General features: G+C 72.9%; 46 protein-coding genes (2 of these 46 running past the window's edge). 23 read left to right on the forward strand and 23 right to left on the reverse strand.

What is annotated here, in order from left to right:
• Window positions 1-1,570 carry the 5' portion of an ABC transporter ATP-binding protein gene (locus tag ACFWW8_RS04705; RefSeq protein WP_386523585.1) on the reverse strand. The gene continues 323 nt to the left of window position 1, outside the view, so only the first 1,570 of its 1,893 coding nucleotides appear in the window; its start codon is at window positions 1,568-1,570; its stop codon lies beyond the left edge, outside the window.
• Window positions 1,571-1,656: 86 nt separating this feature from the next.
• Between ACFWW8_RS04705 and ACFWW8_RS04710 the strand changes: the two genes are divergently transcribed.
• The 4 genes from ACFWW8_RS04710 (at window position 1,657) to ACFWW8_RS04725 (ending at window position 8,822) form a co-directional block, all read left to right on the forward strand.
• Complete coding sequence (locus ACFWW8_RS04710; protein ID WP_386523588.1) at window positions 1,657-2,121, forward strand: MarR family winged helix-turn-helix transcriptional regulator; 465 nt, start codon at window positions 1,657-1,659, stop codon at window positions 2,119-2,121.
• Between the two features lie 36 nt (window positions 2,122-2,157).
• Window positions 2,158-5,094, forward strand: coding sequence for an FAD-binding and (Fe-S)-binding domain-containing protein (locus ACFWW8_RS04715; protein WP_386523591.1), 2,937 nt, complete (start codon window positions 2,158-2,160; stop codon window positions 5,092-5,094).
• 111 nt (window positions 5,095-5,205) lie between these two features.
• Window positions 5,206-7,044: an ABC transporter transmembrane domain-containing protein gene (locus tag ACFWW8_RS04720; RefSeq protein ID WP_386523594.1), complete on the forward strand. Its 1,839-nt coding sequence runs from the start codon at window positions 5,206-5,208 to the stop codon at window positions 7,042-7,044.
• Entirely contained in the window at window positions 7,041-8,822 is a 1,782-nt protein-coding gene (locus tag ACFWW8_RS04725; protein ID WP_386523597.1) for an ABC transporter ATP-binding protein, read from the forward strand. The genes ACFWW8_RS04720 and ACFWW8_RS04725 overlap by 4 nt, the downstream gene beginning before the upstream one ends.
• Window positions 8,823-8,929: 107 nt before the next feature.
• Here ACFWW8_RS04725 and ACFWW8_RS04730 read toward each other — a convergent pair whose 3' ends face one another.
• Window positions 8,930-9,721, reverse strand: coding sequence for a metal-dependent hydrolase (locus ACFWW8_RS04730; protein ID WP_386523598.1), 792 nt, complete (start codon window positions 9,719-9,721; stop codon window positions 8,930-8,932).
• A 145-nt stretch (window positions 9,722-9,866) separates the two neighbouring features.
• On the opposite strand from ACFWW8_RS04730, the gene ACFWW8_RS04735 reads away from it, so the two are divergent.
• From ACFWW8_RS04735 to ACFWW8_RS04745, 3 genes are all read left to right on the forward strand, one after another.
• A complete protein-coding gene (locus ACFWW8_RS04735; protein WP_386523601.1) occupies window positions 9,867-12,389 on the forward strand; it encodes a DEAD/DEAH box helicase in 2,523 nt (840 codons plus the stop codon).
• Between the two features lie 106 nt (window positions 12,390-12,495).
• Window positions 12,496-13,422 carry an acyl-CoA thioesterase gene (locus ACFWW8_RS04740; RefSeq protein ID WP_386523603.1) on the forward strand — a complete coding sequence of 309 codons (927 nt, stop codon included), beginning with the start codon at window positions 12,496-12,498 and terminating at the stop codon, window positions 13,420-13,422.
• Window positions 13,423-13,430: 8 nt separating this feature from the next.
• A complete protein-coding gene (locus ACFWW8_RS04745; RefSeq protein ID WP_386523605.1) occupies window positions 13,431-13,832 on the forward strand; it encodes a YchJ family protein in 402 nt (133 codons plus the stop codon).
• Here ACFWW8_RS04745 and ACFWW8_RS04750 read toward each other — a convergent pair.
• Both ACFWW8_RS04750 and ACFWW8_RS04755 read right to left on the reverse strand, forming a co-directional pair.
• Window positions 13,796-14,674, reverse strand: coding sequence for a DUF6397 family protein (locus tag ACFWW8_RS04750; RefSeq protein WP_386523607.1), 879 nt, complete (start codon window positions 14,672-14,674; stop codon window positions 13,796-13,798). The two genes, ACFWW8_RS04745 and ACFWW8_RS04750, sit on opposite strands and share 37 nt — an antisense overlap.
• Window positions 14,675-14,841: 167 nt before the next feature.
• On the reverse strand, window positions 14,842-15,240 hold the full coding sequence (locus tag ACFWW8_RS04755) for a roadblock/LC7 domain-containing protein (RefSeq protein ID WP_386523610.1): 399 nt from the start codon (window positions 15,238-15,240) through the stop codon (window positions 14,842-14,844).
• Window positions 15,241-15,345: 105 nt separating this feature from the next.
• Here ACFWW8_RS04755 and ACFWW8_RS04760 point away from each other — a divergent pair, with 105 nt between their 5' ends.
• Window positions 15,346-15,783: a PPOX class F420-dependent oxidoreductase gene (locus ACFWW8_RS04760; RefSeq protein WP_386523612.1), complete on the forward strand. Its 438-nt coding sequence runs from the start codon at window positions 15,346-15,348 to the stop codon at window positions 15,781-15,783.
• A 105-nt stretch (window positions 15,784-15,888) separates the two neighbouring features.
• Here the strand turns inward: ACFWW8_RS04760 and ACFWW8_RS04765 are convergent, their stop codons facing one another.
• From ACFWW8_RS04765 to ACFWW8_RS04785, 5 genes are all read right to left on the reverse strand, one after another.
• Window positions 15,889-16,611: an ATP/GTP-binding protein gene (locus ACFWW8_RS04765; RefSeq protein WP_386523613.1), complete on the reverse strand. Its 723-nt coding sequence runs from the start codon at window positions 16,609-16,611 to the stop codon at window positions 15,889-15,891.
• Window positions 16,611-16,937: a DUF742 domain-containing protein gene (locus ACFWW8_RS04770; protein WP_386523732.1), complete on the reverse strand. Its 327-nt coding sequence runs from the start codon at window positions 16,935-16,937 to the stop codon at window positions 16,611-16,613. Before ACFWW8_RS04770 ends, ACFWW8_RS04765 begins: the two co-directional genes overlap by 1 nt.
• Before the next feature lie 68 nt (window positions 16,938-17,005).
• Window positions 17,006-17,449, reverse strand: a complete 444-nt coding sequence (locus ACFWW8_RS04775) for a roadblock/LC7 domain-containing protein (protein WP_386523615.1) — start codon at window positions 17,447-17,449, stop codon at window positions 17,006-17,008.
• Entirely contained in the window at window positions 17,446-20,043 is a 2,598-nt protein-coding gene (locus tag ACFWW8_RS04780; RefSeq protein WP_386523618.1) for a nitrate- and nitrite sensing domain-containing protein, read from the reverse strand. Before ACFWW8_RS04780 ends, ACFWW8_RS04775 begins: the two co-directional genes overlap by 4 nt.
• 159 nt (window positions 20,044-20,202) lie before the next feature.
• Window positions 20,203-20,979 (reverse strand): MHYT domain-containing protein, encoded by a 777-nt coding sequence (locus ACFWW8_RS04785; RefSeq protein ID WP_386523621.1) that lies wholly within the window; start codon window positions 20,977-20,979, stop codon window positions 20,203-20,205.
• A gap of 168 nt (window positions 20,980-21,147) precedes the next feature.
• On the opposite strand from ACFWW8_RS04785, the gene ACFWW8_RS04790 reads away from it, so the two are divergent.
• Window positions 21,148-21,747, forward strand: coding sequence for a class I SAM-dependent methyltransferase (locus ACFWW8_RS04790; protein WP_386523624.1), 600 nt, complete (start codon window positions 21,148-21,150; stop codon window positions 21,745-21,747).
• A 122-nt stretch (window positions 21,748-21,869) separates the two neighbouring features.
• Here ACFWW8_RS04790 and ACFWW8_RS04795 read toward each other — a convergent pair whose 3' ends face one another.
• Complete coding sequence (locus tag ACFWW8_RS04795) at window positions 21,870-22,784, reverse strand: oxygenase MpaB family protein (protein WP_386523627.1); 915 nt, start codon at window positions 22,782-22,784, stop codon at window positions 21,870-21,872.
• Window positions 22,785-22,919: 135 nt separating this feature from the next.
• Here ACFWW8_RS04795 and ACFWW8_RS04800 point away from each other — a divergent pair, with 135 nt between their 5' ends.
• A complete protein-coding gene (locus ACFWW8_RS04800; RefSeq protein ID WP_386523630.1) occupies window positions 22,920-23,699 on the forward strand; it encodes a hypothetical protein in 780 nt (259 codons plus the stop codon).
• A 152-nt stretch (window positions 23,700-23,851) separates the two neighbouring features.
• Here the strand turns inward: ACFWW8_RS04800 and ACFWW8_RS04805 are convergent, their stop codons facing one another.
• The gene (locus tag ACFWW8_RS04805; RefSeq protein ID WP_386523633.1) at window positions 23,852-24,034 is read right to left on the reverse strand and encodes a hypothetical protein; all 183 of its coding nucleotides are present in this window, start codon (window positions 24,032-24,034) and stop codon (window positions 23,852-23,854) included.
• A 181-nt stretch (window positions 24,035-24,215) separates the two neighbouring features.
• Between ACFWW8_RS04805 and ACFWW8_RS04810 the strand changes: the two genes are divergently transcribed.
• The 4 genes from ACFWW8_RS04810 (at window position 24,216) to ACFWW8_RS04825 (ending at window position 31,685) form a co-directional block, all read left to right on the forward strand.
• Window positions 24,216-27,296 (forward strand): DEAD/DEAH box helicase, encoded by a 3,081-nt coding sequence (locus ACFWW8_RS04810; protein WP_386523635.1) that lies wholly within the window; start codon window positions 24,216-24,218, stop codon window positions 27,294-27,296.
• A complete protein-coding gene (locus tag ACFWW8_RS04815; RefSeq protein ID WP_386523637.1) occupies window positions 27,293-28,579 on the forward strand; it encodes an SWF or SNF family helicase in 1,287 nt (428 codons plus the stop codon). Before ACFWW8_RS04810 ends, ACFWW8_RS04815 begins: the two co-directional genes overlap by 4 nt.
• A 175-nt stretch (window positions 28,580-28,754) precedes the next feature.
• Window positions 28,755-30,110: a GAF domain-containing protein gene (locus tag ACFWW8_RS04820; RefSeq protein WP_386523640.1), complete on the forward strand. Its 1,356-nt coding sequence runs from the start codon at window positions 28,755-28,757 to the stop codon at window positions 30,108-30,110.
• A gap of 51 nt (window positions 30,111-30,161) precedes the next feature.
• Window positions 30,162-31,685, forward strand: a complete 1,524-nt coding sequence (locus ACFWW8_RS04825; protein ID WP_386523642.1) for an aldehyde dehydrogenase family protein — start codon at window positions 30,162-30,164, stop codon at window positions 31,683-31,685.
• A gap of 432 nt (window positions 31,686-32,117) precedes the next feature.
• Here ACFWW8_RS04825 and ACFWW8_RS04830 read toward each other — a convergent pair whose 3' ends face one another.
• Window positions 32,118-32,936, reverse strand: coding sequence for an NAD(P)H-binding protein (locus ACFWW8_RS04830; protein WP_386523645.1), 819 nt, complete (start codon window positions 32,934-32,936; stop codon window positions 32,118-32,120).
• Window positions 32,937-33,023: 87 nt separating this feature from the next.
• Here ACFWW8_RS04830 and ACFWW8_RS04835 point away from each other — a divergent pair, with 87 nt between their 5' ends.
• The gene (locus ACFWW8_RS04835; RefSeq protein WP_386523647.1) at window positions 33,024-33,455 is read left to right on the forward strand and encodes a winged helix-turn-helix transcriptional regulator; all 432 of its coding nucleotides are present in this window, start codon (window positions 33,024-33,026) and stop codon (window positions 33,453-33,455) included.
• Window positions 33,456-33,613: 158 nt separating this feature from the next.
• On the opposite strand, the gene ACFWW8_RS04840 is transcribed toward ACFWW8_RS04835, so the two are convergent.
• Both ACFWW8_RS04840 and ACFWW8_RS04845 read right to left on the reverse strand, forming a co-directional pair.
• Window positions 33,614-33,898, reverse strand: coding sequence for a hypothetical protein (locus ACFWW8_RS04840; RefSeq protein WP_383912324.1), 285 nt, complete (start codon window positions 33,896-33,898; stop codon window positions 33,614-33,616).
• A gap of 153 nt (window positions 33,899-34,051) precedes the next feature.
• Window positions 34,052-34,681 carry a hypothetical protein gene (locus tag ACFWW8_RS04845; protein WP_386523649.1) on the reverse strand — a complete coding sequence of 210 codons (630 nt, stop codon included), beginning with the start codon at window positions 34,679-34,681 and terminating at the stop codon, window positions 34,052-34,054.
• A 308-nt stretch (window positions 34,682-34,989) separates the two neighbouring features.
• On the opposite strand from ACFWW8_RS04845, the gene ACFWW8_RS04850 reads away from it, so the two are divergent.
• Entirely contained in the window at window positions 34,990-35,538 is a 549-nt protein-coding gene (locus tag ACFWW8_RS04850; RefSeq protein ID WP_386523651.1) for a phosphatase PAP2 family protein, read from the forward strand.
• Window positions 35,539-35,928: 390 nt separating this feature from the next.
• On the opposite strand, the gene ACFWW8_RS04855 is transcribed toward ACFWW8_RS04850, so the two are convergent.
• From ACFWW8_RS04855 to ACFWW8_RS04880, 6 genes are all read right to left on the reverse strand, one after another.
• Complete coding sequence (locus tag ACFWW8_RS04855; protein ID WP_386523654.1) at window positions 35,929-36,936, reverse strand: sugar phosphate isomerase/epimerase family protein; 1,008 nt, start codon at window positions 36,934-36,936, stop codon at window positions 35,929-35,931.
• A gap of 16 nt (window positions 36,937-36,952) precedes the next feature.
• Window positions 36,953-38,191, reverse strand: a complete 1,239-nt coding sequence (locus ACFWW8_RS04860) for a Gfo/Idh/MocA family protein (RefSeq protein WP_386523656.1) — start codon at window positions 38,189-38,191, stop codon at window positions 36,953-36,955.
• A gap of 138 nt (window positions 38,192-38,329) precedes the next feature.
• The gene (locus ACFWW8_RS04865; protein WP_386523658.1) at window positions 38,330-39,376 is read right to left on the reverse strand and encodes a substrate-binding domain-containing protein; all 1,047 of its coding nucleotides are present in this window, start codon (window positions 39,374-39,376) and stop codon (window positions 38,330-38,332) included.
• Between the two features lie 176 nt (window positions 39,377-39,552).
• Window positions 39,553-40,584, reverse strand: coding sequence for an ABC transporter permease (locus ACFWW8_RS04870; RefSeq protein ID WP_386523661.1), 1,032 nt, complete (start codon window positions 40,582-40,584; stop codon window positions 39,553-39,555).
• Window positions 40,581-42,104, reverse strand: a complete 1,524-nt coding sequence (locus tag ACFWW8_RS04875; protein ID WP_386523664.1) for a sugar ABC transporter ATP-binding protein — start codon at window positions 42,102-42,104, stop codon at window positions 40,581-40,583. Before ACFWW8_RS04875 ends, ACFWW8_RS04870 begins: the two co-directional genes overlap by 4 nt.
• Before the next feature lie 232 nt (window positions 42,105-42,336).
• Window positions 42,337-43,518: an ROK family protein gene (locus ACFWW8_RS04880; RefSeq protein WP_386523735.1), complete on the reverse strand. Its 1,182-nt coding sequence runs from the start codon at window positions 43,516-43,518 to the stop codon at window positions 42,337-42,339.
• 427 nt (window positions 43,519-43,945) lie between these two features.
• Between ACFWW8_RS04880 and ACFWW8_RS04885 the strand changes: the two genes are divergently transcribed.
• On the forward strand, window positions 43,946-46,792 hold the full coding sequence (locus tag ACFWW8_RS04885; protein WP_386523666.1) for a PQQ-dependent sugar dehydrogenase: 2,847 nt from the start codon (window positions 43,946-43,948) through the stop codon (window positions 46,790-46,792).
• Between the two features lie 17 nt (window positions 46,793-46,809).
• Window positions 46,810-48,561: a ThuA domain-containing protein gene (locus tag ACFWW8_RS04890; protein ID WP_386523669.1), complete on the forward strand. Its 1,752-nt coding sequence runs from the start codon at window positions 46,810-46,812 to the stop codon at window positions 48,559-48,561.
• A 96-nt stretch (window positions 48,562-48,657) separates the two neighbouring features.
• Here ACFWW8_RS04890 and xylA read toward each other — a convergent pair whose 3' ends face one another.
• Window positions 48,658-49,830, reverse strand: a complete 1,173-nt coding sequence (gene xylA / locus ACFWW8_RS04895; protein ID WP_386523672.1) for a xylose isomerase — start codon at window positions 49,828-49,830, stop codon at window positions 48,658-48,660.
• Window positions 49,831-49,918: 88 nt separating this feature from the next.
• On the opposite strand from xylA, the gene xylB reads away from it, so the two are divergent.
• The 5 genes from xylB to ACFWW8_RS04920 all read left to right on the forward strand — a co-directional run bounded on the left by xylB (window position 49,919) and on the right by ACFWW8_RS04920 (window position 54,596).
• Entirely contained in the window at window positions 49,919-51,505 is a 1,587-nt protein-coding gene (gene xylB / locus ACFWW8_RS04900; RefSeq protein ID WP_386523674.1) for a xylulokinase, read from the forward strand.
• A complete protein-coding gene (locus ACFWW8_RS04905) occupies window positions 51,498-52,682 on the forward strand; it encodes an ROK family protein (protein ID WP_386523677.1) in 1,185 nt (394 codons plus the stop codon). The genes xylB and ACFWW8_RS04905 overlap by 8 nt, the downstream gene beginning before the upstream one ends.
• Window positions 52,683-52,871: 189 nt before the next feature.
• Window positions 52,872-53,279 (forward strand): FKBP-type peptidyl-prolyl cis-trans isomerase, encoded by a 408-nt coding sequence (locus tag ACFWW8_RS04910; protein ID WP_386523679.1) that lies wholly within the window; start codon window positions 52,872-52,874, stop codon window positions 53,277-53,279.
• An 86-nt stretch (window positions 53,280-53,365) separates the two neighbouring features.
• Window positions 53,366-54,073 (forward strand): helix-turn-helix transcriptional regulator, encoded by a 708-nt coding sequence (locus tag ACFWW8_RS04915; protein WP_386523682.1) that lies wholly within the window; start codon window positions 53,366-53,368, stop codon window positions 54,071-54,073.
• 91 nt (window positions 54,074-54,164) lie between these two features.
• Entirely contained in the window at window positions 54,165-54,596 is a 432-nt protein-coding gene (locus ACFWW8_RS04920; RefSeq protein WP_386523684.1) for a nuclear transport factor 2 family protein, read from the forward strand.
• A 373-nt stretch (window positions 54,597-54,969) separates the two neighbouring features.
• On the opposite strand, the gene ACFWW8_RS04925 is transcribed toward ACFWW8_RS04920, so the two are convergent.
• On the reverse strand, window positions 54,970-56,187 hold the full coding sequence (locus tag ACFWW8_RS04925) for an FAD-dependent monooxygenase (protein ID WP_386523687.1): 1,218 nt from the start codon (window positions 56,185-56,187) through the stop codon (window positions 54,970-54,972).
• Between the two features lie 408 nt (window positions 56,188-56,595).
• On the reverse strand, window positions 56,596-57,125 hold the final stretch of the coding sequence (locus tag ACFWW8_RS04930) for a M28 family peptidase (RefSeq protein ID WP_386523690.1). The gene runs 1,024 nt beyond the window's last position; only the last 530 of its 1,554 coding nucleotides appear in the window; its start codon lies beyond the right edge, outside the window; its stop codon occupies window positions 56,596-56,598.

The following is a 57,125-nucleotide window of genomic DNA, read 5'->3' on the forward strand; positions in this document are numbered from 1 at the left end:
TGAGCACCGGCGGGTCCCGCAGGATGGTGCGGGCGATGGCGAGCCGCTGCTTCTCGCCCCCGGAGAACCGGTAGCCGCGCTCGCCGACCAGGGTGTCGTACCCGTCCGGCAGGGACGCGATGTGGTCGTGGATCTGGGCCGCCCGGGCCGCGTCTGCGATCTCCTCGTCGGTCGCGTCCGGCTTGGCGAAGCGCAGGTTGTCGGCGACCGAGGCGTGGAAGAGGTAGGTCTCCTGGGAGACCACGCCTATGGAGCGGGCCAGCGAGTCGAAGTCGAGGTCGCGGACGTCGACCCCGTCCAGGGCCACCCGTCCGCCGGTCACGTCGTAGAGCCGCGGCACGAGGTAGCTCAGGGTGCTCTTGCCCGAGCCCGTCGCGCCGACGACGGCGAGGGACGTGCCCGCCGGGACGGTGATGTCGATGCCCTTCAGGGCAGGCCCGCCCTCCGCGTCGTACGCGAAGTCCACGTCCTCCAGCCGGACCTCGCCCGCCGCCCGCCCCAGGCGCACCGCACCCTCGCGTTCCGTGATGTCCACCGGCAGGTCGAGGTACTCGAAGATGCGGGCGAACAGGGCGAGCGAGGTCTGGATCTGCACGCCGGTCGACAGCAGGCTCACGGCGGGCCGGAACAGGCCCTGCTGGAGGGTGACGAAGGCGACGAGGGTGCCGACGGAGAGCGAGGGCGCGCCCGTCTGCAGCGCGATGCCGGCCGCCCAGTAGATCAGCGCGGGCATGGCGGCCATGACGATGCCGATGGTGGACATCCGCCAGCGCCCGGCCATGCTGGAGCGCACCTCGAGGCTGACGAGCTTCTCGGACTCGTCGGAGAAGGACGAGGTCAGCGAGTCGGACCGCCCCATGGTGCGGCCGAGCAGGATGCCGCTGACCGACAGCGACTCGGTCACGGTCGCGGCCATCGCGGCCATCTGCTTCTGGCGCTGCATGGTGATCTTCTTGCGCTCGCGGCCGACCCGGCGGCTGATCCACACGAAGGCGGGGAGCAGCAGCAGCGAGACGAGCGTCAGCCGCCAGTCGAGCGCCAGCATGGCGACCACCGAGGCGATGACGGCTGTCAGGTTGGAGACGAGCGAGGTCGCGGTCGAGGTGACCGTGGCCTGCATTCCACCGATGTCATTGGCGATGCGGGACTGCACCTCACCGGTGCGGGTGCGGGTGAAGAAGGCCAGCGGCATCCGCTGGAGCTGGGCGTAGACGGCGGTGCGCAGGTCGTGCATGACGCGCTGGCCGACGGTGGTCGACATGTAGGTCTGGAGTACGCCGAAGACGCTGGTGACCACGGCGGTGAGGATCATGCCGAGCGCGAGGAGGCTGAGCAGCCCGGTGCGGCCCTGCGGGATCGCGACGTCGAGGATCTCCCTCAGCAGGAAGGGCGAGGCGACCCCGACCAGCGAGGAGGCGCCGACCAGGAAGCCGACGACGGCGAGCCGGCCCCGGTACGGCCGGAAGAGGGAGACGATGCGGCGCAGCTCGCGGGGCTGCTCCGCCGGGGCGGGGCGGCTGGGGTCGAGGGATTCGCTCGATGGGGTCCACTTCGGTTCTTCGGGGCGCATGGGCCTCCTTCTGACGAGACTCGAATGAGCATAGCTCATTGTTACCTATACTCACAATGAATCCGGTCCTGATACTGTCTCCCAGTATGAGGACACCTGCCGAGACCGACACCACAGACGGCGTTCTCGCCGAGCAGCTGCTGCGCCTGACCCGTCGGCTCCACCGCATCCAGAAGCGCCACTTGGAGCCGCTGGGCATCACCCCGGCCCAGGGCCGCCTGCTGCGCCTGGTCTCGCACTACGAGGGCGCCCAGCCGCCCCGGATGGCGGACCTCGCCGCCCGTCTGGAGGTCGTTCCCCGCGCCGTCACCACGCTCGTGGACGGCCTGGAGGCCGCGGACTGCGTGCGCCGCGCGCCGGACCCCGCGAACCGGCGGGTCATAAGGATCGAGCTCACCGACACCGGCCGCGCCACGCTGCGCCGTCTGCGCAACGCGCGAACCGACGCCGCGGAGGAGATCCTGGCTCCATTGACCGCCGATCAGCGCGAGATGCTCGGCGGGCTGCTGAACGCCCTGGCGGACGTCCCGCCGGAGGGCGCCTGCCGATAGGCCACGCGCGGGCCGCAACGAGGCGAGGGGTCGGACATGCCGGTGCTGGAACCGAAGCCGGGAGCGCTGCGCCCGTGCGGGATCGGCGGCCCCGCCCCCGACCGGCTGCCCGAGCACCGGGCCGGCGGCACCCCGGAGCCGCTGCGCACCGAGCTGACCGGGCTGCTCGGCGCGGAGAAGGTCCTGTGGAAGGTGTCCGACCTGGTCCGCTACGCCTCGGACGCCTCCCCCTACCGGTTCGTGCCCCAGGTCGTGGTGATCGCCGAGGACGTCGACGACGTCTCCGCGGTCCTCTCGTACGCCCGCGGCAGGCAGCGCGAGGTCGTCTTCCGCGCCGCCGGGACCTCGCTCAACGGCCAGGCGCAGGGCGAGGACATCCTCGTGGACGTGCGCCGCCACTGGGCCGGCGTCGAGGTGCTGGAGGAGGGCCGGCGCGCCCGCATCCGGCCCGGGACCACCGTCGTGCGGGCCAACGCCGCGCTGGCCCGGCACGGGCGGATCCTCGGGCCCGACCCGGCCAGCGCCATCGCCTGCACCCTGGGCGGGGTCGTCGCCAACAACGCCTCCGGCATGACGGCGGGGACCACGAGGAACGCGTACCGCACCCTCTCCTCCCTCACCCTGGTCCTGCCGACCGGAACCGTCGTCGACACGGCCGACCCGCTCGCCGACGAGGAGCTGGGCCGCGCGGAACCGGCCCTGTGCCGCGGCCTCATGGAGATCAAGCGGGAGATCGAGGCCGATCCGGGGCTCGTCGCCCGCATCCGCACGAAGTACGAGATCAAGAACACCACCGGCTACCGACTGGACGCCTACCTGGACGGCGCCACCCCCGTCGAGATCCTGCGCGGTCTCGCGGTCGGATCGGAGGGCACCCTCGGCTTCATCTCCGAGGTCGTGTTCGACACGCTCCCGCTGGACCGCGAGCTCTGCACCGGCCTGCTGTTCTTCCCCTCCCTGCCGGCCGCGGCCGCCGCCGTACCGCTCTTCAACGCGGCGGGGGCCCTCGCCGTCGAGCTGATGGACGGCAACACCCTGCGCGCCTCGGTCAGCGTCGCCGGCGTCCCCGCGGACTGGGGGGACCTGCCGCGGGAGACCACGGCGCTGCTGGTGGAGTTCCGGGCGCCGGACGAGGCGGGACGCGCCGCCTGCGAGCGCCGCGCGGCCGAGGTCCTCGCGGGGCTGGACCTGGTCGCCCCGGCCGCCTCCGTGACCAACGCCTTCACCCGGGACGCGCAGACCGTCAACGGCTACTGGACGGCCCGCAAGGCCTTCGTCACCGCCGTCGGCGGAGCCCGCGCCCCGGGCACCACCCTGATCACCGAGGACTTCGCCGTACCGCCCGCGCGACTGGCCGAGGCCTGCGAGGCCCTCCTCGAACTCCAGGCCCGGCACGGCTTCGACGCGGCCGTCGCCGGCCACGCGGCCCACGGCAACCTGCACTTCCTGCTCGCCTTCGACGCCGCCGACCCGGCCGACGTCGAGCGGTACGCCGCGTTCATGGACGCCTTCTGCCGGCTCACCGTGGAGCGCTTCGACGGTTCCCTGAAGGCCGAGCACTCCACCGGACGCAACATGGCACCCTTCGTCGAACGGGAATGGGGCCCCGGGCCCACCGAGCTGATGTGGCGCACCAAGCGGCTCGTGGACCCGGACGGGGTGCTGGCCCCGCGCATCCTCCTCGACCGCGACCCGCGGGCCCACCTGCGCGGGCTGAAGACGATCCCGCGGGTGGAGGCGCCGGCGGACCCGTGCATCGAGTGCGGCTTCTGCGAACCGACCTGCCCCAGCGGGGACCTGACGACCACACCGCGCCAGCGGATCGTGCTGCGGCGCGAGATGACCCGCCAGCAGCCCGGCTCCCCCGTGCTGGACGGCCTGCTCGACGCCTACGGCTACGACGCGGTCGACACCTGCGCCGGCGACTCCACCTGCAAGCTCGCCTGCCCGGTCGGCATCGACACCGGCGCGCTGATGAAGGACTTCCGCCACCGACGGCACGGCGCCCGCGAGGAACGGACGGCCGCACTCGCCGCGCGGCGGTTCGCGACCGTGGAGACGGCCGCCCGGCTGGCCGTGGCCGCTGCCGCGAAGATCACCGACCGGGTCGGGGACGGGCTGCTCGAAGCCGTCACGGGAGCCGCGCGCAGGACCGTACGCCCGGACCTCGTACCGCAGTGGCTGCCGCAGGTCCCCGGGGCCGCCGCCCGGCGGCTGCCCGTCACCCCACGGGTGGGCGCCGCGGCCGTCTACTACCCGGCCTGCGTCAACCGGATCTTCGGCGGCCCGGAGGCCCGCCCCGGCCCCTCGCTGCCGGAGGCCGTGGTGGCCGTGTCGCAGCGGGCCGGGAAACCCGTGTGGATCCCGCGCGACGTGCACGGCACCTGCTGCGCGACGATCTGGCACTCCAAGGGGTACGACGCGGGGAACCGGGTGATGGCCAACCGGATCGTCGAGGCGGCCTGGGGCTGGACGGCCGGCGGGCGGCTGCCGCTGGTGGTCGACGCCTCCTCCTGCACCCTGGGCATCGCGCACGAGGTGGTCCCGTACCTGACGGACGACAACCGGGCGCTGCACGCGGAGCTGAGCGTCGTCGACTCGGTCGTCTGGGCGGCGGACGAACTGCTGCCGCACCTGGAGATCCGGCGCACCGCCGGGTCTGCCGTGCTCCACCCCACCTGCTCGATGCGGCACTTGGGCGACGAGGCGCAGCTGTTCGCGGTCGCCGCGGCGTGCGCCGACGAGGTGGTCGTACCGAACGACGCCGGATGCTGCGCCTTCGCGGGCGACCGCGGCATGCTGCATCCGGAGCTGGCGGCCGCGGCGACGGCCCGGGAGGCCGCCGAGGTCACCGCGCGGTCCTTCGACGCGCACCTCTCGGCGAACCGCATGTGCGAGGTGGGCATGGACCGGGCCACGGGGCGGACCTACTACTCGGCCCTGCTCGAACTGGAGCACGCCACCCGCCCCTGAACGGGAGAGACGTACCGCGACGCCCACCCGCGGATGGAAAATCGATTGCCCGGAACGGGTCCGGAAGGCGAACCTTGCACGGTTTGAACCACTCGACCGTCATGGGGCGTCATGCAGATCAGCGATCTTCCGTATCCGGACCCCGGGGTACCCGACGCCCGTTCCGGCCCCCGCTTCCTCGTGTGGCTCGGACGCGGCCAACTCGGCGGCCAGGCCAAGAGCCTGTGCTGGGGTCTGGTGCACTTCTCCGGCATCGCCGGACTCCCCTACGCGGTGGGTCTCGGCGTCGGGGCGGTCGTCGACCGCGACGCGCACCGCCTTCTCCTCGTCGGCGTCCTGCTCCTTCTGCTCGGTGCGGCCATCACCGTCGGCGACGCCATGCTCCACCGCACCGCCGTCACCAACTGGATCACCGCCGCCGCCCGCGTGCAGCAACTGCTCGCGCGCAAGACGGCCGAACTGGGCTCGGCGCTGAGCCGGCGGGTCGCCGCCGGTGAGGTGATCGCGGTGTCCACCGGTGACGTCGAGAAGATCGGCTGGTTCGTCGAAGCCGTGTCCCGGTTCCTCGCCGCCGCCTTCGCCGTCGTCCTCGTGTGCGCCGGGCTGCTCTTCTACGCCCCCGCCCTCGGCGTGGTCGTGGCGATCGGCGTCCCGGTGGTCGCCCTGGCCGCACTGCCGCTGCTGCCGCGCGCCACCCGGCGCGCCGACTTCCAGCGGGAGAAGGCGGGCAGGGCGACCGAGCTGGCCTCGGACACGGTCGCGGGGCTGCGGGTGCTGCGCGGAATCGGCGGCGAGGAGCTGTTCCTCGGCCGCTACCGCGAGGCGTCGCAGGAGGTCCGCAAGGCCGCCGTGCGCAGTGCCCGGATGTGGGCGCTGATCTCCGCGATCCAGGTGCTCCTGCCGGGCGCGCTGCTGATCACGGTCGTCTGGTACGGGGCCACGCTGGTCGTGGACGGGCGCATCGCGGTGGGCGAACTCGTGGCCGCGTTCAGCGCGGTGGCCACGCTGCTCTACCCGCTGCGGCACTTCGAGGAGATCGCGATGGCGTACTCCTTCTCCCGTCCCTCCGCCGAGCGGGCCGCCCGGGTGCTGTCGCTGACGCGCGCGGACGCCGGGGAGCCGGGGTCCGCGGAGCAGGAGGCACGGCCGGTCCCGGACGCGCCCGCGCCGGGAGCCGACCTGTACGACCCGCAGACCGGGCTGCAGGCACCGACGGGCCGGTTCACCGCCGTGGTGTGCGGGGACCCGGACCTCGCGGGGCGGCTCGCCGAGCGGCTGGGCGGGCATCCGATGGACGGGGCCGGCGGCGCCTCGGTGCTGTTGGGCGGGGTCGCGCTGGACGAGCTCGCGCTGGACACCGCGCGCACGCTCGTCCTCGTACAGGACAAGGACCCGGTGCTGCTGTCGGGCACGCTGCGCGAGCTGTTCGACGTACCGGCTTCGGGAGCGGTCGAACCGGCGGCCGCGCTGGAGGCCGCCCGGTGCGCGGACGTGCTGGACGCGCTGGTCCAGGCGGCCCCGGACGGGGTCGACGACCCGATGGACGCGCGGATCACCGAGCGCGGCCGGTCACTGTCCGGCGGGCAGCGTCAGCGTCTCGCGCTGGCCCGGTCGCTGGTGACCGACCCGGAGGTGCTGGTGCTGGACGAGCCGACCTCGGCGGTCGACTCGCACACGGAGGCGTGGATCGCGGACGGCATCGCGGCCCTGCGCGCCGGCCGAACCACAGTGGTGCTTGCGTCCTCGCCCCTGCTGCTGGACCGCGCCGACCGGGTCGTCCTGATCCACGGGGGCGTGGTGGCGGCGACCGGTACGCACCGCGAGCTGCTGCACGGCGAACCCCTCTACCGGGCGGTCGTCACCCGGGAGACAGAACAGGAACAGCGGCTCGCACGGCTTGAACTGACCGAGCTCGAAGAAGCACTCACAGAGATCGAGGAGTCCGCATGATCGGCGTGGCGCCGCCGGACTACGATCCGGCGGCCCCCGAATCGGCCGCGACCCTGCCCGTGGGCACGTCGGCGACCGTACGGGACTATGTGCGCGGGCTGTTCCGACGGCACCGGCGGGCCTTCGTGCTGCTGGTGACGGTCAACGCGGTCGCGGTGATCGCCTCCATGGCCGGCCCGTACCTGCTGGGCCGGGTCGTGGACGACCTGACGGCTGGGGTGCGCGAGCTCCACTTGGGGCAGGTGGCGCTGCTGTTCGCGGCGGCGCTCGCCGTGCAGACCTTCTTCGTCCGGCTGGTCCGGCTGCGGGGGGCGGTGCTCGGCGAGGAGATGCTGGCCGACCTGCGCGAGGACTTCCTGGTGCGGTCGGTGGGGCTGCCTCCGGGCGTCCTGGAGCGGGCCGGTACCGGTGACCTGCTGTCGCGGATCACCACCGACATCGACCGGCTGGCCAACGCCATGCGCGAGGCGGTGCCGCAGCTGGCCATCGGCGTGGTGTGGGCGGGTCTGCTCTTCGGGGCGCTCGCGGTGACGGCGCCTCCGCTGGCGCTGGCCGCGCTGGTGGCGCTGCCGGTCCTGGTGATCGGCTGTCGCTGGTACTTCCGGCGGGCGCCGTCGGCGTACCGGTCGGAGTCGGCCGGGTACGCGGCGGTCGCGGCCGCGCTCTCCGAGACGGTCGACGCGGGCCGCACGGTCGAGGCGCACCGCCTGGGGCCGGACCGGATCTCGCTGTCGGAGCGGCGCGTCAAGGAGTGGACGGCCTGGGAGCGGTACACGCTGTTCCTGCGGACGGTCCTCTTCCCCGTCGTCAACGTCACCTACATGACGATCCTCGGATCGGTGCTGCTGGTCGGCGGCTACTGCGTGCTGCGGGGCTGGATCTCGGTGGGGCAGATGACCACGGGGGCGCTGCTGGCGCAGATGATGGTCGACCCGATCGGGCTGATCCTGCGCTGGTACGACGAGCTGCAGATCGCGCAGGTGTCCCTGGCGCGCCTGGTGGGCGTGCGGGAGATCGAGCCGGAGGCGGGCGACGAGGCCGTCGCCCCGCAGGGCCGCGCGGTCCGCGCGGACGAGGTGCACTTCGGCTACCGGGAGGGCGTGGACGTCCTGCACCGGGTCTCGATGGCGGTGCCGCCGGGGACCCGGATGGCGCTGGTCGGTCCGTCGGGTGCGGGCAAGTCCACCCTGGGCCGGCTGCTGGCGGGCATCTACGCGCCCCGCACCGGCGAGGTCACCCTCGGGGGTGCGCAGTTGTCGCGGATGCCGGCGGAGCGGGTGCGCGAGCACGTGGCGCTGGTCAACCAGGAGCACCACGTGTTCGTGGGCTCGCTGCGGGACAATCTGCGCCTGGCGCGTACGGCCGCCGGGGACGCGGAGCTGTGGTCGGCGCTGGAGGCGGTCGACGCCGAGGGCTGGGCGCGGGCCCTGGAGGCCGGACTGGACACCGAGGTCGGCTCCGGCGGCACGGCGCTGACCCCGGCGCAGGCGCAGCAGGTCGCGCTGGCCCGGCTGGTGCTGGCCGATCCGCACACGCTGGTCCTGGACGAGGCCACGTCGCTGCTGGACCCGCGCGCGGCACGGCACCTGGAGCGCTCGCTCGCCCGGGTGCTGGACGGCCGTACGGTCATCGCGATCGCCCACCGGCTGCACACGGCGCACGACGCGGACGTGATCGCGGTGGTCGAGGACGGCCGGATCAGCGAACTCGGCTCGCACGACGAGCTGGTGGCGGCCGACGGGGCGTACGCGTCGCTGTGGCGTTCCTGGCACGGCTGACCGGGCCGCCGGGCCGCCGCCGGGCGCGGCGACCCTGCACGAGGCCCCCGGCCCCGCATCGGCGGTGGCCGGGGGCCTCGTACGTGCGGCGGGGCCCCCGCCGGGGATCAGATGAAGCCGAGGGCGGAGGCTCCGCCGAAGCCGCCGAGCAGCACGAACACCGGCATGAGGACCTTGAGCTCCACCCAGCTGCCCGCACGGAAGCGCATCAGCCTGGGCGGACCGATCGGGTACCAGCGCTTGCCGGCGATCGGGAGCGGCCACAGGACGGGGCAGCCGGACACGGTCAGGGCGTCGCCGATGTCGTGGACCAGGGCTCCGAGCATGATCGGCAGGCCGAGCCACAGGTACTCCTGACCCGGGGCGTCGAACAGCCAGCCCGCGCCGTTGCCCGGCTGGTCGAGCACGCCGGCCAGGATCCACGCGCTGGTGGCGCCCAGCAGCCAGACCAGGATGTCGCTGGACATCCGGGCGGCGCGCCAGAGCAGTCCCTCGACGGCCAGCACGAGGTGGACGAAGAGGAGCGCGAGCACGCCCCACCGGTCGGTGGTGACGGCCAGGGCGGAGGCGCCGGCGCCGATCAGGACCGCCCAGAGCCAGGTGTGCGTCAGGGTCCGGTGGCCCCCGGTGCGGCGGGCGTCCCTCGGGGAGCGGGTCGCCTTGTAGACACCGTAGGAGATCTTGTCGACCACCTCGCACAGGCCGCGGGAGAGCGGACCGAAGGCGCGCGAGATCGTCGCCGACTTGTGGTCGAGGTCGGGCGCCAGAGCCGCTCCGGCGCAGATCAGCGCGCCGACGACGAGGACCGGCCACGGCATCGGGTGTCCGGCGGCCGCCGTCGCCGCCCCCACCCCCAGCCAGGCTGCCGCGCCGGACAGTGAGTGCGCCGGACCCATCATGGTCGTTCCCCGCCCCGGTGGTGTGCTGGTCGGGCCCGGTCGACGGAGTCGATCGGGCCGCATCGACGGCACAGCGTACCGTTGACGATCTTCGTTCCGGCCGCCGGTTCCCGCATCCGGGGCGAAGACAGGCAAGATGGGGGGTGTGACCCTCATTGATCAGCTCCCGCCGACTGCCGACCCCGACGCGCTCTTCGAGGCCTTCTCCTCGTGGGCGGAGGGCCAGGGCATCGCCCTGTACCCGGCACAGGAGGAGGCGCTGATCGAGGTCGTCTCCGGCGCGAACGTGATCCTGTCCACCCCGACCGGCTCCGGCAAGAGCCTGGTGGCCGCGGGCGCACACTTCACGGCGCTGGCCCAGGACAAGGTGACGTTCTACACGGCCCCCATCAAGGCGCTCGTGTCGGAGAAGTTCTTCGACCTGTGCAAGCTCTTCGGCACCGAGAACGTCGGCATGCTGACCGGCGACGCCTCCGTGAACGCGGACGCGCCGGTGATCTGCTGTACCGCCGAGGTCCTCGCCTCCATCGCCCTGCGCGACGGCAGGCACGCCGACATCGGCCAGGTCGTCATGGACGAGTTCCACTTCTACGCCGAGCCGGACCGCGGCTGGGCGTGGCAGATCCCGCTGCTGGAGCTGCCGCAGGCGCAGTTCATCCTGATGTCGGCGACCCTCGGCGACATGAAGCGGTTCGAGGAGGACCTGACCCGGCGCACCGGGCGCCCCACCTCGATGGTCCGCTCCGCCACGCGGCCGGTCCCGCTCTCGTACGAGTACGTCACCACGCCGATCACCGACACCATCACCGAGCTGCTGGAGACCCGGCAGGCGCCGGTCTACATCGTGCACTTCACCCAGGCCCAGGCGGTCGAGCGGGCGCAGTCGCTCATGAGCATCAACATGTGCACCCGCGAGGAGAAGGACAAGATCGCCGAGCTCATCGGCAACTTCCGCTTCACCACCAAGTTCGGCCAGAACCTCTCCCGCTACGTCCGGCACGGCATCGGCGTGCACCACGCCGGCATGCTGCCCAAGTACCGGCGCCTGGTGGAGAAGCTCGCCCAGGCCGGTCTGCTGAAGGTCATCTGCGGTACCGACACCCTCGGCGTCGGCGTCAACGTGCCCATCCGCACCGTGCTGTTCACCGCGCTCACCAAGTACGACGGCAACCGGGTCCGCACGCTGCGCGCCCGCGAGTTCCACCAGATCGCCGGCCGGGCCGGCCGCGCCGGGTTCGACACGGCGGGCTACGTGGTCGCCCAGGCGCCCGAGCACGTCATCGAGAACGAGAAGGCGCTCGCGAAGGCGGGCGACGACCCGAAGAAGCGCCGCAAGGTGGTGCGCAAGAAGGCCCCCGAGGGCTTCGTCGCCTGGTCGGACACCACCTTCGAGAAGCTCATCGCCGCCGACCCGGAGGCGCTGACCTCGCGCTTCAAGGTCACCAACATCATGCTGCTGTCGGTCATCGCCCGGCCCGGCGACGCCTTCAAGGCGATGCGCCACCTCCTCGAGGACAACCACGAACCGCGCAAGGCCCAGCTGCGGCACATCCGCCGGGCCATCGCGATCTACCGCTCGCTGCTGGACGGCGGGGTCGTCGAGAAGCTGGACACCCCCGACGCGGAGGGCCGCACCATCCGGCTCACCGTCGACCTCCAGCAGGACTTCGCGCTGAACCAGCCGCTGTCGACCTTCGCACTGGCCTCGTTCGACCTGCTGGACCCGGAGTCGCCCTCCTACGCGCTCGACATGGTGTCCGTCGTCGAGTCCACGCTCGACGACCCGCGCCAGATCCTCGCCGCGCAGCAGAACAAGGAACGCGGCACGGCGATCGGCCAGATGAAGGCCGACGGGATCGAGTACGAGGAGCGGATGGAACGGCTCCAGGACATCACCTATCCCAAGCCGCTCGAAGAGCTCCTCTTCCACGCCTACGACGTGTACGCGAAGAGCCACCCGTGGGTGCGGGACCACCCCGTCTCCCCGAAGTCGATCATCCGCGACATGTACGAGCGCGCGATGACCTTCACCGAGTTCACCTCGTACTACGAGCTGGCCCGCACCGAGGGCATCGTGCTGCGCTACCTGGCCAGTGCCTTCAAGGCGCTGGACCACACCATTCCCGACGACCTGAAGTCCGAGGACCTCCAGGACCTGATCGCCTGGCTCGGCGAGCTGGTCCGCCAGGTCGACTCCAGCCTGCTGGACGAGTGGGAGCAGCTGGCGAACCCGGAGGTGGAGACGGCGGAGCAGGCCCAGGAGAAGGCGGACCAGGTCAAGCCGGTCACCGCCAACGCGCGCGCCTTCCGCGTCCTGGTCCGCAACGCCATGTTCCGCCGGGTGGAGCTGGCCGCCCTGGACCACGTCAACGTCCTGGGCGAGCTGGACGCCGAGTCCGGCTGGGACGCCGACGCCTGGGGCGAGGCGATGGACGGTTACTGGGACGAGTACGACGACCTGGGCACCGGCCCGGACGCGCGCGGACCCAAGCTCCTGCAGATCGAGGAGGACCCGGCGCACGGCCTGTGGCGCGTCCGCCAGACCTTCGCGGACCCCAACGGGGACCACGGCTGGGGCATCAGCGCCGAGGTCGACCTCGCCGCCTCCGACGAGGAGGGCCGCGCGGTCCTCCGCGTCACCTCGGTGGGCGAGCTCGGCCAGCTCTGACCGGCTCCCGCCGCCCGCCACCCCCCGCAGCCCCGCCGGAACCGCCCCAGTCACCGGAAACGACCGAGCAGCCGAACCCGCCGGACCAGACAGTGGAGATCCCCTGATGACGAACCCCGCCGAGAGACTCGTCGACCTGCTCGACCTGGAGCAGATCGAGGTCAACATCTTCCGCGGCGCCAGCCCGCAGGAGTCCCTCCAGCGGGTCTTCGGCGGCCAGGTCGCCGGACAGGCGCTGGTCGCCGCGGGGCGCACCACCGAGAGCGACCGTCCCGTCCACTCGCTGCACGCGTACTTCCTGCGCCCCGGCATTCCCGGGGTGCCGATCGTGTACCAGGTGGAACGGGTGCGCGACGGGCGGTCCTTCACCACTCGCCGGGTCACCGCGGTCCAGCAGGGCAAGACGATCTTCAATCTCACCGCCTCCTTCCACCATCCGGAGGAGGGCGGCATCGAACACCAGCTGCCGCCCCGCCTCGACTTCCCCCACCCGGACACCCTCCCGAAGGTCGCGGACGAGATCCGCGAGCACCTGGGGGCCCTCCCCGAGGCGCTGGAGCGGATGGCCCGCCGCCAGCCCTTCGACATCCGTTACGTGGACCGGCTCCGCTGGACTCCGGAGGATCTCAAGGACGCCGATCCGCGCAGCGCGGTGTGGATGCGCGCCGTCGGCCCGCTGGGCGACGACCCGCTCGTGCACACCTGCGCCCTCACCTACGCCAGTGATATGACCCTCCTGGACGCCGTGCGCATCCCGGTGGAGCCCCTCTGGGGGATGCGCGGTTTCGACATGGCGAGCCTCGACCACGCCATGTGGTTCCACCGGCCGTTCCGGGCGGACGAGTGGTTCCTGTACGACCAGGAATCGCCCATCGCCCACGGCGGCCGCGGTCTGGCCCGAGGCCGCATCTACGACGTGGAGGGCAGGCTGCTGGTCTCCGTCGTCCAGGAGGGCCTCTTCCGTCCGTACGCGCCGAAGCCGACCGCGTCGGCTCCTGTGTCCACCGTCTCCGAAGCCCCTCCCGAGAACTGAGCACGCTCATGCCCACCCCGGCCCACCCCTGCCCCTGCGGGCTGCCCGACGCCTACCCGGAGTGCTGCGGCCGCTTCCACTCCGGTGACCGGCGGGCCCCCACCGCCGAGCGGCTGATGCGCTCCCGGTTCAGCGCCTTCGCCGTCGGCGACACCGCCTACCTGCTGCGCTCCTGGCATCCCTCGACCCGGCCGGGCCGGCTCGACCTGGACCCCGAACAGCGCTGGGACCGGCTGGAGATCCTGGCCACCGAGCGCGGCGGGATGTTCGAGACGGAGGGCTCGGTGGAGTTCCGGGCGCACTACCGCGAGGGCCGGCACACCGGTTCCCTGCACGAGCACAGCGCCTTCGCCCGGGAGGACGGGGCCTGGGTCTACGTCGGCCCCCTCTCCCCCGTCGACTTCGACTGACCGCGGGCGCCGGCCAGGGCGAAGTCCAGGCTGGTGCGGTACCAGTGGACCTCGTCCGGCGGCTCCGCCCGCAGCAGCCGCTCCGCCACGGCGGCGGCCGCGGGAGCCTGCGGGTGGCCGTACGGCGGGGGCGGGGCGAGCGCGGCCAGCACGATGCGCTCCGCAGGATCGGGAACGGCGTCGCGCACGTCGTCCTCCGGCAGTACGGAGGCCAGCACGGCCGCCCGTTCCCACGGATCCGCGGTCCGTCTCAGCAGCAGCCCCACGTGCCGGCCGCGCCACGTGCGCGGCCGCAGGTCCGCCCCGGCCGCCATCAGCTCCCGGTCGGCCGGGGGCGCGCTCCCGCGCAGCATCCCCGGTTCCCGGGCGGCGAACTGCCGCAGCTCTCCGGCCAGGTAGAGCCAGACCACCGCCCGGTAGCGGTTGATCCGGTAGCCGACGGGGACGACGTGCCCGCACCGCGCGAGCCGGGTGAACCGGCTCGGTCCGACGCCCAGCACCGCCGCCGCGGCCTCCGCACCGGCCACGGTCTCCAGCCGTTCGCGCAGTACGGCCGGTGTCCCCTCGGCGGCCCGGGCCCGGTCCAGTTCGGCCCGGGCGTACCGTGCGGCTCCCCCGGCGGCGGGCGGGCCCGCCCGTACGATCCCGAGCTGGACGGCCCGGGCGAACTCGCTGCGGCTCAGGCCCAGTTCCCCGGCGGCCTGCACTCCGCCCACCGACGGCCCGGCACGTCCCTCCGCCTGCGCGGCCGCGGTCACGGCCCCGTCCCCGGAGACGGCCGCGGCCACGTCCACGTCCTCAGCCGCCCCTCCTGCCACACCGACGGCCACATCGACGGGCACATCGACGGCCACATCCTCTTCGCGTACGGCCCCAGTCCCCATGCGCATCATCACGGTCCTCCCCCACGAGCGGTGATTACTCTCTGTGAAGACCGTAACTCAGTGCCACGACACCGCACGACGCCTGTGGAAAACCTCCGGGCACATCCGCCCCGAGGACCGCCGGTTCAGCCGCCGGTCAGTCGCCGCTCCGCGACCCCCAGGTGTTCCCCCACCCGGTTGACCAGCAGTGTCATTTCGTAGGCGACCTGGCCGATGTCGGCCTCGGAGGCGCTCAGCACGCACAGGCAGCTGCCCGCGCCCGCCGACATCACGAACAGGACCCCCTCGTCGTACTCCACCATCGTCTGCCGGACCTCCCCGGCACGGAAGTGCCGGCCCGAGCCCTTGGCCAGGCTCTGCAGGCCGGCCGCGACGGCTGCCAGGTGCTCCGCGTCCTCGCGTGCCAGTCCCGCGCTCGCGCCCGTCACCAGGCCGTCGTTGGACAGCACCACCGCGTGTCGCACCTGCTGGACCCTGCGCGTCAGGTCGTCCAGCAGCCAGTCGAGCTGCTTGTCCAGTGCCATTTCGAGCCCCTCCCGTGGGCGCCGCCGCCGTGGTCGCGCCCCACCCCGCGTAGTCGTGCCGCCAGCCTTCCCCACCAGCGCCTTTCCGACAAGGAGGATGTCCCCATGGCGAAGAAGATGACGCAAGAGGAATGGCGGGCTTTCGCCTCGCATTCCACCCGTACCGGCAAACTCTCCACCGTCCGCGAGGACGGCAGTCCGCACATTGCCCCCGTCTGGTTCGTGCTCGACGGCGACTCCTTCGTGTTCAACACGGGAAAGGACACCGTCAAGGGGCGGAACCTGGCCCGCGACGGCCGCGTCGCGCTGTGTGTCGACGACGACCGGCCTCCGTTCGCGTACGTCGTGCTCCAGGGCCGTGCCGAGATCAGCGAGCACGCCGACGACCCGGAGGCGATGCTCGCCTGGGCGACCAGGATCGGCGCCCGCTACATGGGCGAGGAGCGCGGCGAAGCCTTCGGCCGTCGCAACGCCGTCCCGGGCGAGCTCCTCGTCCGGGTCCCGATCGACAAGGTGATCGCCACAGCGGGAGTGGCGGACTGAGGAGCGCCCCGTCGGAGCACCGCGGCGCTCCGGCGCCCTTCGGCCGGGCGGCGGCGGACGGCGACGGGCGGGCGACGGTCGGCGACCCGTGGGCGGCGGGCCGGCTCACACCGGGTCGGCCTGCGGCTCCACCGAGTCGAGCAGCCGGGCCGTGTGGACCCGTCCCGCGTACTCGACCAGCCTGATCAGCACTTCCTTCCCCGAGTCCTTGTCCCGCGCGTCGCACAGCAGGACCGGCGTGCCCTGGTTCAGGTCCAGCGCCCGCGATACGTCGTGCGCTCCGTACCGGCGCGCGTCCGAGAAGCAGTTGACGGCGACGACGAACGGGATGCGCCGGTGCTCGAAGTAGTCGACCGCCGGGAAGCAGTCCTCCAGCCGTCGTGTGTCGGCGAGCACCACGGCGCCGAGCGCACCCTGCGACAGCTCGTCCCACAGGAACCAGAAGCGGTCCTGCCCCGGCGTCCCGAACAGGTACAGCGACAGCCCGGACCGGATGGTGATCCGCCCGAAGTCCATGGCCACGGTCGTGGTCGTCTTCTGGTCCACCCCGTCCGTGTCGTCGATCAGTTCGCCCGCCTCGCTCAGCGCCTCCTCGGTCCGCAGCGGGCGGATCTCGCTCACGGCGCCCACCAGCGTGGTCTTCCCCACCCCGAAACCGCCGGCCACCAGGATCTTCAGCGCCAGAGCGGCCAGTTCCCCGTCGTCGTCGGGACCGGTGTCCGCGGCGGCGTCCCAGGGGTCGGTGTCCGGGGCCCGGTGCGCGGAACCGTCGTCCCCGGGACCGGTGTTCCGGACCCGATCCCCGGACCCGTCGTCGTGTCGTCCCATCACAGCGCTCGCAATCCGTCGATGACTTCACGCAGAATCCGCTCGTCCGGCAGCTGGGCCGGCGGCACCGGTCTGCTGACCTTGACGTGCCCGCCCTCCAGCAGGTCGCCGAGGAGGACCCGCACCACGCCCACCGGCAGGTCGGCGTCGGCGGCCAGCTCCGCCACCGACTGGGTCTCGGACCGGCAGAGCCGGAGCAGGGACCGGTGTTCGGGACCGAGGAGCGCCTCGGTGTCCGCGTCGGTTCCCTCCGGGTCCACGACGACCAGCGCGATCAGGTCGAAGCGCACCCCGTGGGGTCCCGGCTTCGTACGTCCACCGGTCATGGCGTAGGGCCGGACCAGCGGGCCCGCGTCCGCGTCGTACCACTGGCCGTTCACGTCCCGGGCCGCCCTCAGCCGGCGGCCGGCGGGCGAGCCGCGAGCCGGGCCGGGGTGTAGAGGTGCTCGCCGACCTGCTTGACCAGCCGGGCCATCTCGTAGGCGATGAGGCCGATGTCCGCGGTCGCGGCGCTGAGGACGGCCAGGCACGAGCCGTCCCCGGCAGCCGCCACGAACAGAAATCCCTCGTCCATCTCCACCATCGTCTGTCGCACGCCCCCGGCGTGGAAGTGCCGGCCCGCGCCCTTGGCCAGGCTGTGGAAGCCGGAGGCCACGGCGGCCAGGTGCTCCGCGTCCTCCCGGCTCAGCGCACTGGAGGCGCCGACCGCCAGCCCGTCGTTGGACAGGACCACAGCGTGCCGGACTTCACGGACCCGCATCACCAGGTCGTCCAGGAGCCAGTCCAGTTCGCCGGACCTGCGGGCTCCGCCGAGGTCGCTTCTCTTGTGTTCGATCATCGTTCTTCTCCTTCACTGACGGCGTGGGAGGCGTTCTCACGGGACCCCCGGACCCATCCGTCCCGGTAGGCCGCCATCCGGTCCCGGACCTGTTCCGGGCTGCGGCCCGGCGGGTCCTCGGGGCCGCCGGCGCCTGCCGGGACCTTGGGCTCGGGAGCCTCGCGCAGCTGCGGTACCAGACTGGCCTGGCGCACGCGGCGCGGCAGTTCCGTCACCGAGGCGTCCGGAACGTCCCGGACGCCCTGCGGTCCGCCCCCCGTGTCGGCCGGCGTACGGCTGGCCGCACCACCGGGGGTGCGTGGCCGGAGCGGCGCCACCGGGGCGGGGCGCGGCCGCGGCGCGGGCGGCGGCCCCGGCGCGGCGGGGGTCCGGCCCGGGAGCGGGGCCGCGTACGGCTCCTCCCGGACGGCCGGGGGCCGCGCCTCCTCCGGTACGGCGGTGGCCCGCGGCCCCTCCCGTACGGCCGGGGCGGACGGCGGCTGCTCCGCGGCGGAGCGGGCGGCAGGCGGCTCCTGGGTTTCCGGTGCGGGGGCGCCGGGCGTGAGGGCGCCCTGGAGCAGGGAGTTCGGCAGGAGCACCACGGCAGTGGTCCCTCCGTAGGGTGAGGTGCGCAGGTGGACCCGGATCCCGTGGCGGGCCGAGAGGCGGCTGACCACGAAGAGGCCGAGCCGGTCGCTGTCGAAGAGGTCGAGCGCCTCGGACTGCTCGATGCGGCGGTTGGCGTCGTCCAGGGCGCCGCGGCCCATGCCCAGACCGCGGTCCTCGACCTCCAGGACGTAGCCGGCGCCGACGGGCTCGCCGCTGACCCGCACCTTGGTGTGCGGCGGGGAGAACTGGGTGGCGTTCTCGATGAGCTCGGCGAGCAGGTGGGTGAGGTCGGCTACGGCGCCGCCGACGACGGCAGCCTCGGCGAGCTGGCGCACCTCGACCCGCGGGTAGTCCTCGATCTCGGAGACCGCGGCCCGGACGACGTTGGTGAGGGGGATCGGCATGCGCCAGGCGCGTCCCGGTGCGGCTCCCGACAGGATGATCAGGCTTTCGGCGTGGCGGCGCATCCGGGTGGTGAGGTGGTCGAGCCGGAAGAGGTCGCCGAGTTCGCCGGGGTCGTCGGCGCGGCGTTCCATGGAGTCGAGCAGGGTGAGCTGTTTGTGGACGAGGACCTGGCTGCGGCGGGCCAGGTTGACGAACACGCCGGAGACCCCGCTGGCGAGTTCGGCCCGCTCGACGGCGGCGCGGAGCGCGGCCCGGTGGACGGTGGCCAGGGCCTCCCCGACCTGGGTGATCTCGTCGTCGGCGGGGGCGCCGGGCGGGGTCTCCGCGGCGACGTCGATCTCCTCGCCGGCGCGCAGCCGGTCCATCGCCTCCGGGAGTTTGCGGCGGGCGATCTCCAGGGCGGTGTTGCGCAGCGAGACCAGTTCCACCACCAGCGCCCGCCCGATGCGGACCGAGATGACGAGGGAGGCGGCGACGGCGGCGAGGCCGAGCAGTACGGCGGCGCCGGCCGCGCTGAGCGCTCCCCCGGCGAACGGGTCCGCGCGGTCGGCGGCGGCGGTGCGCGCCGCTTCGCCGATCTCCCGCATCGAGGCGCCGACGGAGGCGTGGGCGGCCTCCCATCCGGCGGGCGGCCCTTGGGCCTCGCGGGCGGTGCCGACGGCCAGCGCCCGGTCCTCGGCGCCGGTGAGGTCGGCGTAGACGGCGCTCTCGGCGACGGCCTGCCAGGAGGCCCGCCGGCCGGCGGGGAGGTCGCGGGCGGCGGAGTCGGTGAGGATGCGGCGGGCCTCGACGGCGCTGGTCAGCTGCCGAAGCGTTTCGGCGGTGCGCTGGCCCGGCAGGGCGAACAGGGCGTCCTCCCGGGACAGCAGTTCCGCGGCACGGTCGAATTCGAGGAGGACCCGTGCGTCGGGACCGAGTTCGGCGTCCTCGCCCCCGGTGAGGGCCCCGCCCACGGCCAGGGCGGCGTCGACGGCCCGGGTGTACGCCTGGTGGGCGGCCTCGGGCTTGGTGCGCCGGCCGGCGATGTCCTCGCGGCCGGGCGCCAGGGCCTCGGCGGCGACGACGAACGCGCCGAGGCGCGCCACGATGTCGGCGCGGTGGCCGCCGGAGTCGGCGACGGTGTGCCGGTCGCCGAGCCGCAGCCGCCGGACGGCGCCGTCGGTGCGGCGGGCCTGCTGGTCGAGGGCGGCCCGCTGGTCGGCGGCGGGGTCGGCGAGCAGGCGTACGGCGATGCGCCGCTCGGCCTGGAGCTCGATGACGGCGGCCGCGACGGGCGTGCGTATCTCGGCGTCGATGCGCTGGACCCGGCTGAGGCGGGCGATGTCCTGGGCGGTGCTGACGGTCGCGAAGCCCCAGAGTGCGAGGAGGGAGACGACCGGGACCATCAGCAGCGAGACGATCTTCGCCCGGACGGTACGGGGCCGCAGGCGCAGCCGGGGCCGGTACCCCTGCGCGCCGGCCGGACCGGGGCGGCCGTACGGGGAGGGCCCGGGCGGGGCCGGCTCCTCGGCGGGGGGCCCGGCGTGCGCCCGGCGTCCGCGGGCCGGGGGCGCGGGCAGCCGCTGCGCCGCTGCTTCCGGTTTTCTGCGGGGTGTGCGCATGGGCTCCTCGTTCCGGGGCGGTGCCTGCGGGTGCGGCGGTGCGGGCTGCGGTGTCGGGGCGGTGCGGTGCGGTGCGGTGTCGGGGCGGTGCGGGCTGCGGTGTCGGGGCGGTGCGGTGGCTGCGGACGGTGCCGTCGGCGCGGTGGCCGCGCCGCCCGCTCAGTGCGCGACGGCCCGCTCCCCCGGGTTCTGGGCGGAGGCGGAGGCGGCGCGTTCGTCGGCCGTGGGAGAGAGCGCGACGAAGGCGGCTGTGATGAACAGGTAGGAACCGAGCCCGACCGCGAGCGGGAAGATGAACTGGGTGGCGGTGGCCCCGGACAGGGCCGCCTCCGAGGGGATGACCTTGACGGCGACGGCCAGCATCCCGGTGTAGTGCATGCTGCTGACGGCGGCCCCCATGACGAGCGAGGCGCCGGCCACGGCCAGCGGCGACCTGATGTTGAGCGCGGCCCACAGCGCGGCGGTGGAGGCGATCACGGCGATGGCGACGGACAGCCCGACGGCGAGCGGGTCGTAGGAGACCTCGCCGTGCAGGCGCAGGGCCGCCATGCCCAGGTAGTGCATGCTGGCGACGCCCAAGCCGGTGGTGAGGCCGCCCAGGACGAGGGCCCGGCGGGGGCTCCTGCCGTACCCGACGGCGAAGATCCCGGCGCCGACGACCGCCATAGCGACGAGGAGGCTGAGGATGGTCAGCGGCACGTTGTAGTGGATTTCGGTGCCGATGACCTCGAAGCCCAGCATCGCGACGAAGTGCATCGTCCAGATGCCGGTGCCGATGGCGGAGGCGGCGGCGAGGAGCCAGTTGCGGCGGGAGGTGCCCGTCGCGGCGAGCGCGCGGACGGTGCAGCGCAGGCCGAGGGCGGCGCCGATCGATGCCATCACGTATGACAGCGCGGGTGTCAGCCAGCCGTAGGCGGCGTGGTCCAGGTGTCCCATGGCCACCGGACGCTAGTCCGGGTGAGGGCGCGAACAGGGAGCGCATTTCGAAAGCCGCTGGAACTGCTGGAATATGACAGAGATACGTTTGTCTTCGATCACGCGGCGTACCACCTTGCGCACGGTCCGCGCGCGCCCGCGCCGACCGCCGTGGGGGATCATGGGCGCATGAGCGAAGACCACACACACGTACAGGAGTTCTTCGGCGCGCGCGCCGCGGACTGGGACCGAAAGTTCCCCGGCGACGGGCCCGCCTTCGTGACGGCCGTGGCCGAATTCGGACTGCGGCCGGGCGACCGGGTGCTCGACGCGGGCTGCGGCACCGGACGGGCGCTGCCCGCCCTGCGCGCGGCCGTGGGCCCCTCCGGTACGGTGCTCGGCGCCGACCTGACCCCGCAGATGCTGGCCGCCGCCCGGCGGGCCGGACGGGCGGCCGACGGCGCGCTGCTGCTCGCGGACGTCGCCCGGCTGCCGCTGCGCGTGGGATGCCTGGACGCGGTGTTCGCGGCCGGTCTCATCGCCCACCTGCCCGACCCGGGGGCGAACCTGCGCGAGCTGGCCCGGGTGGTCCGCCCCGGCGGCGGGCTCGCACTGTTCCACCCGATCGGGCGGGCCGCCCTGGCCGCGCGCCACGGCCGCGACCTCACCCCGCAGGACATGCGGGCCGAGCCCAACCTCCGCCCGTTGCTCGCTGGTTCGGGCTGGGACATGACCTCGTACGCCGACGAGGACGACCGCTACCTGGTGCTGGCCGTACGTCGCGCGTGAGCGGGCCGGTGCGCCGGCCCGCTCAGCCGCGGGGTGGACGCCTGGCGGGGCCGCGCGCAGCGGGGTCGGCGCACGGTCTCGTACGTCGACCCCGCGCCCGGGACGCGCGGACGCACCCGGGATCACGCCGGAGGCTGGGCCTCGGCTCCGGAGGGCCGGCGGGGATGCGGTATGGGGCAGCCGCCCGTGCCGGGCACGGGAAACGTGCCGAGCTCGCCCACGTCGTAGCCATCGGGGTAGCTCTTGATCTCCGGGTTCTGGCGGGCGTGGTGCGGGGCCCGACGCGGCGGCAGTAGCCGTACGGCGCGACCGCGCAGCCGCAGGGCGCCGCGAACCAGCCGCCGGACGCCCGCGTTCGGCCGCCCGTAGCGGAAGGCGTCCAGCAGGGCATCGTCCAGGAGGGCGAGGCCGGCGCCGCGCACGGCGGGGGCCAGCGGCGCCGGGTACCAGGAGGCCATCAGGCCGAGGGTGGAGTCGGCGACCTTGCGTCCGCCCTCGTGCCAGCCGAAGTGGGCCCTCTCGTAGGCGTCCATCGTGGCCTCGAACTCCTCGAAGGAGTCCGGGATGTCCGTGATGCCCAGGTGTCGGCCGAGGTGACCGTAGTAGTTGGCCGAAGCCCTGCGCTCGTGGTGGGTCAGCGGGCGCCATCCGTACGCGTCCAGCCAGCGCGCCGGAACCACCACGAACGTGCACAGGACGTAGCGCATGTCGTCGCCGGAGATGTCGTAGCTGCGGTGCATCTGGTTGACGCGTCGGATCGCGGTGCGCGCGGTGTCGCTCTCGAAGCCGTGCTCCACGACCGCGTCGAGGAGCAGCGCGGTGTCGTCGTAGCGCCGCTGGGCCCGGTCGGTGAACTCCGCGGTCTCGGCCAGGAGACGGCCGATGGAGGGGACCGCGTAGGTGCGGAAGAGGGCGAGTTCCAGGGCCCGGGCGAAGTCCCAGGGGAATTCGTAGGTGGTGGTGAGCCGGTAGATGGCGAGGAAGTCCTGGTCGGGATCGAGCCGGAGGATCTCCCTCAGCCGGTCGTATCGCTGCACCGGATGTCCCTTTCTGTGGCGGGCTCCCAACTCTACGTGCAGGTAGCTGCCTTGGAAATCGTCACCCGAAGGCTCTCGACGGGCGGGTTACCCGCTGGTTAGGGTGCGCCGACGAGAGAGCTACCGGGAGGCCAGGTGTCCGACGACGAGGGTGGCGGCTCGCTGTACGTGCTGACCGCCGTACTGATGACCCCCGCACAGTTCCCGAGCGTCCTGGGCGACGACTTCCCCGAGGCGTGCGCGCTGCTGGGCGTGGCGCCGGCGCGGGCCGGATACGGGCTGGTGCTCGGCCAGGACGAGGAGGGCGCACGCTGGACGGTCGTCGTGGACGACGTCTCGCTGGTCGCCGCCGCCATCGCGTCCTGGGACTGCGGAATGGAGTACGACCTGTCGCCCGACGAGCGGACGATCGTCGCCTCTCTGGCGGGCTGGCCGCTGGCGCTGTCGGTGGCGGCCTCGGGGATCCCGGAGCCGCACGACCCCGAGCAGGGCGCGGACGGCACCGGGCGGGTGCCGCTGGCGCCGCCCTCGGCCGAGGCCTGGGGGCCGGTCCAGCGCCGGATGGGCGCGGACCAGATCGCCCGGGAGTGGGCGGACTGGCGCGAGCGCGAGGCGACGGACGGCGGCGCGGCCGCCGCGGCGCATCCGGGGCTGGCCCGGGCACTGGAGGAGGCCGCCGGGTACACCCGGACCCCGCCACCGCCCGGCCGGGTGCGGTCATCGTTCGCGGGCGAGGGGGCCCGGACGCTGCGGGCGGACGGGCCCGGCTGGTCGCTGGTGGCCCGGACCGGCGACGCGGCGTTCGTCCTCCTGGACGAGGAGCCGGGCGAGGTGCTCGCGGTCCCCCGCGAGATGCGGCCGGAACTCCCGGAACTGCTGGGGGCCTTGGACCGCATGGCGGCCCGCCCTGCCTGACCTCGCGACGGGCCCTCGGAACGACCCTCGCGACCGAACGGCTCGCGGGATGCGGACCGGGGGCCGGGGAGGCCTGGGGGCCCGGCGCGACTCCTGGCAGCGTCTCGTGCGTTGCCGGACGTCGTGTGGAGGCCGGTAGCCGGTGGCCGGTGTCAGCGGCCGATCTGCTTCCGGGATATACCCCGGAGGCGACGGCGCTGGGAGGAGTCCAGCAGGAGGTAGGCGGCAGCGGGTACACCGATCAGGACCAGCAGTCCCGCCCAGAACCCGACCGACCAGAACAACACGATGGCTGCCACGACTCCGGCAACCGCGACCTTTCCGCTCGTGGACATCTGCGGACACCTCCTTCTGTCGTCGACCACTACCCCCTCAACGCGCCGCCGCGACCCCTCGTTCCCCGACGCGCGAACCGGCCGGAAAGTGACCCGGGTCACGGCCCGGACGGAGCCTTCCCGGGGTCCGGGTGGGGTACTCTCGGCCACTCTGAATTCGGTAGTCAAGTTTGAGGAATGCGTGCTTCCTGAGATCTCCGGCCTCGATCACCTCCTCCACTGCTCGGCCGTGTTCCTTCCCGACGACCCCGCGCGGTGCGGCAGGATCGCGCTCTGGCACCCGGATGGCGGGGCTCCGCGCCTCGGGGCCGGTTCGCAGGACGGAGCCGGGGCCGGGGCAGCGGCCGGAGCAGGCGCCGGAGTCGGGACCGGTGCCATTGCCGGTGCCGGTCGGTTCGAGTCGCTGACCGTCGTCACGCCCGACCTGCGCCGCACCGCCGTGACCGCGCTCGTCCTGCCCGTCGGCGAGGCCCTGCCGCTGCTCACCCGGGCCCGGGCCGCCCTGTTCGGCGCGGAGTCCCCGCCCGATCGCGGCGGCCCCTCCCACCCCGGTTCCGCCACGGCCTTCTGGGGCGCGGCCGCCCTGCTGGCCCTCGGGTTCGCGGCCCGCGGGCAGCTGCTGCCCGGCCTCAGTCCCGGGGGCCGTGACGCCTGGCGGATCGGGCCACTCGCGCCCGCCGATCTGGACGCGGTCCGGGAACTCGCCGCCGCCATGCCCCCCGGTGCCCACTGCGTGCCCCTGACCGCGGACGGACCGCTGAGGCTCCCCGCCCCGGAACCCCTGCTCCGGGCCTTCCTCGACGCCGTCGCGGACACCCTGCCCCGTTCCCCCGCCGCGCCCGCCGCCGCCGGCGGGCCCGCCTACGCCGCCCGGGAGCCACGGCTCCAGCCGGGCCTGCGCGACTGGGCCGCCGAGGTGGCCGCCGGGCACGACGCGGGCGTACGGATCTCGCTGCGGATCGAGCTCGTCGAAACCCCCGAGGCGTACGTCGAATCCCCCGACGAGGGCGCCGATGCCGACGACCGCAACGCCGCCTCCTCCTTCCGCGCCGTCCTCCAGATGCACAGCCTGGCCGACGCCGCCCTGGTGGCCGACGCCGCCGACGTGTGGGCCGGGGCCGGGGCCGCCGCGGCCGCCTTCCCGCCGCGGGCCCGGATGGACGCCCTGCGCGCGCTGCGCCGCGCCGCGCGGCTGTGGCCCGCGCTCGACCCCTTGCTGGGCGCGGCCGTGCCGGACGCCGTCGGGCTCGCCGACGAGGAGGTCGCCGAACTGCTCGGGGCGGCTTCGCGCGCCCTGGCCGCCGAGGGGGTGCAGGTGCACTGGCCGCGCGGGTTCGCCCGTACCCTCACCGTCCGCGCTGTCGTCGGAGCGCCGGAACCCCCCGGTTCCACGGGCCCCGCGGACCGCACCGGCCCCGGCACCGGCCCTGGCACCGGCACCGCCCCTCCCCCGTCCACGCCCTCCACGCCCTCCGGACTGCTCTCCCCCGACGCTCTGCTCTCCTTCGGCTGGCGCTACACGCTCGGCGGCGGCCAGGGCGACCTGACCCCCGCCGAGCTCGACCGGCTCGCCGAGGCCAAGCGCCCCCTGGTCCGGCTGCGCGACCAGTGGGTCCTGATCGATCCCGCCGAGGCCCGCCGGGCCCGCGCCCGGCGCGACGGCAAGGTCTCCGGCGCGGACGCGCTGGCGGCCGTGCTCACCGGCTCGGCGGACCTGGACGGCAGACCGGTACCGGTCGAGGCCACGGGCGCCCTCGCACAGCTGCGGGCGCGGCTCACCGCCGACCCGTCGGGGGACGAGGGTCCCGACGCACCGCCGGAACTGCGGGCCGTCCTGCGCGACTACCAACTGCGCGGCCTGCGCTGGCTGGCCCGGATGACCTCGCTCGGCCTCGGCGCCTGCCTGGCCGACGACATGGGCCTCGGCAAGACCGTCACCCTCATCGCCCTCCACCTCCACCGCAACGCCCCGGAGCGGCCGGCCACCGCCGGGCCGACGCTCGTGGTGTGCCCGGCCTCGCTGCTGGGCAACTGGCAGCGGGAGATCGAGAAGTTCGCGCCGGGCACCCCGGTACGCCGTTTCCACGGCCCGGGGCGCAACCTCGCCGGTGTCACCGGCGGGTTCGTCCTGACCACGTACGGCACGATGCGCCTGGACGCGGCCACGCTCGCGGCCGCCCGCTGGGGCATGGTCGTCGCCGACGAGGCCCAGCACGTCAAGAACCCGCACTCCTCGACCGCCAAGGCCCTGCGCACCATCCCGTCCTCCGCCCGCGTGGCGCTGACCGGAACGCCCGTCGAGAACAACCTCTCCGAGCTGTGGGCCGTCCTCGACTGGACCACGCCCGGGCTCCTCGGCCGCCTCGGCACCTTCCGCAGCCGCTACGCCGACCCCGTCGAGAGCGGGCGCGACCCCAGGGCGGCCGCCCGACTGGGCGCGCTCGTCCGGCCGTTCCTGCTGCGCCGCAAGAAGTCCGACCCCGGGATCGCGCCCGAGCTGCCGCCCAAGACCGAGACCGACCACGCCGTCGCCCTCAGTCCGGCGCAGGCCGCGCTGTACGAGGCCGTCGTGCGCGAGACGCTCGCCTCGATCGCGGAGGCGGACGGCATGGAGCGGCGCGGCCTGGTGGTCAAGCTGCTCACCTCCCTCAAGCAGATCTGCAACCACCCCGCGCAGTACCTGCACGGGCACGGCGCGGGTCCCACGGGCGCCGCGGGCGGACGTTCCGGGAAGCTGGAACTCCTCGACGAGCTGCTGGACACGATCCTCGCCGAGGGCGGCTCGGTCCTCGTGTTCACCCAGTACGTGGCCATGGCCAGGATCCTGGAGACGCACCTCGCCGGGCGCGGGATCGCCGCACAGCTGCTGCACGGGGGGACGCCGGTGCCGCGCCGTGAGGAGCTGGTCGACCGCTTCCAGGACGGGCAGGTGCCCGTGTTCCTGCTGTCCCTCAAGGCGGCCGGCACCGGACTGAACCTGACCCGGGCCGGACACGTCGTCCACTACGACCGCTGGTGGAACCCGGCCGTCGAGGAACAGGCCACGGACCGCGCCTACCGCATCGGCCAGACCCAGCCCGTACAGGTCCACCGGATCATCGCCGAAGGCACCGTCGAGGACCGCATCGCCGAAATGCTGGCCCGCAAGCGGGCCCTGGCCGACTCCGTCCTCACGGGCGGCGAGGGCGCGCTGACCGAACTGACCGATGCCGAACTGGCCGAGCTCGTGGCACTGCGCCCGGCCGCGGGGAGTGACGGATGAGCAGCAGGGATCCGTACGAGAAGACCTTCGCGGCGCTCCCGCCCACCCCGCCCGGCCGCGGCTTCGCGCACACCTGGTGGGGCCATGCCTGGCTGCGCGCCCTGGAGGACAGCGCCCTGGACGGGGAGCAGGTCAAGAAGGGCCGCCGGTACGCGCGCACCGGCGCGGTGGGGGCGGTCTCGGTGCGCCCGGGCGGGCTGACCGCGGTGGTGCGCGACCGGGACGGGACGGCGCACCGCACCGACGTGCTGGTGCAGGAGTTCACGGAGGCGCAGTGGAACCGGCTGCTCGGGCTCGCGGCGGCCGAGTCGGGGCACATCGCGGCGCTCCTGGACCGGGAGGTGCCGCCGGAACTGGCCGAGGACGCGGCGGAGGCCGGGGTGGAGCTGCTGCCCGGCATCGGGGACCTCGACCCGCGGTGTGACTGCGGGGAGTGGGACCACTGCCCGCACACGGCGGCGCTGTGCTACCAGGTCGCCCGGCTGCTGGACCAGGACCCGTTCGTGCTGCTGCTCCTGCGCGGCCGCGGCGAACGGGCGCTGGTGCACGAGCTGGAGGAACGCAGCGTCGCGGGGGCCGAGGCGGACGACGCCGGCCCGGAACCCGCCGCGGCGGACCCGGCGGGCGTCCCTGCGGCAGCGGCGTACGCGGCCCACGCAGCCCGCACGGCCGCGGCCGCACTGCCCCCGCCGCCCGCCCTGCCGGAGGCGCCGGGCCAGCCGCCGACGCTGGACACGGAGGCCGAGCCGGACGGGCTGGACGTGGACGCGGTGGAGTTCCTGGCACAGGCCGCCGCGACCGAGGCGTACCGGCTGCTGGCACGCGCGCTGGCTCCCGGCCACGCCGAGCGCACCCCGTCGGCCCCGCTGACGCATGCCGAAGACGCCGTACGGCTCACGGCGGAGGCCGGCGACGTCCGGGTGCGGTCCCGCCTGGCGGCGGCTCTCGGCAGGGACCGGGCCGCGATGGAACTGGCCGTACGGGCCTGGGGCTTCGGCCGGGCACCGGCACTCGCGGCGCTGGAGGACGACTGGGCGCCGGACCGGGCGGGACTGGCCCGGGCCCGGGCGGCGCTCACCGCGGCCTGGGCGGACGAAGAGGCACCGGCGCTCCGCCGCGTCCGCGCCCGCTGGACCGCGGCGGACGCCGGGCTGCAGCTCCGGCTGGGCCGGGAGGGCCGCTGGTGGCCGTACCGCCGCGAGGCGGGGCGGTGGGTCCCGGCGGGGCCGTCGGCCCCGGACCCGGCCTCGGCCTGGACGGCGCTGGCCCCGGACTCCCCGTAGAACGGCGCCGCGGCGCGCACCCCGCGGGCGCCGGAACGGCGACGCGGCACGGGCCCGCGCGAAGGTCCGCGCCGACGGACTCGCCGAAGGCCTGGCCGGCGGACCGCTTGCCGGGGCCCGGATGCGGGACGACGATGGGGGCGCTCCAGGGGCCGCGGCACCACGGGAGGGTGACATGAGCGATCCGTTGGTGGCGCTGCCGGGCGGGACCGACCCCGTCGAGCGCACGCGGGAACTGCGGCGCGCGCACGCCGCGTTCACCCGGGACGGCCGGGTGGAGGCGCCGGTCCGGGCGGTGATCGCGCGGTCGTGGCGGCGGTGCGCCCGGGCCCGGGTCAGCCCCGAGTGCGCGCCCCGGGTGGAGTTGGCGGAGGCGGAGCTGTGCCGGTACCGCGCGGAGCATCCGCTGGCCCGGGCGATGCCGGTGTTCCGGGACCTCGTCGGGGCCTTCGCGGCGCACGGAGGCCATCTGCTGGCGGTGTGCGACGCGCGGGGCGGGCTGCTCTGGGTCGAGGGCGAGCCGGGCACCCTGCGGCGGGCGGAGCGGCTCGGCTTCGTCCCCGGAGCACGCTGGTCGGAGACGGCCATGGGCACCAACGCCCCCGGCACGGCCGTCGCGGTCGGCGAGCCCGTGCAGGTCTTCGGGGCGGAGCACTTCAGCCGCCGGGTGCACCCGTGGACGTGTGCGGCGGCTCCGGTGCGGGACCCGCGCACCGGCGGTGTGCTGGGCGCGGTGGACATCACCGGCGGCGACGGGCTCGCGCTGCCCCACTCGCTCGCCTTCGTACGGGCGGTGGCCCGGGCGGCGGAGGCCCAGTTGGCCCTCCTCGACCCGGAGCCGGACCCGGAGCCGGACCCGGCGTCCGGTGCCACCGGAGCCGCCGCGGACACGCTCACCGCGCTCGGCCGGGACGAGGCGCTGCTGGTATCGGGAGGCCGCACGGTGCGGCTGAGCCGCCGGCACAGCGAGATCATGGCGCTGCTCGCACACCACCCGGAGGGCCTGTCGGGTGAGGAGCTGGTGATCGCGCTCTACGAGAACGAGACCGTGTCACCGGTGACTTTGCGCGCCGAGATGTCACGGCTGCGCGGGCTCTTGGGCGACGGCGCACCGCTGTCGCGCCCCTACCGTACGGCCGTTCCGCTGGCGGCGGACTTCTCCGCCCTGACCCGGCGACTCGCCGGCGGGGCCGTCTCCGCCGCCCTGCACCGGTACCCCGGTCCCCTGCTGCCCGCTTCCACGGCGCCGGGCATCGTCCGGCTGCGCCGCCGCATCGAGGACCAGGCGCGGGCGGCGGTCGTCGCCCGGGCGGATGCCGGGCTGCTGACGGACTGGGTGTGCAGCCCGTGGGGCGCGGACGACCCGGAGGCCTGGCAGGCGCTCGCGCACGCGCTGCCACCCGGGCGCCGGGCTGCGGCGCTGGCCCGCGTGCGCGCCCTGGACCTCGAACTGGGCCCGCGGCAGGGTGCCGTACGCCCCGAGGCGGTCCGGAGCGGGCGTGCAACCCGGTCGCAACCCGTGGGCCCCTAGCGTCCTCACGAGCGCTGCCGACGGCGGCGGCGCCCGGCTGGGGAGGACTCCGTGACCCGATACGCTGCGCCCGGAACCGAGGGGGCGCTCATGTCGTACGCGTCCCGCTACGGCCACTTCATCGGCGGCGAGTACGTCGAACCGGTCCGTGGCAGGTACTTCGCCAACCCCTCCCCCGTCAACGGCGAGGCGTTCACGGAGGTCGCGCGCGGGACCGCCGAGGACGTCGAAGCGGCACTGGACGCGGCCCACGCGGCCGCCCCGGCCTGGGGGCGCACCTCCGTCGCGGAGCGGTCCACGATCCTGCTGCGCGTCGCGGACCGGATGGAACAGAACCTGGAGGCCCTGGCCGTCGCCGAGACCTGGGAGAACGGCAAGCCGGTCCGGGAGACCCTGGCGGCCGACATCCCTCTGGCCGTCGACCAGTTCCGCTACTTCGCGGGCGCGCTGCGCGCGCAGGAGGGGGCGCTCAGCCAGATCGACGACGACACGGTGGCCTACCACTTCCACGAACCGCTGGGCGTGGTCGGCCAGATCATCCCGTGGAACTTCCCGATCCTGATGGCGGTGTGGAAGATCGCGCCGGCCCTGGCGGCCGGTAACACGGTGGTGCTCAAGCCGGCCGAACAGACGCCGGTCTCGGTGCACTTCTGGCTGAGCCTGGTGGCCGACCTGCTGCCGCCGGGTGTGGTGAACATCGTCAACGGCTTCGGCGAGGAGGCCGGCAAGCCCCTCGCCTCCAGCCCGCGCGTGGCGAAGATCGCGTTCACCGGCGAGACGTCCACGGGGCGGATGATCATGCAGTACGCGGCGCAGCACCTGAAGCCGGTCACGCTGGAACTCGGCGGCAAGAGCCCCAACCTCTTCTTCGACGACATCTGGACGACGGACGACGAGCTGCGCGACAAGGCGCTGGAGGGCTTCACGATGTTCGCCCTCAACCAGGGCGAGGTCTGCACGAGCCCCTCGCGCGCGCTGATCGAGCGCGGCCGGTACGCGGACTTCCTCGACGCGGCCGTCGCCCGCACCGAACTGATCGTGCCGGGACACCCGTTGGACACGGCGACGATGATCGGCGCGCAGGCGTCGCAGGAGCAGCTGCGGAAGATCCTGTCGTACGTGGAGATAGGCCAACGGGAGGGCGCCAAGATCCTCACGGGCGGGGCGCGCATCGACCACGGCGGAGACCTGGCGGGCGGCTACTACGTCCAGCCGACCGTGTTCGAGGGCGACAACCGCATGCGGATCTTCCAGGAGGAGATCTTCGGGCCGGTGGTGTCGGTGACCTCGTTCCAGGACTTCGACGACGCCGTACGGATCGCCAACGACACGGCGTACGGCCTGGGCGCTGGCGTGTGGACCCGTGACGTCAACACGGCCTACCGCGCGGGCCGCGCGATCCAGGCGGGCCGCGTGTGGACGAACTGCTACCACGCCTACCCGGCCCACGCGGCCTTCGGCGGCTACAAGCAGTCCGGCATCGGCCGCGAAACCCACAAGATGATGCTGGAGCACTACCAGCAGACGAAGAACCTTCTGGTGTCCTACTCACCGAAGAGGCTGGGCTTCTTTTAGAGAGCCGGAAAGGGGCGCCTGACCTGGGGTTTGAGGCGCGACGGCTGACTGACCGTCACTCACACGCTATTGACGCGCACTTGGGTTCCGGGTTGTTGCTCGAGGGGCGGTACCGCGAGGATGCCGCGGCGGTGTTCGCGGTCTTGCTCAAGGCGGTCGACGGCTCATGGGCGAAGCGCCTGGGCGGCGGGCCACGCCGGGCCGGACAGCCTGTAAAGACCGGCGCTGCTGCGTGCACGGGGTGGGCAATGCGCTCCACATGCATCCCGTGAGCCTGGCCGGTGTCCGCCCCGACGACCTCCTGAGAGACAAGGAGGCCGGGGCCGTTCTCCGAGGAAGCCGTTGGTCTGGTAGTCGGTGGTCTGCCACCGGGCTGCCGCCCTGCGGTCGTCGGGCGCCGGGGGAGCTCGACTGGCGAAGGCTCGCCGTACTTCATGACGCAGATGCCCGCACGGTCGCGGCGTAGACCTCGATCGCCGACTGCGGTGCGCGCCCGAGCAGCGCCCGCAGCTCGCCCCGGGGAAGCGCAGCCCCGTCCAGGAATCCGCCGGCGATCGCCGAGTATGTCCCGACCAGCATCGGCACCTGGAACGCATGGCTCACCGAGCCCGCGAGAGCCTCCCGCGCCGTGGCGAGCGAGGAGGGTTCGTACGAGCCGCCGACCGCGGCCGCCAGCTCGGCACCCCCGAAAGCCACCTCGCCGACCAGTTCGTACACTTTGCCGGCGTGTGCTGCGGGATCCGTGGAGACCGTGGCCGCCACCTCCGCCAGGTCCGCGCGGGCCGCTGCGGCGAGGCGGACCCGGCCCAGTGGCGCGGTGATCGTCAGGTCCGGGTCGCCCGGCGCTGCGATGGCGGCGAGGAACTCCGCGTACAGGCCGTTGCGAAGAATCGTCCAGTTTACGGAGGACCAACGCAACCGGCGCTCGGTCCAGCGGTGGGCGAGTGCGTACGCCAGATGGTCGCCGTCCCCGCTGAGACTGGTGTAGACGATGTGGCGCACACCCGCCTTCTCCGCTGCCGAGATGGCCGCTTCGTGGCGGCGGATGACGATGTCGTCCTCACCCTCGCCTGCCGAGATGAGCAGGAGGGTGTCGATCCCGGAGAAGTCGAGCGATGCCGGGTCGTCGAAATCGACATGCCGTTCGCCCTCCGCGGGTCTGCGGGTTCCGAGCACCACGTCGTCCCTGCCTGCGAAGTGCCCTGCAACCAACGTACCGAGTCCGCCGGAAGCGCCTGTGATCAGGAGCATGGGATGGTTCCCCCTCATGTCGTGGTTGTCACCGATGACTGAAACCATGATCACCGGCGGCAGACGACCGCATAAGGAGGCACTTTCATGTCAGCAGGGCACACAGCGGTAACCACCACCCCGGGGGTGGATCACTCGGCTGACCTCGTGATCAGCTGCGAAACCCCGCAGGACGAGTGCGGGGTCCGGGACGTCCTGGACCGGCTCGGCGACAAGTGGTCCGTCTACGTCATGGTCGAACTCACCGCAGGTGTACGTCGCTTCAAGGAGCTTCAGCGGTTGATCCCCGGTGACATCTCGCAGCGCATGCTCACTCTCACTGTGCGCCGTCTAGAGCGCGACGGCCTCGTCAAGCGCACCGTTCACCCGACCATTCCACCGCAGGTCGAGTACGAGCTGACCGACATGGGCCGCAACCTGAGCCACCTCATCAAGGCCATCGCCGACTGGTCCATCGGCCATCGCGCCCCCATCGCCGATGCCCGGGCCGCCTTCGACGCGAGACTCGAGGCTCAGTAACGCATGCGCCCGAATCCAGCCGTGCCGACGCCGCCCGAGCACGGCCCCCGCGCCGCGCTCAGTGCCTCGACGCGGGCCCCGACCGCTCGGTTCCAGAAGCGCCCGCCGCCCGGAAGTGGGATCACTTCTCACACTCAGATCCGTACCTGAGGCTGCCTTCAGGTACCGACGGCTGTGACGCCGAACATCAGGGTGCGGCGGCTGACGTCGTAGTGCACGGTCGGCGTGTTGCGCAGGAGGTCCTGGAGGACGTCGGCGTCGTCGATGTCGACGGTCAGCACCTCTTCCCAGGCGCCTTCGTCGAGTACGAGTTGCAGGGTGAGAGTGCCCTTTTCCGCGGGCTCGCCGGCAACCCAGCTGAACTGGTAGTGGCTGAGTTGACGGACCTTGATGCTGTCGTCCGTGACGGGCTGCGTCACCTTGGTCGTGGCGGCTCTGGCCATGGTGTCTCTCCTCGCGTGGATGATTTCGGGTACGGGTACGGGTGCGGACTGGGCTTCCCCGGGCCCGTGGGCAGCTCTTGGCGGGCGTGCTGAGGTGCGTGAGTGACCAGCCGAAGGGTCAGGCCGGCGACTTGCCGGGCCTGGCCGGTGATCTCAGCAGTGGCCGTTCATCGCGCGGTGGTGGCTCGCACGGCGTACGGCGGCCAGACCGGTTCCTCCGGCCATGGCCAGGGGCGAGGCGGCACGGCGCAGCATCCCCGCCTTCTGCTGCTCAGGGCGCTGCTGCTCTCCGTGCAGGGCGTTGAGCACCACCATCCCGGCGGTCAGTGCCGGCAGGGCCCACTGCAGCATCGCGAGGTGGCGCTGTGCCCGCTCAAGTTCCACGGGGTGGCCGTCGGCCGCCTCTTGATCCTGGGAGTCGGGGGACGAGGCGAGCTCGATCTTCTTGCCCAGGGTTCGGCTGTAGGCGGTGGCGGCGAGCGCGGCTCCGGTGAGGACCGTCTTGGCGATGGTGGAGGCGCCGACGCCGCTCTGGTGGGCCACCCGGGCACTGTTGGCCCCCAGCAGGGCGGCGCCGCCTACCAGATGGGCGCCGATCGCGGCCGCGTTGACCGGTGTCCAGGCGGCCCAGCCGATGCTGGCGATCCGGGAGGCGAGGGCCGGCTCCTCGACGGCGGTGCGCGCCGCTTTGTTCAACCCGACGGCGCCCATGAGAGAGCCTCCGAACCAGGCCGCCAGGCCGAGGTCGTGAAGACTGCGCATGACCGTGTTGCGTTCAGACATTTGCGTCCTTCCAGACACACGTGTCCCTGCGGTCGCAGGGCTCCGCAATCAGGCTCATGGTGATCGGCCGCACCGGCCAGACGAGACGCCCACCTGGGCTAATACCACCCCGCAAACTCCGGTGACGACGGTTACTGCCCAGCAGTCGCCGCTCAAGCCAGGCCTCTTCTTGCCGTCCAATGTGAGGGATGCATATGCCTTTGCCTTAAAATTACGGCCGGTCTTCGCAGGGTGCGCGCGTTTCGCGTCGCCACCGCCGCGTGGAGGGAAGAGCGTGTCGCGCGGTCGCAGGCGGGAAGCGGCGACCTATGGAAATCTTGGCTTCGCTGCGCAACGGTGATCATCGGCTGACCAAACGGATGGCCGCCTGGGATTCGGTCTGGGCCCGCCGGGTGCTGCCGCCGGTCGAGGAGGCGGCCGAACACACGAAACTGTGGTGGGCCGCCGCCGTGATCATGGCGGCCGGCGGGCGCTGGCGGGGCCGCAAGGCTGCGGCCGCCGGTGTCACGGCGATGGCAGTGGCGGAGCTGCTGTCCAACGGGGTCGCCAAGAAGCTCGTCGAGCGCCCCAGACCGCCCAAGCAGTGGATACCGCACGACGATGTCGAGGACCGGCCCGACAGCTCCTCCTTCCCCTCCGGGCACACTGCCGCCGCAGTGGCGTTCACCGCGGCCGTCGTCCCGGCCTGGCCGTGGGCGGGTGCCGCCTGCGCCGTCCCTGCGGTGCTGGTCGCGGTCCAGCGCGTCCACAGCGGCGCGCACTACCCCTCTGACGTCGCCGCAGGTGCCGCCGTCGGGCTGGCCGCGGCCGCACTCGTCCGGGCAACACCCCGCCTGCTCATCCGCCACCTGCCCTGACCCCGACCCGCCCCGCCGCCATGGGCCATCGGTCAGAGGTCCCGTCCGTGCCGACCAAGATCCGGTCCATACGCGGACCAACCGCCTGCCGCTTGGCCACATCGTGGCCATTTCCGCTGGTCAGCGGCCATGCGCGGTGTGTACCACCAGCAGACGAAGAACCCATGGGCAAGTTGCTTCCCAAAGAACCTGGGCTTGCTCCAAGCGATCAGGAACGGCGCTTGACCTGGGCCATGGACACGATCGGGCCCCGTCCTCCCGACGGCGGCGGCTCCCACCAGCCCGGGGCCGCCCGGAGACGGCGGGCGGGGAGTACGGCGCCTCCTCGCCCGCCGCCGGCTCATGAAGCGCCGCTCCGCGAGGGCGGCGGTTCCGGCTCCCGGGTGGTGACTACGGTTCGCGCCCGGAGAACGCGGCATCGAAGGAGGCGCTCGGCGGGTCGAAGTCGAACCGCTTGAGGTGGGCGAGCGCCTCGGGTGCTCCGGTCAGCCGGTCCATCCCCGCGTCCTCCCACTCCACCGAGATCGGGCCGTCGTATCCGATGGAGCGCAGCATCCGGAAGACGTCCTCCCACGGGACGTCGCCGTGTCCGGCCGAGACGAAGTCCCATCCGCGCCTCGGGTCGCCCCACGGCAGGTGGGAGCCGAGCCTGCCGTTGCGTCCGTCGAGGCGTTTGCGGGCCTCCTTGCAGTCGACGTGGTAGATGCGGTCCCGGAAGTCGTAGAGGAAGCCGACCGGGTCGAGGTCCTGCCAGACGAAGTGGCTCGGATCGAAGTTGAGCCCGAACGCGGCCCGGTTCCCGACGGCTGCCAGGGCCCGCTCGGTCGTCCAGTAGTCGTACGCGATCTCGCTGGGGTGCACTTCGTGGGCGAAGCGGACGCCCTCGGTGTCGAACACGTCGAGAATGGGGTTCCAGCGCTCGGCGAAGTCCTCGTAGCCCCGCTCGATCATGCGCTCGGGGACGGGCGGGAACATGGCCACCAGGTGCCAGATCGAGGATCCGGTGAAGCCGACGACGGTGTCGACGCCGAAGGCCGCGGCTGCTCGGGCGGTGTCCTTCAGTTCGGCCGCCGCACGTCTGCGCACCCCCTCCGGGTCGCCGTCGCCCCAGATCCGGCCGGGCAGAATGCCCTGGTGGCGTTCGTCGATGGGGTCGTCGCAGACGGCTTGGCCGACCAGGTGGTTGGAGATCGCCCAGCACCGCAGGCCGTACTTCTCCAGCAGGGTCCGACGGCCGTCCACGTAGGACGGGTCGGACAGTGCCTTGTCGACCTCGAAGTGGTCGCCCCAGCAGGCGAGTTCGAGGCCGTCATAGCCGTGGTCGCGGGCGAACGCACAGACTTCCTCAAGCGGCAGGTCGGCCCACTGTCCGGTGAACAGCGTGAAGGAACGGGGCATCGGCTCTTCTCCTCGGTCAGATCCGAGCACCCGCACGCCCGGCGCCGGGCGCCGGGGCGAGCAGGGGAACGGGCGTGTAGACGGCGTTCTTCGCAGCGCTCTCCTCCACGGCGGCCAGCACCCGCTGGACCTGGAGACCGTCCGCGAACGACGGCGCGGGGTCCGTTCCCGCCGCGATGGACACCACCAGGTCGCGCGCCTGGTGGGCGAAGGTGTGTTCGTACCCCAGGACGTGGCCCGGCGGCCACCACGCCTCCAGGTAGGGATGCTCGGGCTCGGTGACCAGGATGCGCCGGAAGCCGGCGATGGCGGCCGGTTCACGGTGGTCGTGGTAAAGCAGCTCGTTGAGCCGTTCCAAGTCAAAGGCGATGGAGCCGAGTTCACCGCTCACTTCCAGGCGGAGGGCGTTCTTGCGGCCCGGCGCCATCCGGCTCGCCTCGAACGTCGCGAGCGCCCCGGATGCGAGGCGGCCGGTGAACACGGCCGCGTCGTCGACGGTGACGGGTCCCCGCCCGGAGCCGCCGGGCGCGCTCAGCCCGGCCGATGCTCCCGCGGGCAGTGGCCGCTCCCTGACGAACGTCTCCAACTGTGCGGACACCCCGACGAGCGGCTCTCCGGCCAGGAACTGGGCGAGGTCGACGATGTGGGCCCCGAGGTCTCCCAGTGCGCCGGAGCCGGCGCGCCGTCGGTCGAGCCGCCAGGTCAGGGGGAACTCGGGATCGACGAGCCAGTCCTGGAGGTACGTCAGCCGTACGTGGCGCAGGGCGCCGATCCGCCGCTCCGCGATGAGGCGTCGGGCATGGGCGATGGCCGGTACCCGGCGGTAGTTGAAGCCGACCATGGCCACCTGGCCGCGCGCCCCGGCCCGCTCGGCGGCCTCCGCCATGGCCTCGGCCTCGGCGACCGTGTTGGCCAACGGCTTCTCGCACAGCACGTGTTTGCCCGCGTCGAGCGCCGCGATCGCGATCTCCGCGTGCCGGTCGCCCGGCACGCAGATGTCGACGAGGTGCACGTCATCGCGTGCCACCAGTGCCCGCCAGTCGGTCTCCGCCGCCGCCCAGCCGTGTTTGTCCGCCGCCGCGCGCACGGCAGTACGGTCGCGGCCGGCCATGGCGGCGAGTACCGGGCGCAGCGGCAGGTCGAACACGCGGGCCGCGGTGCGCCACCCCTGGGAGTGCGCGGCGCCCATGAACGCGTATCCGATCAGACCGACGCCGAGCGTCGGCGGCGCCGTCTCGCTGTGCCTGTCCTGCATGGGTCTCCTCTCGCGGGCACCGGACGCGGCCGGTGCGAAGGGCGGTTCCGTGGAGCGCTGAGGGCTGGGGGCCCCGCCCGGGTCGGGATCGGCGGTCCTGGGGGGTGCGGGAGTCCGCCCGGGCGGACTCCCGCACCGTCAGTTGAAGCCGACCGGCAGGTACTCGTCGACGTTGTCCTTCGTCACCACGGCCGAGTAGAGGGTCACGGAGGACGGGATCTCCAGCTCAGCCATGCCGCTGATGCCGCGGCCCTGTCCGAGGGCGCGGGCCAGGTCGATGGCGGAGGCGGCCATGGTCGGCGGGTAGAGGACCGTGGCCTTCAGCACGCTGTCGTCGGCCTTGATGGCGTCCATGGCGGACCGGGCTCCTGCGCCGCCCACCATGAGGAAGTCCTTGCGTCCGGCCTGGGCGATGGCGCGCAGTGCGCCGATCCCCTGGTCGTCGTCATGGTTCCAGAGCGCATCGAACGCCGGCTGGGCCTGTAGCAGCTGGGCCATCTTGGCCTGACCGGACTCCACGGTGAACTCGGCGGCCTGACGGGCCACCTTGGTGATGTTGGGATAGTTCTTGAGGGCGTCGTCGAAGCCCTGGGTGCGCTGCCTGGTGAGTTCCAGGTTGTCGAGGCCCGCCAGTTCCACGACCTTGGCGTCGGGCTTGTCCTTGAGCTTCTCGCCGATGTAGCGGCCGGCGTTGAGGCCCATTCCGTAGTTGTCGCCCCCGATCCAGCACCGGTAGGACTGCGGGGAGGCGAAGACCCGGTCCAGGTTGACGACGGGGATCCCGGCCGCCATGGCCTGCAGTCCGAGCTGGGTGAGCGCCTTGCCGTCGGCGGGCAGGATCACCAGGACGTCGACCTTCTTGTTGATCAGGGTCTGGATCTGGCCGATCTGGGCGGCCGTGTCGTTCGAGCCCTCGGTGATCTCCAAAGTGACGTCGGCGTACGTCTTCGCACGGTCCTTGGCGTTCTGGTTGATGGCATTGAGCCAGCCGTGGTCGGCCTGCGGTCCGGCGAAGCCGATGGTGATGGCCTTTCCCGGCTTGTCGGTGGCCCCGGGGGCGTTCTGGGGCGCGGCGGCCTTGCTCTTGGGCTCGTTGCTGGTGCAGGCCGTCAGGAGCGTTCCGGCGGAGACGGCGGCGGTTGCGAGGAGCAGTCCTCTGCGGCTGGGGGTACGGCTTTCGGGCATGGCGGATCTACCTCTTCGGCTAGTCGGTCCGGGCGCGAGGTACCGGACCGGGCGAGGGCGGGGCGGAGGGGCGAGGGCGGGGACGGACGGCGATGTGGGCGCCGAGGGCCGTGGCGCGGGGACCGTACGGATCGGTGGACGCCGGGCTCCGGCGGCCCCGGCAGCGTTCGGCCGGGTCAGTCGTCGCGAAGGGTGCGGCGCTGGATGAGGACCGCGGCGACGATGATCGCGCCCTTGGCGATCTGCTGGACGGCGCTCTCCAGGTTGTTCAGGGCGAAGATGTTGGTGATCGTGGTGAAGACCAGGACGCCGAGCACCGAGCCGACGATGGTGCCGCGGCCGCCGCTGAGCAGGGTGCCGCCGATGATGGCCGCGGCGATGGCGTCGAGTTCGTAGAGGTTGCCGTTGGTGTTCTGTCCGGAGCCGGCCAGCACGATCAGCATGAACGCGGCGATGCCGCAGCACAGTCCGGACAGGAGATAGAGGTGGAGGCGCTGGCGGCGTACGTCGATGCCCGCCAGTCGTGCGGCCTCCGCGTTGCCGCCCACGGCCACCGTTCGGCGGCCGAAGGTGGTGCGGTTGAACAGGATCCAGCCGACGAGGGCGACGGCCGCGAAGACCAGGGCGAGTGGCGGTACGCCGAGGATGTAGGCGTCCTTCACCCCGAGGTCGAGGACCGAGTCGACCGTGACGATCTGGGTCTTGCCTTCGGTGAGCTGGAGGGCGAGGCCACGGGCGGAGGCGAACATCGCGAGGGTGGCGATGAAGGGGACCATGCCGCCGTACGCGACGAGGAGTCCGTTCACCAGTCCGCAGCCGACCCCCACGGCGATGGCGGTGAAGAGGATGCCGGCGAACCCGTACTCCTGGGTGGCCACCGTGGTGGCCCAGACCGATGCCAGGGCCACGATCGCCCCCACCGACAGGTCGATGCCACCGCCGGTGATGACGAAGGTCATGCCGACGGTGACCACGCCGATGATGGAGGCCTGCGTCAGGACGAGTTGCAGGTTGCTCATGGCGAGGAACGCCTCGGGCCGGGTGACGCCTCCGACGGCGACGAGGGCGGCGAGGACGCCGAGCAGGGACAGGTTGCGCACGTCCGGGCGGACGCCGAGGGGTCGGTGCGCCGCGGACTTCCGGTCCGGCGCGGGCGGGGCGGGCGCGACGGGCGCCTCCTGCCCCGCCGGAGTGGCTGACTGCGTCATGCCGTCGGGCTTCCTTCCATCACGAGATCGAGCACGCGGTGTTCGTCGAGGTCCCGGGCATCGCAGGTGTGCACGACGCTGCCCTCACGAAGTACCAGTACGCGGTCGGCGAGGCCGAGGACTTCGGGTACCTCGCTGGATACGAGCAGGACGGCGAGGCCGTCGTCGGCCAGTCGCCGTATGACGGCGTACAGTTCGGCGCGGGCGCCGACGTCCACCCCGCGGGTCGGTTCGTCCAGCAGCAGGATTCTGCAGCCGCGCAACAGCCAGCGGGCGAGCACCGCCTTCTGTTGGTTTCCGCCGGACAGGGTCCGGACCGGGGTGTCGGGGTTGTCGGGTCGCAGGGACAGTTCGCGGGTGGCCCGCTGAGCCGCGGCCCGCTCCCGCCGGCGGTCGAGCCAGCCGGCGCGGGAGAAGCGGGAGAGCGTGGAGACGGTGACGTTGCGAGTGACGGACTCCATCATCAGCAGGCCTTGCGCCTTGCGTTCCTCGGGGGCGAGGCCGATGCCGGCGCGGACCGCGGCGCGGACACTCGCCGGCCGCAGGGGGACGCCGTCGACGATCACCCGCCCGGCGGTGGGCCTGCGCGCGCCGTAGACCGTTTCCAGGATCTCACTGCGTCCCGACCCGACGAGCCCGGCGAGTCCCACGATCTCGCCGGGCCGCACTTCCAGGTCGAGGGGGCCGAACTCGCCCTGCCGGGACAGTCCTTCGACGCGCAGGACGGGCTCGGCCGTGGTGGGGCCGGATCGCTGGGTGCGCGGCGGAAAGACGTGCTCGACGTCGCGGCCGGTCATCAGCGTCACGACCGTGTCGGTGGAGGTGGACTCGGCGGGCAGTCCGCCCGCGACGGTCCGGCCGTCCTTGAGGACGGTGACGCGGTCCCCGATGCGGCGGATCTCCTCGAGGCGGTGGGAGATGTATATGACGGCGACGCCCTCTTCGGTCAGGTCACGGACGGTCCTGAACAGGGAGTCGACCTCCTCGGGATCGAGGGCCGCGGAAGGCTCGTCCATGACGATGAGCCGTACCTCGTGGGAGAGCGCGCGGGCCATGGAAACGATCTGCTGCTGGGCGGCGGAGAGCTCACCGGCCGGACGGGCGGGGTCGATCTCACCGTGGCCGAGCCGTCCGAGCAGCTCGGCGGCCCCGGTTCGGGCGGCGCGCGTGCGGACGAAGAGGCGGGCGGTGGTGGGCTCGTGGCCGAGGAAGATGTTCTCGGCCACGGAAAGCCCCTCGACCAGGTCGAGTTCCTGGTAGATGGTGGCGATTCCCAGGCGCATGGCCGCGATCGGGGAGCTCAGCGACACCTTCTCGCCGCGCCAGGCAATCTGCCCCGCGTCCGGCTGGTGCACGCCGGCGAGGATCTTGATCAGGGTGGACTTGCCGGCGCCGTTCTGTCCCAGGACGCAGTGGACGTCTCCGGCGCGGACCTCCAGGTCCACGCCGTCGAGGGCCCGGACGCCGGGGAAGGACTTGGTGATGCCCGACATGGTGAGCAGGGGCGGTTCGGGTGCCATGACGATTCCTCGGCTGGGTGCGGGGCCGTGAGCGGGCAGGGCGAGCGGGGCGGCACGGGGGCGGGAGCGGTGGCCGGGTGCGCCGGGACGCACGCGGTTCGGGAGCGGGCACGTCGCCGGGGGCGCTCCGGCGGCATGCTCCACCCCGTGGGACGCCACCCGCCGGGCAAACCGGTGGCGCGGGTCGTGGGGCGGTGCCGGACTCGGCGCCGTGCGTGCCGGCCGGCCCGGGTCAGGCGGGCGAGAACAGGTGGTCGCTGATGAGACGTGCCGCGCCGATCACACCGGCGGTCGAGCCCAGCTCGCCCAGGACGATCGGCAGGTTCCTGGTCGCCAGTGGAAGGGAGCGCCGGTACACCTGGGTGCGCACGCTCGCCAGGAGCGTGTGCCCGAGTCCCGTCACCCCTCCCCCGATCACGACCATCCCCGGGTTGAAAAAGCTCACGAGGCCCGCGATGACCTGACCGACCCGGTCACCGCCCGCCCTGATCAGGTCCAGCGCCGCGGCGTCGCCCGCGACAGCCGCCGCGGAGACGTCCTCCGCCGTCAGCTTCCCGGCGGCCTCCAGCCGTGCGGCGAGTTCGGGCGAACGCCCGCCGCGCGCAGCGTCCTCGGCGTCGCGTGCGAGCGCCGCGCCGCTGAAGTGGGCTTCCAGGCAACCCCTGTTGCCGCAGCCGCACACCCGGCCCTCCGGATCGACCTGGATGTGCCCGATGTCACCGGCGCTGCCCGTCGGACCACGGTGGACGTTCCCTCCGGCGATGATGCCGCAGCCGATTCCGGTGCCGATCTTGACGTAGAGGAAATCGCTCACGGACCGGGCCACACCCGTGTGCTGCTCCCCCATGGCCATCAGGTTCGCGTCGTTGTCGACCATCACGGGGCAGCCCAGTTCCTGGCTGAGTGCCTCCCTGACGGGGAACCCGTCCCACCCGGGCATGATCGGAGGAGCTACCGGGACGCCCTCGGGAAAGCGGACCGGGCCCGGTACCCCGATGCCCGCACCGTCCAGGCCGTCGGCCGGACCGGACGCCTTGAGTTTGGCGGTCATCGACAGAACCTGCTCGAAGACCGCGACGGGTCCTTCGCGTACGTCCATGGAATGGTTGAGGTGCCCCAGGATCTCCAACTCGGCGTTGGTCACCGCGACGTCGATGGAGGTGGCGCCGATGTCCACGGCCAGGAAGCGCAGGGTCGGCGTCAGACGGATGTTGTGCGAGCGACGGCCGCCACGTGACGCCGCGAGACCGTCCGCGACCACGAGTCCCGTCTCCAGGAGCCGTTCGACTTCGACCGCGAGCTTGGATCGCGAGAGGTCGACCCGATCACCCAGCTCCGCACGCGAGCTGGGCCCGCCGTCCCGCAGGAGTCGGAGCAGTCGTGCCTGATGTGCGTTGCCGGGCCGGGCCGTCATGCGTCGCACGTGTCCCTCCTCTGCACTGGTGGTTCCCCTACTGGGGCCCGAGCCGCCAACTCGCGCTGTGCGCCCGTGCTTTCGAGGGAACGTAGCAGCACTCCCTCCGGCGCGGAAGAACTTGCGCACGGTTCCGTTCGACTTTCACCGGAGTGAGGACAAAGACCGTCGCGCCGCCGCCCGGCACGGCGGAGCCCCGTCGTCCACCGCGCTCCGAAGACGGCTTTGTCCCGTGGATGGAGAAAGGCGGGAGAACATGCGCGCACCGGGTTACGGACTCCGACGAAGCCCGCTAACTTCCCTGGAACAGCCCGGCGTTGGAGCTGACGACCGGTCCTGACGGCGTGACGGCGCACGCCCCTGGATACGCACGGTGGCCCCTTGAGGCTGCCGCCACCCCCTCTTACTTCAGGAGAGCTCTGTGCGCATGAGCCCGCCCGGACACAGACGCGTCCGCTTCCTACTGACCGCCATGGCCTGCGCCATCGGCTGTCTCCTTCCGGTGCCGCCGGCCTCCGCGGCACCCACGCACGGGAGCGGCGCGTCACGCGCGTCGGCCCCATACGACTTCCAGCAGGTCACCCTGGCCAAGGGGGTCGCCGAGATGGGCGAGCCCATGACACTCGCGGTGCTTCCCGACCGCTCGGTCCTGCACACCTCGCGCGACGGCACCCTGCGCAGGACGGATGCGGCGGGAAACACCACCGTGGCCGGCAAGGTCGAGGTGTACAGCCACGACGAGGAAGGTCTTCAGGGCGTCGCGGCCGACCCCGGCTTCGCGACCAACCGCTACATCTACCTCTACTACGCGCCGCGACTCTCCACCCCGGGCGGCGATGCCCCGGCAGACGGCACGGCCGCCGACTTCGCCCCGTACGACGGCGTCAACCGGCTCGCCCGGTTCGTCCTGAAGACCGACGGCACCCTGGATCTCGCGAGCGAGAAGAAGATCCTCGACGTGCCCGCCTCCCGTGGTCTGTGCTGCCACGTCGGCGGCGACATCGACTTCGACGCGGCCGGCAACCTGTACCTGTCTTCGGGCGACGACACCAACCCGTTCGCCTCGGACAGCTACACCCCGATCGACGAGCGTCCCTCCCGCAACCCCGCCTACGACGCCCAGCGTTCCGCCGGCAACACCAACGACCTGCGCGGCAAGGTGCTGCGGATCAAGGTCAACGCCGATGGGTCGTACTCGATTCCGAGTGGCAACCTCTTCCCGCCCGGCACCGCGAAGACCCGTCCCGAGATCTACGCGATGGGTTTCCGCAACCCCTTCCGGATGAGCGTCGACAGGGCCACGGGAATCGTGTACCTCGGCGACTACGGCCCCGACGCCGGCAGCGCCAGCCCCTCGCGCGGCCCCGGCGGCCAGGTGGAGTTCAACCGGATCTCCCAGGCGGGCAACTACGGCTGGCCGTACTGCACCGGTGACAACGACGCCTACGTCGACTACAACTTCGCCAACGGCACCTCGGGCTCCGCCTTCGACTGCGCAGCTCCCAGGAACAGCTCGCCGAACAACACGGGCCTGACCGATCTGCCCCCGGCCAGGCCCGCCTGGATCCCCTACGACGGCGGATCCGTACCGGAGTTCGGCAACGGCTCGGAGTCCCCGATGGGCGGCCCGGTGTACCGCTACGACGCCGCTTCGACCTCCGGGGTGAAGTTCCCGCAGGAGTACGACGGTGACTACTTCGCCGGCGAGTTCGGCCGCCGCTGGATCAAGCGGATCGAGTCCGACGGCACCGGCACCGTGCAGGCCATCGAGCCGGTCGCCTGGAGCGGCACCCAGGTGATGGACATGGCCTTCGGCCCCGACGGCGCCCTGTACGTCCTCGACTACGGCACCGGCTATTTCAACGGCGACGAGAACTCGGCCCTGTACCGCATCGAACACGTTACGGACGGTCTCGCACCGACCGCGCAGGCCAAGGCCACCGTCACCTCCGGCACGGCACCCCTGCCCGTCTCGTTCTCCTCGGCGGGCAGCACCGACCCGGACGGCGGCGCCCTCGGCTACACCTGGACCTTCGGTGACGGCGCCACCTCCACCGCCGCCAACCCTTCCCACACCTACACCTCCAACGGCCAGTACACGGCCACGCTGAAGGTCACGGACCCCACCGGAAAATCAGCGACGGCATCGGTGCAGATCACGGTCGGGAACACCGCTCCCACGGTGAAGCTGGAGCTGCCCGTGACCGGGAGCATCTACGACTTCGGCGCTGCGATCCCCTTCAAGGTGACGGTCACCGACCCGGAGGACGGCGCCGTCGACTGCTCCAGGGTGAAGGTCACCTTCGTCGTCGGGCACGACAGCCACGGCCATCCGCAGACCTCGGCCACCGGCTGCTCCGGCACGCTCCGGACCCTGGCGGACGGCGAGCACGACCCCAACGCGAACATCTTCGGCGTCATCGACGCCGAGTACACCGACAAGGGCGCGAACGGCCAGCCCGCGCTCACCTCGCACGACCAGCACGTCACCCAGCCGACCCACCGGCAGGCCGAGCACTACGGCGCCTCCGCCGGTGTCCAGGTGGTCACCCACGCGCCGGCGCACGGCGGCAAGACCGTCGGCTACATCGAGAACGGCGACTGGATCTCCTTCAGTCCGTACGCGCTCGACAAGGTGACGCGCTTCACCGCGCGGGTCTCCTCGGCGGGCACGGGCGGCACGATCGAGGTGCGCGCCGGATCCCCGGCCGGCACGCTGCTCGGCACGGCCGTCGTGCCGGTCACGGGCGGCTGGGAGACCTTCCAGGACGTCACGGCCACGCTCGGCAACCGGCCCGCCGGCTCGACGACGCTCTACCTCGTCTTCAAGGGGGGCAGCGGTTCGCTGTTCGACATCGACGAGTTCTCCTTCACCACCTCCCCCAGCGGTACCGGTCCCGGTGAAGTGACGGGGGTCAACGGGAAGTGCCTGGACATCGACGACGCCGGCACGGCCGACGGGACGCAGGCGCAGATCTGGACGTGCAACGGATCCGCTGCCCAGGCGTGGACGGTTCCCTCGGACGGCACGCTACGCGCGCTCGGCAAGTGCCTGGACGTGTCGGGTGGCGGCAGCGCCGACGGAACGAAGGTCCAGCTGTGGACCTGCAACGGCACCGGTGCGCAGAAGTGGGCCGTCCAGCCCGACGGCACGGTCCGCAACCCGCAGTCCGCCAAGTGCCTGGACGCCTCCGGAGGAACCTGGAACGACGGAACCCCGGTCCACCTGTGGACCTGCCACACCGGCCCCAACCAGAAGTGGACCCTGCCGTAGGAAGGAGGCGTCCGTTCATGCGTACCCACCTCAGAGCACTCGTCGGCCTGTTCGCCGGCGCCGCGCTCGGCCTGGCGCCCCAGGCCACAGCCCTGCCCGTCCCCCCGGGCCATTCCCCCGCCGTGCAGCAGCGCGCGGCGGCAGATCCGGCGTACCGGGTCCTCGTCTTCTCCAAGACGGCCGGTTTCCGGCACTCGTCGATCGACGACGGCGTCGCGGCCCTCCGCGGCCTCGGCACGGCGAACAACTTCACCGTGGACGCCACCGAGGACGCCGAGGCCTTCACCACCGCCAACCTCGCGAAGTACCGGACCGTGGTCTTCCTGTCGACGACGGGCGACGTGCTGAACACCGCCCAGCAGACCGCCTTCGAGCAGTACGTCCAGGGCGGCGGCGGATACGTCGGCCTCCACGCCGCGGCCGACACCGAGTACGACTGGCCCTTCTACGAGGGCCTGGCCGGGGCGCTCTTCCATTCCCACCCCGCCGTCCAGTCCGCCACCGTCCGGGTGGAGGACCGTGCGCACGACGCCACCGCACATCTGGGATCCACCTGGCAGCGCACCGACGAGTGGTACAACTACCGCACCAACCCGCGCACGGGTGCCCATGTCCTGGCCTCCCTCGACGAGTCCAGCTACGCGGGCGGGAACATGGCGGGAGACCACCCGATCGCCTGGTGCAAGGACTACCGGGGTGGCCGGGCCTTCTATACCGGTGGCGGCCACACCGACGAGTCCTACACCGAGCCCGCCTTCCTCCGGCACCTGCTCGGTGGAATCCGTTGGGCCGCCGGCATGACCGAGGCGGACTGCCGGCCGGAGTCCGGTTACACGGCCCTCTTCGACGGCTCTTCCACCGCCGGCTGGAAGCAGGCGGAGCCGGGTGGCTTCGACCTGGTGGACGGCAGCCTCGTCTCCCGGGGCGGGTTGGGCATGCTCTGGTACTCCGCGCGGGAGTTCACCGGCGACTACTCCCTCAAGATCGACTGGAAGGCCACCGCGGACGACAACTCCGGCCTGTTCGTGGGCTTTCCGGCGTCCGACGACCCGTGGTCCGCGGTGAACAACGGCTACGAGGTCCAGATCGACGCCACCGACTCCGCCGATCGCACCACGGGATCCGTCTACGGCTTCCGGTCCGCCGACATCGCCGCCCGCGACGCCGCGCTGAATCCGCCGGGAGAGTGGAACACCTACGAGCTGCGGGTGACCGGCGAACGCCTGGAGGTCTTCCTGAACGGGAGGAGGATCAACGACTTCACCAACACCGACCCGGCCCGGAGCCTGCGCCAGGGCCACGTGGGCATCCAGAACCACGGGGAAGGCGACGAGGTGGCCTTCCGCAACGTCCGGATCAAGCAGGGCGGTGGGCAGGAGCCCGGCCCCCGCACGGGTGAGGTGAAGGGCGTCAACGCCAAGTGCCTGGACGTCGACGGTGCGAACAGCGCCGACGGGACGCGGGTGCAGGTCTGGTCGTGCAACGGTTCCGGCGCCCAGAGGTGGACGCACTCCGACGACGGAACGGTGCGCGCGCTCGGCAAGTGCCTGGACGTGTCGGGTGGCGGCAGCGCCGACGGAACGAAGGTCCAGCTGTGGACCTGCAACGGTACCGGTGCGCAGAAGTGGGCCGTCCAGCCCGACGGCACGGTCCGCAACCCGCAGTCCGCCAAGTGCCTGGACGCCTCCGGAGGAACCTGGAACGACGGAACCCCGGTCCACCTGTGGACCTGCCACACCGGCCCCAACCAGAAATGGGCCCTGCCCTGACCGTCCGACACCTGGCCGTGGGGCCGTTGCGGATGATCGCAGCGGCCCTACGGCCGTCCGGGCGGGAGTCCCGTCCCGCGCACCGGGCTCCGCCGGTCAGTCCCGTGCCGCCAGCAGGTGGTCCATGGCGAGCTGGTCGAGGCGTTCGAAGGCCATCCCGCGTGCCGCGGCCCGGTCGACGTCGAAGTCCTCGAACGCGCCGCGATCAGCGAGCAGGCCGGCCGCCGTCTCACCCTCGTCCAGTGTGGGGCGGGTCAGTTCGTCCAGCCGGGAGGCCAGGAGCGCGGCCCGGACCTCGGGGTCGGCGCGGAAGGCGGCGGCGCGCTCCTTGAGGATCAGGTAGTTGCGCATGCAGCCGGCCGCCGAGGCCCACACTCCGTCCGAGCCCTCCGTGCGCGGCGGCTTGAAGTCGAAGTGCCTGGGGCCGGCGTACCCGGCCGTCTCGAGCAGGTCGACGAGCCAGAAGGCGGACCGCAGGTCCCCGGCGCCGAACCGCAGGTCCTGGTCGTACTTGATGCCGTTCTGGCCGTTGAGGTCGATGTGGAAGAGCTTGCCCGCCCACAGCGCCTGCGCGATCCCGTGCGGAAAGTTCAGGCCCGCCATCTGCTCGTGGCCCGTCTCCGGATTGACGCCGAACAGCTCGGGCCGCTCCAGCCGTTCGATGAAGGCCAGGGCGTGACCGACGGTGGGCAGCAGGATGTCCCCGCGCGGCTCGTTCGGCTTGGGCTCGATGGCGAAGCGCAGGCCGTACCCCTGCCCGTGGACGTACTCGCCCAGCAGGTCGAAGGCCTCCTTCAGCCGGTCCAGGGCCGCCCGCACGTCCTTGGCCGCGCCGGACTCCGCCCCCTCCCGGCCGCCCCATGCCACGTACACCTCCGCGCCCAGTTCGGCCGCGAGGTCGATGTTGCGCATCGTCTTGCGCAGCGCGTACCGGCGCACGTCGCGGTCGTTCGCGGTGAAGGCTCCGTCCTTGAACACCGGATGGGTGAACAGGTTCGTGGTGGCCATCGGCACCACCAGGCCGGTCGCGTCCAGTGCCGCCCGGAAACGCTTGACGTGCGACTGGCGCTCGGCCTCGTCGGCGCCGGGCGGGATCAGGTCGTCGTCGTGGAACGTCACCCCGTACGCACCCAGTTCGGCAAGGTGCCGCACGGTGTCCACGGGATCGAGGGCGGGCCGGGTGGCGTCGCCGAACGGGTCCCGGCCCTGCCATCCCACGGTCCACAGACCGAAGCTGAACCGGTCCTCGGGGGTCGGCGCATAATTCATGGCTGCTCCTCGCCTGTTTCGTAAGGGCTCATGACAAATTAGTATCGGGGGGTGTCGCAAGGGAAGAGCCCGCACGGACGGAGAGCCGATGTCACTGCCCGACGGAGTCGAGGGGCCGCTGGTCGTCGGCGTGGACAGCTCCACCCAGTCCACCAAGGCGCTGGTCGTCGACGCCGCCAGCGGCGCGGTCGTGGCGAGCGGCACGGCACCGCACACGGTGACCGGCGGCGCGGGGCGGGAAAGCGATCCCGGGCAGTGGTGGGACGCGCTGTGCGCGGCGCTGCGCGCCTGCGGCCCGCCGGCGGGACGGGCGGCCGCGATCTCGATCGCGGGCCAGCAGCACGGGCTGGTCACCCTGGACCGGGCGGGCCGGCCGGTCCGCCCGGCGCTGCTGTGGAACGATGTGCGCTCCGCCCGTCAGAGCGAGTGGCTGATCGGGCGACTGGGCGGGCCGACGGCCTGGGCGGAGCGGATCGGCAGCGTGCCCGGTCCGGCCTTCACCGTGGCGAAGTGGGCGTGGCTGGCCGAGCACGAGCCGGAGGCCGCCCGTGCGACGACGGCCGTCCGGCTGCCGCACGACTACCTCACCGAGCGGCTCACCGGACGCGGCACCACCGACCGGGCGGATGCCTCCGGCACCGGCTGGTGGGCGGCGTCGACCGAGGCGTACGACGAAGAGGTGCTCGAACTGGCGGGCCTCTCCCCCGCGCTCCTGCCCGAGGTGATCCGTCCGGGCGAAGCGGCCGGAACGCTGCGGATCACCACGGAACTGCCGTTGGCCGAAGGCATCCTGGTCGCCGCCGGCACCGGCGACAACGCGGCCGCCGCGCTGGGACTGGGCCTGCGCCCGGGCGGCCCGCCGGTGCTGAGCCTGGGCACGTCCGGTACCGCCTTCGCCGTAGCCGCGCGCCGGCCCGCCGACCCTACGGGCACCGTGGCCGGCTTCGCCGACGCCCGCGGTGACTGGCTTCCGCTGACCTGCACCCTCAACTGCACCCTCGCGGTGGACCGGTTCGCCGCCCTGCTCGGCCGGGACCGCGAGGCCGTGGAGGGAGGCGGCGGCGTGGTCGTGCTGCCGTTCCTGAACGGCGAGCGGACACCGCACGCGCCGCACGCGTCGGGACTGCTGTACGGGCTGCGCCACGACACCTCCCCGGGGCAGGTGCTCCAGGCCGCCTACGACGGGGCGGTGTACTCCCTGCTCACAGCCCTCGACCGGGTGACGGGCGACACCCCCCGGGACGGCGGCACCGCGAACGGCGTCGCGCACGACGGCGGCGCCGGCCCCGCGGCCCCGCTGCTGCTCATCGGGGGCGGGGCCCGTGGCGCCGCCTGGCGGAACACGGTGCGCAGGCTGTCGGGGCGGGCCGTGCAGGTGCCCGACGCGCGGGAACTGGTGGCGCTGGGGGCGGCCGCGCAGGCGGCAGGACTGCTGACCGGGGAGGATCCGGCCGCGGTGGCGCGCCGCTGGGGCACCACCCGCGGCGAGGTCCTCGCGCCGCTTCCGGCGGACCACGAGGCGCTCGACCGGTTGAACTCCGTACTCACCGACGGCGACGCCCTCTTCCAACGGCCCGGCACGGACCCGTCCCGGCGGCCGGGCACACCACCGCCCCGGGAACCGGACACACAGCCGGTCCCGCCCGCGTCGACCCGGGAGGCCACCGATGGGTGACTCGCTCCCCCATACCCAGCAGGACATCCGCCGGCGGAACCTCTCCCTGGTCATGCACACGGTCGCCACGCGGGGTCCGCTCTCCCGGGCCACCGTCGCCGGCCGGATCGGACTGACCCGCACCGCGGTGTCCTCCCTGGTGGACGAACTGGTCCGGGGCGGGCTGTTGGCCGAGACCGGCACGGCGCAGCGGTCCGGTGCGGCGGGCCGGCCCGGTAGCGCCCTCGCCCTCGGCGAGCGCGGCCCGGTCGGCATCGGCGCCGAGGTCGGCGTGGACCACCTGGCGGTGTGCGCGGTGGACCTGCGCGGAGCGGTACGCGCGCGCATATCGGCCGAGTGCGCCAACCGGGGGCGCCCGCCCGGTCCGGTCCTGGAGGAACTGGCCGGACTCGTACGGAAGGTGACGGAGACGGTCGGCGCCTCGGGGTTGCGTCCCGCCGGGCTCGCGGTGGCCGTGCCGGGTCTGGTGGCCCGGGGCACCCGGACCGTCGTCCGCGCACCGAACCTGGGCTGGTCCGACATCGACCTCGGCGCCGTCCTGCCGCACGGCTTGCCGCTCAGCGTCGACAACGAGGCGAACCTGGGCGCACTCGCCGAGCTGTGGCTGGGCGGCGAGCCCGCGCCCAAGGACTTCATCCACGTCTCCGCCGAGATCGGCATCGGCGCGGCCGTGGTGGTCGAGGGCCGCCTGCTGCGCGGTACCCACGGGTTTGCCGGGGAGCTCGGACATGTACCCGTCCGGCCCGAGGGCCCGCGCTGTCCCTGCGGCGGGCGTGGCTGCCTGGAGCGGTACGCCGGCGAGGAGGCCGTCCTGCGCGCCGCCGGGCTGACGGCCGACGGAGGCCGGCGCCCGGTCTCCGTCCTCGCCGAGCACGCGGACCGCGGCGATCCGACGGTCCGGAGAGCCCTGCGCGGCGCCGGCGGCGCCCTCGGCATCGCGCTCGCGGGTGCGGTGAACCTGCTCGACCCGCAGGCCGTGGTCCTCGGCGGGTCTCTGTCGCGGCTGGCGCCCTGGCTGCTGCCGTCCCTGGAAAGGGAGTTGACGCGCCGCACCGCGGAACCCGCCGGACCCGCCCTGATCGTCTCCCGGCTGGGCTCCGACGGACCGCTGCTCGGCGCCGCTCACTCCGTCGCACGGGCGGTGCTGGACGACCCGGCGGCCTACGCGCACGGGTGATGGTCCGTCACCGGATCCGCGCTGGGTCAGGCCTGGTGCTGTACGGGGTCGCCACGCTGCTGATCGGCGCCGAAGGGCAGTGCGACGAGCTCGAGGGAGTGATGGGTAGCGTGACCCTCTGCTGCATGGACTGTCCATGCGTCCGGCCGGTCCGTGCGAGGGCTTCCGGCGAAGAGTGACGAGGCGGCGATGAGTGAACTGACGAAGCCCGAGGTCGACGTTCCTGAGGGTGACGCTCCCACCGAGCTGACCATCCGGGACCTGGTCGTCGGGGACGGGGCCGAGGTGAAGGCGGGCATGGTGGTCAAGGTCCACTATGTCGGGGTGACCTTCGAGTCCGGGAAGGAGTTCGATGCCTCCTGGGACCGGGGCCAGCCGTACAAGTTCGCCCTGGGCAGCGGCAAGGTCATCAAGGGGTGGGACCGGGGGGTGAGGGGGATGAGGGTCGGCGGTCGGCGCGAGATCATCGTTCCCCCGCGTCTCGGCTACGGCAAGCAGTCGCCCTCGCCGTTGATCCCGGCGGGCTCGACGCTGGTCTTCGTGGTGGACCTGCTCGACTCGTTCTCCAGCACAGCCGGGTGGAGCAGAGCCTGGTGACCCCGACCGCCCACAGGTCCGGATGTCCGGACTCACCGGGCGGATCCACCGTCGTGGGGTCCCGGGCATCGGCTACGGTCCTGGCTGTGAACCGTACCGAGCGTCTGTACGCCCTCGTGGAGGAGCTGCGTGCGGTCTCGCCCCGGCCGCGCAGCGCCCGGTGGCTCGCCGAGCGCTTCGGTGTCAGCACCCGCACGGTCGAGCGCGACCTCAGCGCCCTGCAGCAGTCCGGTGTACCGCTGTACGCCGAACCGGGCCGCAGCGGCGGGTACGTCGTGGACAAGGAGCACACGCTGCCGCCCCTGGCCGTCACGCCGGCCGAGGCGGCGGCGCTGGCCGTTGCCCTGCACGGGCTGTCGGGGACACCGTTCGACGCGGACGCCCGGTCGGCGCTGTACAAGGTGCTCGCCGTGATGCCACAGCGCGAACTCCAGGCCGCGCGCGAGCTCGCCGCCCGCGTGCGGCTCGCCGTGAAGCCCGCCCGGCCCTCCGCCCTCCCGCACACCTTGCGCGAGGCGCTCTCGAACCGCCGTCTGCTGCAGCTGCGTTACGCCGACGCGCAAGACGAGACCACCGAACGCACCGTCGAACCCCTGGGCTTCCTCGGAGGCGAGCACTGGTACCTCATCGGCTGGTGCCGCCGGAGCTCCGCGGTGCGGGGTTTCCGCCTCGATCGCGTTCGCGCGGCGCGGGCCCTGGAGGAAACGGTGGATCCGCGTCCGGTGGACCTGTCCGAACTGCAGTCGCTGGGCAGCGCGTTCGTCGCGCTTGACGAACTCTATGGTTTCGCTTGAGCCGCCGTCGGGAGGGTTAAACACCGACAGGGGGTTGTCGCCCGCGGCCCGGAGGCTGGGTGACCACGAACCCGAACCACGGAAGGCAACCATGTCTGTGACGACGATCCCCGCCACCGACTCCGCGCCGCTGACCCGGGAGGCCGGCACCCGGCTCGTGGAAGGCTGGACGGCGCTCTGGAACGGAGACATCGCCCCCGCGGAGCAGATCCTCTCCCCCGACTTCCGGCTGCACTTCGCGGACGACTTCGACGGCACCGGCTCCGCCAAGACGTTCGGCCGGGCAGAACTGACGGCGTTCATCTCCAACAACAGCCAGGCGCTCACCGGCCTGACGTTCGCCGCCGACGCCGCTCCGCTCATCGACACCGAGCGCGGCGAGATGGCCTGCCGGTGGATCGAGAGCCACGCCGCCGGCGACGGCGACATCATCGTCAAGAGCGGCATCGACATGTTCGCGGTCACGGACGGCCGGATCTCCGCGGTGTGGTCGCTCACCGGCAACCGCCGCTTCGCCGCCTGACCGGCACCGCAGAGGCCGGCACCGCAGGGTCCGGCACCGCAGGGTCCGGCCGGCTGCCCCGTGTCCGGCCTCCCCGCCGGAGCGCGCTTCGGCGGGGTTTCGGCGTCCGGGCCCGCCCCCTTGCGCCCCGGCCCTGGATCGGGGGCCGGGGCACGCGACGGCCGACAGCCGACGGCCGGACTCAGCGGCCCGTGACGCGTTCGAACGCCGCGACTCCCGCGGCGGCGAGGGCGACCTGGACGAGCTCCCTCGATCCAGTCGACGCCCCCGGTGCCCGCGGCGCCGAAGGCCGCGGCGATGACGGTGCCGACCAGTGCAGCGGCAATGCGTCGTACCGGCCGGATTCGGGGGACCCCGTGTTCGGGCGAGGGGTTCAGCCGGTGGAAGGGTGGAGGGGGTAGGACGGGAGGACGATCGCGTCGGCGGGTGGGGTGAACAGCCGGGATACCAGGCCGCCCAGGTGCGCGGCGGCCGGGCTGCCGGCCAGCTTCAGGACGGTGTTCATCGCGGCGAGCCCGGCGCGGCTGCGGGGGTTGGCGATGCGGGGGGTGCCGGGCGGGAGTTTCTGGGCCTGGTCGACGTAGGGGCGCATGAGCGCCTCGTACCGGGCGAACGCCGTGCGGTGCGGGTGGGCGGCGAGCTCGCCCGCGAGGACGTAGGCGCCGGTCAGGGCGAGGCTCGTCCCCATTCCGCTGATCGGGGACGCGCAGTAGGCCGCGTCCCCGAGGAGCGCCGTCCGCCCGCTGCTCCAGGACGGCATGCGGGCCTGGCCCACGGCGTCGAAGTAGAGCGGGGCGTCGTCGAGGGCGGCGAGCACGCGGGGCGCCGCCCAGCCGACGTCGGCGAAGGTGCGGCGCAGGACCCTGACCATGCCGGCGCGGTCGATCTCGTCGAGGCCGCGGACGTCGGACAGGAAGGCGAGCGTGGCCCGGATGGTGCCGAGGTTGTCCGGGCGCAGGGTGATGCTGCGTCCACGCCCGGCGCTGTGCCACCGCCAGAGGTCGGTGTCGCCGGCCGTGCGGGGAATGGTGAGGTAGGCGGTGTAGAAGCCGAGTTCGCGCACGGCGTCGGAACCGATGTCGGGGAAGATCAGCGATCGGGTGCGGGAGCGGAGGCCCTCGGCCACGACCACCAGGTCGAAGACGCGCCGCGTTCCGTCGGCGAAGGTGACCGTGACCCCGTCCTCCTCGTCGTCGTCGAGGGCCGTGATCACGTTGCCGAAGACGTACTCGGTCGCGTCACGGGTACGGTCGACGAGGATCCGGGACAGCTGGCCCCGCAGGATCTCCAGCTCGGCCGTGGCGCCGCCGGAGTCGGACGTTCCGGCTGCGAAGCGGGCGAGCGGAGTGCCTGCAGCGTCGACGAACTCGGTACCGGTCTCCCCGGTCGAGGCGGCGCGGACGGCGTCCTCGATGCCCATGCGGCGGGCGACCTCGCGGCCCGCGCCGCGCACGTCGATGTTCTGGCCGTCCTCGCGGAGCGCGCCGAAGCGTTCGACGACCGTGGTCCGCCACCCGTACGTGGTGAGCCAGTAGGCCAGCGCGGGTCCGGCGATGCTCGCTCCGGAGATCAGAACAGTGGGTGTCCGCATGGCGGCCCTTCGACGAAGCGGTGCGATCGGGCGGGGCGGTCCCCTGCCCGCTGCCCCCCTGCCCGCCCTGCCCCGGGTGCCGGGAAGCGTGGGAAGGCGTGGGAAGACCCTGTACGGATACCCCGGCCGGGTCCGCCGAAGCGGCCGGCCGGCACGGCGGCGGACCCCGGTCCGCGGCCGCCCGGGCTACCGGCTGGAGCAGCCGGTAGCGGCCAGGGCGTAGTGCGCGGGACGCGCCCGGGACGGCGGGTCGTCCTCAACCGCCTGCTGGATTTCCTGCTCCTCACGGGCCTGAGCGAGTGGTTCGCGCTGCCCGGGGCCCGTGGGATCCGCCCGACGGAACACCGCGCCCGGGACCGCACGCCTGCCTGAGGATCCCGCGACCGCAGCCGCGCCCCGGGGCGGCCGCTACCCCGTCACAGGTCCTTGGACGGCGTGCGGGCCGGCGGCGCCTGCCCGGGCAGCGTCCGTACGCGCCGCGCCCGCGGGCCGGGCGAGCGGGCCGAGGTCGTGCGCGTAGTGGCCCACCGCGTCGGCGATGACGTCGATGTTGACGTCGAGCGCCCGCATGTCGATGTTGGTGAGGTCGTCGCCGGCCGTGTGGTGGTTCACGTCGTACGCGACACCGGCCCGGCCGCCGAACCTGGCGGCCTGGGACTCGGTCTTGATGCCGTCGGCGCCGGCGAAGGTGCCGCCGGACGGGATGCCGGCCGCGAGGAACGGGGCGTAGTCCGAGAGGCCGGTGAAGTCGGTTCCCTCGTACGGGATCCCCTTCGAGCCGAGGAAGTCCGTGATGCCCTTCTCCAGCTGGGCGGAGCCCTCGGGGCCGGGGCCGGCGCCGACGCCGTCCGAGTCGTCGCCGTCGTTGACGAAGTAGGCGGCGTTCGGGGAGGCGATCGTGTCGAAGTTCAGGTAGAGCTTGATCCGCCCCTTCTGTT

This window comes from Streptomyces sp. NPDC058701, from assembly GCF_042715295.1.
Lineage (GTDB): Bacteria > Actinomycetota > Actinomycetes > Streptomycetales > Streptomycetaceae > Streptomyces.

Bases quoted from the DNA above. Each gene is read 5' to 3' on its own strand.
- ACFWW8_RS04710 (WP_386523588.1), top strand. From the start codon at position 1,657: ATGAGGACACCTGCCGAGACCGACACCACAGACGGCGTTCTCGCCGAG.
- ACFWW8_RS04715 (WP_386523591.1), top strand. From the start codon at position 2,158: ATGCCGGTGCTGGAACCGAAGCCGGGAGCGCTGCGCCCGTGCGGGATC.
- ACFWW8_RS04720 (WP_386523594.1), top strand. From the start codon at position 5,206: ATGCAGATCAGCGATCTTCCGTATCCGGACCCCGGGGTACCCGACGCC.
- ACFWW8_RS04725 (WP_386523597.1), top strand. From the start codon at position 7,041: ATGATCGGCGTGGCGCCGCCGGACTACGATCCGGCGGCCCCCGAATCG.
- ACFWW8_RS04730 (WP_386523598.1), bottom strand. From the start codon at position 9,721: ATGATGGGTCCGGCGCACTCACTGTCCGGCGCGGCAGCCTGGCTGGGG.
- ACFWW8_RS04740 (WP_386523603.1), top strand. From the start codon at position 12,496: ATGACGAACCCCGCCGAGAGACTCGTCGACCTGCTCGACCTGGAGCAG.
- ACFWW8_RS04745 (WP_386523605.1), top strand. From the start codon at position 13,431: ATGCCCACCCCGGCCCACCCCTGCCCCTGCGGGCTGCCCGACGCCTAC.
- ACFWW8_RS04755 (WP_386523610.1), bottom strand. From the start codon at position 15,240: ATGGCACTGGACAAGCAGCTCGACTGGCTGCTGGACGACCTGACGCGC.
- ACFWW8_RS04760 (WP_386523612.1), top strand. From the start codon at position 15,346: ATGGCGAAGAAGATGACGCAAGAGGAATGGCGGGCTTTCGCCTCGCAT.
- ACFWW8_RS04765 (WP_386523613.1), bottom strand. From the start codon at position 16,611: ATGGGACGACACGACGACGGGTCCGGGGATCGGGTCCGGAACACCGGT.
- ACFWW8_RS04770 (WP_386523732.1), bottom strand. From the start codon at position 16,937: ATGACCGGTGGACGTACGAAGCCGGGACCCCACGGGGTGCGCTTCGAC.
- ACFWW8_RS04775 (WP_386523615.1), bottom strand. From the start codon at position 17,449: ATGATCGAACACAAGAGAAGCGACCTCGGCGGAGCCCGCAGGTCCGGC.
- ACFWW8_RS04780 (WP_386523618.1), bottom strand. From the start codon at position 20,043: ATGCGCACACCCCGCAGAAAACCGGAAGCAGCGGCGCAGCGGCTGCCC.
- ACFWW8_RS04785 (WP_386523621.1), bottom strand. From the start codon at position 20,979: ATGGGACACCTGGACCACGCCGCCTACGGCTGGCTGACACCCGCGCTG.
- ACFWW8_RS04790 (WP_386523624.1), top strand. From the start codon at position 21,148: ATGAGCGAAGACCACACACACGTACAGGAGTTCTTCGGCGCGCGCGCC.
- ACFWW8_RS04805 (WP_386523633.1), bottom strand. From the start codon at position 24,034: ATGTCCACGAGCGGAAAGGTCGCGGTTGCCGGAGTCGTGGCAGCCATC.
- ACFWW8_RS04815 (WP_386523637.1), top strand. From the start codon at position 27,293: ATGAGCAGCAGGGATCCGTACGAGAAGACCTTCGCGGCGCTCCCGCCC.
- ACFWW8_RS04820 (WP_386523640.1), top strand. From the start codon at position 28,755: ATGAGCGATCCGTTGGTGGCGCTGCCGGGCGGGACCGACCCCGTCGAG.
- ACFWW8_RS04830 (WP_386523645.1), bottom strand. From the start codon at position 32,936: ATGCTCCTGATCACAGGCGCTTCCGGCGGACTCGGTACGTTGGTTGCA.
- ACFWW8_RS04835 (WP_386523647.1), top strand. From the start codon at position 33,024: ATGTCAGCAGGGCACACAGCGGTAACCACCACCCCGGGGGTGGATCAC.
- ACFWW8_RS04840 (WP_383912324.1), bottom strand. From the start codon at position 33,898: ATGGCCAGAGCCGCCACGACCAAGGTGACGCAGCCCGTCACGGACGAC.
- ACFWW8_RS04845 (WP_386523649.1), bottom strand. From the start codon at position 34,681: ATGTCTGAACGCAACACGGTCATGCGCAGTCTTCACGACCTCGGCCTG.
- ACFWW8_RS04850 (WP_386523651.1), top strand. From the start codon at position 34,990: ATGGAAATCTTGGCTTCGCTGCGCAACGGTGATCATCGGCTGACCAAA.
- ACFWW8_RS04855 (WP_386523654.1), bottom strand. From the start codon at position 36,936: ATGCCCCGTTCCTTCACGCTGTTCACCGGACAGTGGGCCGACCTGCCG.
- ACFWW8_RS04860 (WP_386523656.1), bottom strand. From the start codon at position 38,191: ATGCAGGACAGGCACAGCGAGACGGCGCCGCCGACGCTCGGCGTCGGT.
- ACFWW8_RS04865 (WP_386523658.1), bottom strand. From the start codon at position 39,376: ATGCCCGAAAGCCGTACCCCCAGCCGCAGAGGACTGCTCCTCGCAACC.
- ACFWW8_RS04870 (WP_386523661.1), bottom strand. From the start codon at position 40,584: ATGACGCAGTCAGCCACTCCGGCGGGGCAGGAGGCGCCCGTCGCGCCC.
- ACFWW8_RS04875 (WP_386523664.1), bottom strand. From the start codon at position 42,104: ATGGCACCCGAACCGCCCCTGCTCACCATGTCGGGCATCACCAAGTCC.
- ACFWW8_RS04880 (WP_386523735.1), bottom strand. From the start codon at position 43,518: ATGACGGCCCGGCCCGGCAACGCACATCAGGCACGACTGCTCCGACTC.
- ACFWW8_RS04885 (WP_386523666.1), top strand. From the start codon at position 43,946: ATGAGCCCGCCCGGACACAGACGCGTCCGCTTCCTACTGACCGCCATG.
- ACFWW8_RS04890 (WP_386523669.1), top strand. From the start codon at position 46,810: ATGCGTACCCACCTCAGAGCACTCGTCGGCCTGTTCGCCGGCGCCGCG.
- xylA (WP_386523672.1), bottom strand. From the start codon at position 49,830: ATGAATTATGCGCCGACCCCCGAGGACCGGTTCAGCTTCGGTCTGTGG.
- xylB (WP_386523674.1), top strand. From the start codon at position 49,919: ATGTCACTGCCCGACGGAGTCGAGGGGCCGCTGGTCGTCGGCGTGGAC.
- ACFWW8_RS04905 (WP_386523677.1), top strand. From the start codon at position 51,498: ATGGGTGACTCGCTCCCCCATACCCAGCAGGACATCCGCCGGCGGAAC.
- ACFWW8_RS04910 (WP_386523679.1), top strand. From the start codon at position 52,872: ATGAGTGAACTGACGAAGCCCGAGGTCGACGTTCCTGAGGGTGACGCT.
- ACFWW8_RS04920 (WP_386523684.1), top strand. From the start codon at position 54,165: ATGTCTGTGACGACGATCCCCGCCACCGACTCCGCGCCGCTGACCCGG.
- ACFWW8_RS04925 (WP_386523687.1), bottom strand. From the start codon at position 56,187: ATGCGGACACCCACTGTTCTGATCTCCGGAGCGAGCATCGCCGGACCC.